Source organism: Luteimonas panaciterrae, from assembly GCF_020511115.1.
GTDB lineage: Bacteria > Pseudomonadota > Gammaproteobacteria > Xanthomonadales > Xanthomonadaceae > Luteimonas > Luteimonas panaciterrae.
On record NZ_JAJAVH010000004.1, the window covers coordinates 284,570 to 342,240 of the forward strand.

Annotated in this window: 52 protein-coding genes, 1 other RNA gene and 1 pseudogene (2 of these 54 running past the window's edge); 29 read left to right on the top strand and 25 right to left on the bottom strand. The window is 64.8% G+C overall.

The features are described from left to right. The 3 genes from dnaK to hrcA form a co-directional block, all read right to left on the bottom strand. Positions 1-1,544, bottom strand: the 5' portion of a protein-coding gene (gene dnaK, locus LG367_RS06155; protein ID WP_226468344.1) for a molecular chaperone DnaK. Its footprint begins 376 nt before the window's first position; the window shows 1,544 of its 1,920 coding nt (coding positions 1-1,544); its start codon is at positions 1,542-1,544; its stop codon lies beyond the left edge, outside the window. Between the two features lie 127 nt (positions 1,545-1,671). Next, on the bottom strand, positions 1,672-2,181 hold the full coding sequence (gene grpE / locus LG367_RS06160; RefSeq protein ID WP_264179799.1) for a nucleotide exchange factor GrpE: 510 nt from the start codon (positions 2,179-2,181) through the stop codon (positions 1,672-1,674). A 230-nt stretch (positions 2,182-2,411) separates the two neighbouring features. After that, positions 2,412-3,479: a heat-inducible transcriptional repressor HrcA gene (hrcA, locus tag LG367_RS06165; protein WP_226468345.1), complete on the bottom strand. Its 1,068-nt coding sequence runs from the start codon at positions 3,477-3,479 to the stop codon at positions 2,412-2,414. Positions 3,480-3,610: 131 nt separating this feature from the next. On the opposite strand from hrcA, the gene recN reads away from it, so the two are divergent. Together recN and LG367_RS06175 are read left to right on the top strand one after the other, a co-directional pair. After that, positions 3,611-5,278 carry a DNA repair protein RecN gene (recN, locus tag LG367_RS06170; protein WP_226468346.1) on the top strand — a complete coding sequence of 556 codons (1,668 nt, stop codon included), beginning with the start codon at positions 3,611-3,613 and terminating at the stop codon, positions 5,276-5,278. A gap of 231 nt (positions 5,279-5,509) precedes the next feature. Continuing rightward, positions 5,510-6,868, top strand: coding sequence for a prealbumin-like fold domain-containing protein (locus LG367_RS06175; RefSeq protein ID WP_226468347.1), 1,359 nt, complete (start codon positions 5,510-5,512; stop codon positions 6,866-6,868). Positions 6,869-6,914: 46 nt separating this feature from the next. Here the strand turns inward: LG367_RS06175 and fur are convergent, their stop codons facing one another. Next, complete coding sequence (fur, locus tag LG367_RS06180; RefSeq protein WP_226468348.1) at positions 6,915-7,319, bottom strand: ferric iron uptake transcriptional regulator; 405 nt, start codon at positions 7,317-7,319, stop codon at positions 6,915-6,917. Positions 7,320-7,424: 105 nt separating this feature from the next. Here fur and LG367_RS06185 point away from each other — a divergent pair, with 105 nt between their 5' ends. Then, positions 7,425-7,820 (top strand): outer membrane protein assembly factor BamE, encoded by a 396-nt coding sequence (locus LG367_RS06185; RefSeq protein ID WP_226468349.1) that lies wholly within the window; start codon positions 7,425-7,427, stop codon positions 7,818-7,820. Positions 7,821-7,886: 66 nt separating this feature from the next. Here the strand turns inward: LG367_RS06185 and LG367_RS06190 are convergent, their stop codons facing one another. Then, entirely contained in the window at positions 7,887-8,156 is a 270-nt protein-coding gene (locus LG367_RS06190; protein ID WP_319004006.1) for an RnfH family protein, read from the bottom strand. Continuing rightward, positions 8,153-8,602: a type II toxin-antitoxin system RatA family toxin gene (locus LG367_RS06195; protein ID WP_226468350.1), complete on the bottom strand. Its 450-nt coding sequence runs from the start codon at positions 8,600-8,602 to the stop codon at positions 8,153-8,155. Before LG367_RS06195 ends, LG367_RS06190 begins: the two co-directional genes overlap by 4 nt. A gap of 87 nt (positions 8,603-8,689) precedes the next feature. On the opposite strand from LG367_RS06195, the gene smpB reads away from it, so the two are divergent. Continuing rightward, complete coding sequence (smpB, locus tag LG367_RS06200; protein WP_226468351.1) at positions 8,690-9,184, top strand: SsrA-binding protein SmpB; 495 nt, start codon at positions 8,690-8,692, stop codon at positions 9,182-9,184. Between the two features lie 18 nt (positions 9,185-9,202). On the opposite strand, the gene LG367_RS06205 is transcribed toward smpB, so the two are convergent. Then, a complete protein-coding gene (locus tag LG367_RS06205) occupies positions 9,203-11,389 on the bottom strand; it encodes a CHASE domain-containing protein (protein WP_226468352.1) in 2,187 nt (728 codons plus the stop codon). A 124-nt stretch (positions 11,390-11,513) separates the two neighbouring features. On the opposite strand from LG367_RS06205, the gene ssrA reads away from it, so the two are divergent. Beyond that, positions 11,514-11,867, top strand: a transfer-messenger RNA (tmRNA) gene (ssrA, locus tag LG367_RS06210). Positions 11,868-11,890: 23 nt separating this feature from the next. Here ssrA and LG367_RS06215 read toward each other — a convergent pair. The 9 genes from LG367_RS06215 to LG367_RS06255 all read right to left on the bottom strand — a co-directional run bounded on the left by LG367_RS06215 (position 11,891) and on the right by LG367_RS06255 (position 20,902). Beyond that, positions 11,891-13,606: a GMC family oxidoreductase gene (locus LG367_RS06215; RefSeq protein ID WP_226468353.1), complete on the bottom strand. Its 1,716-nt coding sequence runs from the start codon at positions 13,604-13,606 to the stop codon at positions 11,891-11,893. 286 nt (positions 13,607-13,892) lie between these two features. Further along, positions 13,893-14,582, bottom strand: a complete 690-nt coding sequence (locus LG367_RS06220; RefSeq protein WP_226468354.1) for a YiaD family glycine zipper/OmpA-like lipoprotein — start codon at positions 14,580-14,582, stop codon at positions 13,893-13,895. A 126-nt stretch (positions 14,583-14,708) separates the two neighbouring features. Next, complete coding sequence (locus tag LG367_RS06225) at positions 14,709-16,157, bottom strand: WS/DGAT/MGAT family O-acyltransferase (RefSeq protein WP_226468355.1); 1,449 nt, start codon at positions 16,155-16,157, stop codon at positions 14,709-14,711. A 73-nt stretch (positions 16,158-16,230) separates the two neighbouring features. Continuing rightward, positions 16,231-17,367, bottom strand: coding sequence for an alanine racemase (gene alr, locus LG367_RS06230; RefSeq protein WP_226468356.1), 1,137 nt, complete (start codon positions 17,365-17,367; stop codon positions 16,231-16,233). 5 nt (positions 17,368-17,372) lie between these two features. Continuing rightward, on the bottom strand, positions 17,373-18,788 hold the full coding sequence (locus LG367_RS06235; protein WP_226468357.1) for a replicative DNA helicase: 1,416 nt from the start codon (positions 18,786-18,788) through the stop codon (positions 17,373-17,375). A gap of 302 nt (positions 18,789-19,090) precedes the next feature. Further along, positions 19,091-19,543, bottom strand: a complete 453-nt coding sequence (rplI, locus tag LG367_RS06240; protein WP_226468358.1) for a 50S ribosomal protein L9 — start codon at positions 19,541-19,543, stop codon at positions 19,091-19,093. 162 nt (positions 19,544-19,705) lie between these two features. Next, entirely contained in the window at positions 19,706-19,936 is a 231-nt protein-coding gene (gene rpsR, locus LG367_RS06245; protein ID WP_096208774.1) for a 30S ribosomal protein S18, read from the bottom strand. Positions 19,937-19,947: 11 nt separating this feature from the next. After that, positions 19,948-20,370, bottom strand: a complete 423-nt coding sequence (rpsF, locus tag LG367_RS06250) for a 30S ribosomal protein S6 (RefSeq protein ID WP_226468359.1) — start codon at positions 20,368-20,370, stop codon at positions 19,948-19,950. Positions 20,371-20,560: 190 nt separating this feature from the next. Then, positions 20,561-20,902: a HesB/IscA family protein gene (locus LG367_RS06255; protein ID WP_226468360.1), complete on the bottom strand. Its 342-nt coding sequence runs from the start codon at positions 20,900-20,902 to the stop codon at positions 20,561-20,563. A 77-nt stretch (positions 20,903-20,979) separates the two neighbouring features. Between LG367_RS06255 and asnS the strand changes: the two genes are divergently transcribed. The 17 genes and pseudogenes from asnS (at position 20,980) to LG367_RS06340 (ending at position 36,821) form a co-directional block, all read left to right on the top strand. Next, positions 20,980-22,380 carry an asparagine--tRNA ligase gene (asnS, locus tag LG367_RS06260; RefSeq protein ID WP_226468361.1) on the top strand — a complete coding sequence of 467 codons (1,401 nt, stop codon included), beginning with the start codon at positions 20,980-20,982 and terminating at the stop codon, positions 22,378-22,380. Then, positions 22,355-22,743 (top strand): annotated as a pseudogene (locus LG367_RS06265) (ADP-ribosylation/crystallin J1). Before asnS ends, LG367_RS06265 begins: the two are co-directional and overlap by 26 nt. Positions 22,744-22,812: 69 nt before the next feature. Continuing rightward, positions 22,813-23,121 carry a hypothetical protein gene (locus LG367_RS06270; protein WP_226468363.1) on the top strand — a complete coding sequence of 103 codons (309 nt, stop codon included), beginning with the start codon at positions 22,813-22,815 and terminating at the stop codon, positions 23,119-23,121. Beyond that, positions 23,118-23,447: a hypothetical protein gene (locus LG367_RS06275; protein ID WP_226468364.1), complete on the top strand. Its 330-nt coding sequence runs from the start codon at positions 23,118-23,120 to the stop codon at positions 23,445-23,447. Before LG367_RS06270 ends, LG367_RS06275 begins: the two co-directional genes overlap by 4 nt. Positions 23,448-23,457: 10 nt before the next feature. After that, complete coding sequence (locus LG367_RS06280) at positions 23,458-24,102, top strand: FMN-binding negative transcriptional regulator (RefSeq protein WP_226468365.1); 645 nt, start codon at positions 23,458-23,460, stop codon at positions 24,100-24,102. A gap of 13 nt (positions 24,103-24,115) precedes the next feature. After that, positions 24,116-24,901, top strand: coding sequence for an SDR family oxidoreductase (locus LG367_RS06285; protein WP_226468366.1), 786 nt, complete (start codon positions 24,116-24,118; stop codon positions 24,899-24,901). Positions 24,902-25,022: 121 nt separating this feature from the next. Next, positions 25,023-26,450 carry an aldehyde dehydrogenase gene (locus LG367_RS06290; RefSeq protein ID WP_226468367.1) on the top strand — a complete coding sequence of 476 codons (1,428 nt, stop codon included), beginning with the start codon at positions 25,023-25,025 and terminating at the stop codon, positions 26,448-26,450. Next, positions 26,447-27,142: a carbonate dehydratase gene (can, locus tag LG367_RS06295; protein WP_226468368.1), complete on the top strand. Its 696-nt coding sequence runs from the start codon at positions 26,447-26,449 to the stop codon at positions 27,140-27,142. The genes LG367_RS06290 and can overlap by 4 nt, the downstream gene beginning before the upstream one ends. Before the next feature lie 12 nt (positions 27,143-27,154). Further along, a complete protein-coding gene (locus tag LG367_RS06300; RefSeq protein ID WP_226468369.1) occupies positions 27,155-27,589 on the top strand; it encodes a RidA family protein in 435 nt (144 codons plus the stop codon). A gap of 9 nt (positions 27,590-27,598) precedes the next feature. Then, positions 27,599-28,129, top strand: coding sequence for a 3-hydroxyanthranilate 3,4-dioxygenase (locus tag LG367_RS06305; protein ID WP_226468370.1), 531 nt, complete (start codon positions 27,599-27,601; stop codon positions 28,127-28,129). Next, a complete protein-coding gene (locus LG367_RS06310; RefSeq protein WP_425490933.1) occupies positions 28,092-30,254 on the top strand; it encodes an FUSC family protein in 2,163 nt (720 codons plus the stop codon). Before LG367_RS06305 ends, LG367_RS06310 begins: the two co-directional genes overlap by 38 nt. 25 nt (positions 30,255-30,279) lie before the next feature. Then, positions 30,280-31,290, top strand: a complete 1,011-nt coding sequence (locus LG367_RS06315; RefSeq protein WP_226468372.1) for an amidohydrolase family protein — start codon at positions 30,280-30,282, stop codon at positions 31,288-31,290. A 19-nt stretch (positions 31,291-31,309) separates the two neighbouring features. Further along, on the top strand, positions 31,310-32,608 hold the full coding sequence (gene kynU, locus LG367_RS06320) for a kynureninase (RefSeq protein WP_425490927.1): 1,299 nt from the start codon (positions 31,310-31,312) through the stop codon (positions 32,606-32,608). Between the two features lie 10 nt (positions 32,609-32,618). Then, positions 32,619-34,004, top strand: a complete 1,386-nt coding sequence (locus LG367_RS06325) for an FAD-dependent oxidoreductase (protein ID WP_226468373.1) — start codon at positions 32,619-32,621, stop codon at positions 34,002-34,004. Continuing rightward, positions 34,001-35,443 (top strand): exodeoxyribonuclease I, encoded by a 1,443-nt coding sequence (sbcB, locus tag LG367_RS06330; RefSeq protein ID WP_226468374.1) that lies wholly within the window; start codon positions 34,001-34,003, stop codon positions 35,441-35,443. The genes LG367_RS06325 and sbcB overlap by 4 nt, the downstream gene beginning before the upstream one ends. A gap of 91 nt (positions 35,444-35,534) precedes the next feature. Continuing rightward, a complete protein-coding gene (locus LG367_RS06335) occupies positions 35,535-36,221 on the top strand; it encodes a DUF2461 domain-containing protein (protein ID WP_226468375.1) in 687 nt (228 codons plus the stop codon). 45 nt (positions 36,222-36,266) lie between these two features. Further along, positions 36,267-36,821, top strand: a complete 555-nt coding sequence (locus LG367_RS06340) for a DUF2939 domain-containing protein (RefSeq protein ID WP_226468376.1) — start codon at positions 36,267-36,269, stop codon at positions 36,819-36,821. 9 nt (positions 36,822-36,830) lie between these two features. Here the strand turns inward: LG367_RS06340 and LG367_RS06345 are convergent, their stop codons facing one another. Both LG367_RS06345 and LG367_RS06350 read right to left on the bottom strand, forming a co-directional pair. Next, complete coding sequence (locus LG367_RS06345) at positions 36,831-37,745, bottom strand: 5'-nucleotidase (protein WP_226468377.1); 915 nt, start codon at positions 37,743-37,745, stop codon at positions 36,831-36,833. Between the two features lie 28 nt (positions 37,746-37,773). Further along, positions 37,774-38,544, bottom strand: a complete 771-nt coding sequence (locus LG367_RS06350) for an NAD kinase (protein ID WP_226468378.1) — start codon at positions 38,542-38,544, stop codon at positions 37,774-37,776. A gap of 264 nt (positions 38,545-38,808) precedes the next feature. Between LG367_RS06350 and LG367_RS06355 the strand changes: the two genes are divergently transcribed. Further along, positions 38,809-39,705, top strand: a complete 897-nt coding sequence (locus LG367_RS06355) for a lysozyme (protein ID WP_226468379.1) — start codon at positions 38,809-38,811, stop codon at positions 39,703-39,705. A gap of 129 nt (positions 39,706-39,834) precedes the next feature. Here the strand turns inward: LG367_RS06355 and LG367_RS06360 are convergent, their stop codons facing one another. Both LG367_RS06360 and LG367_RS06365 read right to left on the bottom strand, forming a co-directional pair. Further along, complete coding sequence (locus tag LG367_RS06360) at positions 39,835-44,856, bottom strand: NAD-glutamate dehydrogenase (protein WP_226468380.1); 5,022 nt, start codon at positions 44,854-44,856, stop codon at positions 39,835-39,837. A gap of 24 nt (positions 44,857-44,880) precedes the next feature. Continuing rightward, positions 44,881-46,044, bottom strand: a complete 1,164-nt coding sequence (locus tag LG367_RS06365) for an acyl-CoA dehydrogenase family protein (protein ID WP_264179800.1) — start codon at positions 46,042-46,044, stop codon at positions 44,881-44,883. Positions 46,045-46,358: 314 nt separating this feature from the next. On the opposite strand from LG367_RS06365, the gene LG367_RS06370 reads away from it, so the two are divergent. The 6 genes from LG367_RS06370 to LG367_RS06395 all read left to right on the top strand — a co-directional run bounded on the left by LG367_RS06370 (position 46,359) and on the right by LG367_RS06395 (position 53,378). Further along, positions 46,359-47,288 (top strand): ArsR/SmtB family transcription factor, encoded by a 930-nt coding sequence (locus LG367_RS06370; RefSeq protein WP_226468382.1) that lies wholly within the window; start codon positions 46,359-46,361, stop codon positions 47,286-47,288. Between the two features lie 34 nt (positions 47,289-47,322). Further along, positions 47,323-48,420 carry a homocysteine S-methyltransferase family protein gene (locus tag LG367_RS06375; protein ID WP_226468383.1) on the top strand — a complete coding sequence of 366 codons (1,098 nt, stop codon included), beginning with the start codon at positions 47,323-47,325 and terminating at the stop codon, positions 48,418-48,420. A gap of 87 nt (positions 48,421-48,507) precedes the next feature. Next, the gene (locus LG367_RS06380) at positions 48,508-49,107 is read left to right on the top strand and encodes a short chain dehydrogenase (protein WP_226468384.1); all 600 of its coding nucleotides are present in this window, start codon (positions 48,508-48,510) and stop codon (positions 49,105-49,107) included. A 26-nt stretch (positions 49,108-49,133) separates the two neighbouring features. Then, a complete protein-coding gene (gene metH / locus LG367_RS06385) occupies positions 49,134-51,830 on the top strand; it encodes a methionine synthase (RefSeq protein ID WP_226468385.1) in 2,697 nt (898 codons plus the stop codon). 19 nt (positions 51,831-51,849) lie between these two features. Then, positions 51,850-52,668: an alpha/beta fold hydrolase gene (locus LG367_RS06390; RefSeq protein WP_226468386.1), complete on the top strand. Its 819-nt coding sequence runs from the start codon at positions 51,850-51,852 to the stop codon at positions 52,666-52,668. A 20-nt stretch (positions 52,669-52,688) separates the two neighbouring features. After that, positions 52,689-53,378 (top strand): hypothetical protein, encoded by a 690-nt coding sequence (locus LG367_RS06395; protein WP_226468387.1) that lies wholly within the window; start codon positions 52,689-52,691, stop codon positions 53,376-53,378. 47 nt (positions 53,379-53,425) lie between these two features. On the opposite strand, the gene LG367_RS06400 is transcribed toward LG367_RS06395, so the two are convergent. The 5 genes from LG367_RS06400 to LG367_RS06420 all read right to left on the bottom strand — a co-directional run. Further along, positions 53,426-54,229 (bottom strand): right-handed parallel beta-helix repeat-containing protein, encoded by an 804-nt coding sequence (locus LG367_RS06400; protein WP_226468388.1) that lies wholly within the window; start codon positions 54,227-54,229, stop codon positions 53,426-53,428. A 501-nt stretch (positions 54,230-54,730) separates the two neighbouring features. Beyond that, positions 54,731-55,462: a transporter gene (locus LG367_RS06405; protein WP_226468389.1), complete on the bottom strand. Its 732-nt coding sequence runs from the start codon at positions 55,460-55,462 to the stop codon at positions 54,731-54,733. 46 nt (positions 55,463-55,508) lie between these two features. Further along, on the bottom strand, positions 55,509-56,165 hold the full coding sequence (locus LG367_RS06410; protein WP_226468390.1) for a DUF2058 domain-containing protein: 657 nt from the start codon (positions 56,163-56,165) through the stop codon (positions 55,509-55,511). A 57-nt stretch (positions 56,166-56,222) separates the two neighbouring features. After that, the gene (locus LG367_RS06415; protein ID WP_226468391.1) at positions 56,223-56,438 is read right to left on the bottom strand and encodes a SlyX family protein; all 216 of its coding nucleotides are present in this window, start codon (positions 56,436-56,438) and stop codon (positions 56,223-56,225) included. 4 nt (positions 56,439-56,442) lie between these two features. Then, on the bottom strand, positions 56,443-57,671 hold the 3' portion of the coding sequence (locus tag LG367_RS06420; RefSeq protein ID WP_226468392.1) for a UDP-glucose dehydrogenase family protein. It continues 118 nt past the right edge of the window; 1,229 of the gene's 1,347 nt are visible here — the last part of the coding sequence; the start codon falls outside the window, past its right edge; its stop codon occupies positions 56,443-56,445.

The window sequence follows — 57,671 nt, forward strand, 5'->3', positions numbered from 1 at the left end:
CGCTGGATCTCGTCGTCCGACAGGCCCGAGCCGGCCTTGATCTCGACCTTCTGTTCCTTGCCGGTCTTCTTGTCCTTGGCGGTGACGTGGACGATGCCGTTGGCGTCGATATCGAAGGACACCTCCACCTGCGGCATGCCACGCGGCGCCGCGTCGATGCCGGTCAGGTCGAACTTGGCCAGCGACTTGTTGTAGCGGGCCTGTTCGCGCTCACCCTGCAGCACGTGCACGGTGACGGCGGACTGGTTGTCCTCGGCAGTGGAGAAGGTCTGCGAGGCCTTGGTCGGGATCGTGGTGTTCTTCTCGATGATCTTAGTGAACACGCCGCCCAGGGTCTCGATGCCCAGCGACAGCGGAGTCACGTCGAGCAGCAGCACGTCCTTCACGTCGCCGGCGAGCACGCCGCCCTGCACTGCCGCGCCAATGGCGACGGCTTCGTCCGGGTTGACGTCCTTGCGCGGTTCCTTGCCGAAGAACTCGGCCACGGCCTGCTGCACCTTCGGCATGCGGGTCTGGCCGCCGACCAGGATCACCTCGGCGATGTCACCGGCGCGCAGGCCGGCGTCGTTGAGCGCGGTGCGGCAGGGATCGATGGTCTTCTTGACCAGATCCTCGACCAGCGATTCGAGCTTGGCGCGGGTCAGCTTGATGTTCAGGTGCTTCGGACCGGAGGCGTCCGCCGTCACGTACGGCAGGTTCACTTCGGTCTGCTGCGAGGACGACAGTTCGATCTTGGCGCGCTCGGCCGCGTCCTTCAGGCGCTGCAGGGCCAGCGGGTCCTTGCGCAGATCGATGCCCTGGTCCTTCTGGAATTCGTCGACGAGATAGTCGATGACGCGCTTGTCGAAATCTTCGCCGCCGAGGAAGGTGTCACCGTTGGTGGACAGCACTTCGAACTGCTTCTCGCCGTCGACGTTGGCGATCTCGATGATCGAGACGTCGAAGGTGCCGCCGCCGAGGTCGTACACGGCGATCTTGCGGTCACCGCCTTCCTTGTCGAGGCCGTAGGCAAGCGCGGCCGCGGTCGGTTCGTTGATGATGCGCTTGACGTCGAGACCGGCGATGCGGCCCGCGTCCTTGGTGGCTTGGCGCTGGCTGTCGTTGAAGTAGGCCGGCACGGTGATGACGGCTTCGGTGACGGTCTCGCCGAGATAGGCTTCGGCCGTCTTCTTCATCTTCTCCAGCACGCGCGCGGAGACTTCCTGCGGCGCCAGGTTCTTGCCGTCGGACGTCGCCACCCAGGCATCGCCGTTGTCGTGGGCGACGATGCCGTAGGGCACGAGGTCGAGGTCCTTCTTCACTTCCGCGTCGGTGAACTTGCGGCCGATCAGGCGCTTCACCGCGTAGAAGGTGTTCTTGGGGTTGGTGACGGCCTGGCGCTTGGCGCTGGCGCCGACCAGGACTTCGCCGTCCTTGCTGTAGGCCACGATCGACGGCGTGGTGCGATCACCCTCGCTGTTCTCGATGACGCGGGCCTTGCCGCCTTCCATGATCGCCACGCACGAGTTGGTCGTGCCGAGATCGATGCCGATGATTTTTGCCATTGCTGTTTCCCTCTCGGAATTTCTGTTTTTGCGTTTGGCGGCCGCGCCGCCACTAGGGGCTATCTGGGGCCGGGAGTCGGCTGTTCAAGCATCTGTCGTGACAAGTGCCCTGCCCGGTTGCGTTCATTCAGTCGTGCTTGGCCACCACCACCAGCGCCGGACGCAACAGGCGCTCGTTGAGGAGATAGCCCTTCTGGAACAGCTGCGCGACCGCGCCCGGCGGCACGTTCGGTGCCTCGACCAGGCTCATGGCCTGATGCTTTTCCGGGTCGAAGGTGTCGCCGGCCAGCGGCGCGACTTCGGTGAGGCCATTGTTCTCGGCGATGCGGTGCAATTGCTTCAGGGTCAGCTCGAGGCCTTCGCGCAGCGGGTCGGATTCGGCCGCCGCGGCCAGGCCGGCTTCCATGCTGTCGAACAGCGGCAGCAGGTCGGCGAGCAGGCGCTCGTTGGCGAATTTGCGGGCGACCTCGATGTCGCGGGCTAGGCGCTTGCGCTGGTTGTCCAGATCGGCGCGTTCGAGCAGGAACTGCGCGCGCAGTTGCTCGATCTCGGCCTTCAGCGCCTCGATGACGTCGGCCTGGGTGTCGGCTTCCGGGGCCGTCTGGGCATTGGGGTCGAACTGCGGTTCTGTGGTCATTGCATATCCAGTCGAGGTTGCTTTTTTCCTTCTCCCGCCGGGAGAAGGTGGCGCGCAGCGCCGGATGAGGGCGAGAGAACGACTCGTCTGGAAACGTTCCCGTGGGTTGGAATTCACCCGCCCTCATCCGCCCCTTCGGGGCACCTTCTCCCGTGGGGAGAAGGGAGAACCGGCGATATGTGCCGGCCGGGCTTAGCTATGGGGCCCGCCGCTCCCGTTTCAACCCTGGTTCAACCCCGATCCTCGCCCAGCGCCGCCCCGAGCACTTCCGCCGTCGCCTGCACGACCGGGATGACGCGATCGTAGGCCATGCGCGTGGGGCCGATCACCCCGAGCACGCCCAGCACGCGTCCGCCGGCGGCATACGGCGCCGTGACCAGCGAGACGCCTTCCAGCGGCGCCAGTCCGGTTTCCTCACCAATGAAGATGCGCACGCCGGGGGCGCGCACGGTGCGCTCCAGCAATTGCAGGATCTCGCGCTTGCGGGCGAAGGCTTCGAACAGGTCGCGCAGGCGGTCGAGGTCGGACAGGTCCTGCACGCCGATCAGGCGCGTCTGGCCGGCGACGACCATGTCGTCGTTGCCGCGGTCGATCACCTCCGGCGCCAGCACCTGCTCGGCCAGTTCGACCGTGTGCGAGAGCAGGCTCTCCATCTCGTTCTGCGCCACCCGCATCTCGTGCAGCAGCGTGGAGCGGATCTCGGACAGCGGACGGCCGGCGAAATTGACGTTGAGGTAATTGGCCACGCGCTCCAGTTCGCCCGGATCGAAAACGCGGCGCGGCTCGACGATGCGGTTCTGCACGTCGTTGTCGGCGAACACCAGGATCGCCATCACCCGCTTGCCGTCGAGCGGTACGAAATCGATGTGGCGGAAGGCGAACTGCTCGCGTCGCGGCACGCTGACCACGCCGACGAAATGCGTCATCGCCGAGACCAGTTCCGAGGCGCTGCCGAGCAGCGACTGGGTGCCGCTGCCGGCCGGCAGTTCGTTCTTCAGGCGCGCGACCTCGCTATCCGGCAGCGGCCGCACCTGCAGCAGCGAATCGACGAAGACGCGGTAGCCCTGCGGCGTCGGCACGCGTCCGCTGGAGGTGTGCGGCGCCGACAGCAGGCCGATTTCCTCCAGGTCGGAGAGGATGTTGCGGATCGTCGCCGGACTGACATCGAGCCCGGCATGCCGCGCCAGCGTTTGCGAGCCGACCGGCTCGCCGTCGCGGATGTGGCGCGCGATCAGAGTGCGCAGCAGCTGGCGCGCACGCGGATCGAGCGTCGGATCGCGGTCTGGGGAACGGGTCATCTTGCGAACTTCGCTCAAGAGCTCGGGCTGTCCGGTCGGGTCGCTGACGATATAAGCCCGCCTTCGCCAAGTCGCAAGCCTTGCGTCTCCCCGATGACATGCTGCGGGGCCGCACGGCACACTAGTGCAGCATGCTCATACGTCTCGCCATCAAGGATTTCGCCGTCGTCACGGCGAGCGAACTGGAATTCGGCCCAGGGTTGACCGTCATTTCCGGCGAAACCGGCGCCGGCAAGTCGCTATTGGTGGACGCGCTGGGCTTCCTGTCCGGCCAGCGTGCCGACAGCGGCATGGTGCGGCATGGCAGCGAGCGCGCCGAACTGCACGCCGAATTCGACCTCGGCGACGCGCCAGCGGCGCGGGCCTGGCTGCGCGAACAGGAACTCGATGACGGCGATGCCTGCCAGCTGCGCCGTACCCTGCGCGCCGACGGCGGTTCGCGCGCTTGGATCAACGGCCGTCCGGCTTCGTTGACGCAACTGGCGGAACTGGCCGCGTGCCTGGTCGAGATCCACGGCCAGCACGAACATCAGGCGCTGCTGTCCAAGCCGAGCCAGCTCGCCCTGCTCGATGCCTTCGGCGGCCACGATGCCGCGCTGGCGCAGGTGGGTGCCGCTTCACGCCGTTGGAGCGGCCTGCTGCGCGAGCGCGACACGCTCTCCAAGACCGGTGACGTGTCCGAACGCAGCGCCTGGCTGCGTCATCAACTCGACGAACTCGAACGCGAATCGCTGGCGCCCGAAGCGATCGCCGAACTCAATGCCACGCATCGCCGCCATGCCCACGCCGCCGGCTTGATCGCCGCCTGCGAGAGCGCCCTCGCCCGGCTCGGCGGCGACGAATCGCCGGCTTTGCCGCAACAGTTGCAACAACTGCGCAATGAACTGGCGCGCGTGCAGGAACACGAACCGCGCCTGGCCGAGGTGGACGCGATGCTGGAAGCCGCGGCCATCCAGATCGATGAAGCCGCGGTGCTGCTCGATCGCGTGCGCGCCGATCTTGATCTCGATCCGGCGCAGTTCGACGAACTGGAAGGCAGGCTGTCGCGCATCCACGATCTCGCCCGCAAGCATCGTGTCACGCCGGAGGGTTTGGCCGCGCACCGTGACGCCATGGCGCAAGAGTTCGAGAACCTGCGCAATGCCGGCGTCCGCCTGCAGGTGCTTGATGGTGAAATCCAGGCCGCCACCGCCGATTGGCGCAAGGCCGCGGATACCTTGAGCAAGGCGCGGGCAAAGGCCGCGAAGACGCTGTCGACGAAGACCTCGGCGCTGATTTCCGAACTCGGCATGGGCGGCGGCCGCTTCGAGGTCACGCTGGAACCGTTGACGGAAAGCCGCCCTGATCCACAGGGTGCCGAACGGGTCGAGTTCCTGGTGTCGGCGAACGCCGGCCAGCCCCCGCGCGCGTTGCGCAAGGTGGCTTCGGGCGGCGAACTGTCGCGCATCTCGCTGGCCATCGAAGTCGCCGCGCTCGGCTCGGACGCGGTACCGACGATGGTGTTCGACGAAGTCGATTCCGGCATCGGCGGCGCGGTCGCCGAGATCGTCGGCCAGAAGCTGCGCGCGCTCGGCGACAAGCGCCAGGCCCTGTGCGTGACGCATCTGCCGCAGGTCGCCGCGCAAGGTCATGCCCACTATCGCGTCAGCAAGGCCGTGGCGTCCGGCGTCACCCAGAGCGCGGTGCAATTGCTCGACGCCAAGCAGCGGCAGGAAGAACTGGCACGGATGCTCGGCGGCGTCGAAGTCAGCAGCGAGGCACGCGCGGCGGCGAAACGCCTGTTGCGGGACGCCGGATGACGCGAAGGGCTGGATTCCCTTCTTCTGCGAATCCTCATCGCCCCACCCTGAGGGCCGTCTCGCAGGCCTGCTTCTTTCATCACGAAGACTTGATGTGACGTCAGTCACACTGGCTTTCGGGGAAGCAACAAGTCACTGGTAACAGGGACGCCACCAAACAGGGGATTTATGAGGAAACTTCGGTGTTTTCGCGCGCCGCGACGGGCGCTGCTGCCTTGCGTCTCGGCTTTCATGGGCCTGCTTTTGGCCTCCAACACCGCCTCGGGACAGGCGCGAGAAACGTTCGCCACGTTCAGTCCGAGCAGCGAGACCGCGACCACCTTCAATTTCGCGGGCAATCCGAGCGGCACGATCACCATGACGCGCGCCGCCTGCACGACCGCCGTCAACAACCGGTTTTTCGGCACGGGAACGCCGACCGGCGCCAATTTCCCCGGGACCTGGTTCACGCCCACGCCACCACTGGCCAGCCAGAACTGGCTCGCCGCGGTGGTGGACAGAATCGGCGGGGTCGGCGGCTGCGTCGTCAGCACGCCAGTGCAGACCTGGACCATCACCTTCAACGCGCCGGTGGAAAATCCCAAATTCCACTTCGCGAATCTCGATAACGGTCGTCCGACCTTCGTGCTCGGCGCGGGCAACACGATGACGCTGCTTTCGGGCAACCCCCGTCTCACGACCAGCGGGCTGACAGTGGATGCGCCGGGCACCTACGCGCTCAACAACAGTTGGGTGGAAGCCAACCAGAACGGTTGTCAGGCTCCCGACGGCACCAATCCCACCGGTGCCTGCGGTTCCGTGCAGGCCAACGGCACTTACAGTTCGATCACGCTGCGTTGGTACGACCGCAATGACCTCAACGATCGAGGCGACGGCTACGGCCTGACGATGTCGCTCGCCCAGCCCGCGCTCGTGATCCGCAAACGCACGATCAACGCCGTCGGCACCTTCGATTACGCATTGAACAATGCAAGCGTGGCCACCGAGACCTTGACCACGACCGTGCAAAACACCTTCGTCGCCAGCCCGACCCGCTTCATCGCCAATGCGGCCAGCGACGTTACCGTCACCGAAACGGTGCCGGCTGGCTGGAGCGTGAGCGGAAGCTGCATCGATACTGTCAGCGGCACGACGGTGGCGACGATCGACGCGAATGGCGCGGTGACCATTCCGGCATCGGCCATCACGCCCTCGGGCAGCTACCGTTGCGACTACACCAACACCCGCAACATCACCGATCTCTCGCTCACCAAGACCAATACGCCGGCTTCCGGCGCGAGTGACCTGAGCGGCGACACCGTGGTGCGCGGGACCACCAGCACCTATGAAATCCTCGTCAGCAATGCAGGGCCAATGGCTGTCGCCAACGCCGTGCTGAAGGACCCCAATCCGTCGCCCAATCTCACAGGCTGCGTGCTCGGCCCCACGCCCAACTGCGAATCCAGAGGTTCGGGGGCGGCGACCTGCCCTACCGAGGGCGCGGGAGCCGGCCAATTGTCCGTGGCCAACCTGCAGAACGGCGGTGTGCTGATCCCCTCGATGAGCGCCGGGAGCCTCCTGGCCTTCAAGCTGACCTGCACGGTGCAGTGATCGAAAAGACCCTCGGGGTACCGCCGGCGGCGATGCCTGCCGGCGGTTATCGCTTCTTGCGCACGTACAGGACGAGGGAGTGTTCCTCGAGCACGTAGCCGTGCCTCTCGGCGATTTCCCGCTGCAGCTTCTCGATCTCGGTGCTTTCGAACTCGATGATCTTGCCGGTGTCGATGTCGACCATGTGGTCGTGGTGACCGCCACGGTCGAGCTCATAGACGGCCGTGCCGCCCTCGAAGTTGTGCTTCAGCACCAGTCCGGCGGCCTCGAACTGCGTAAGGACGCGATAGACGGTGGCCAGGCCGATCTCGTCGCCACTGTCCAGCAGCTGCTTGTAGATGTCCTCGGCTGTGAAGTGGTGGCGGGCGGTTTTCTGCTCGAGCAGTTCGAGGATGCGCATTCGCGGATGCGTCACCTTCAGCCCCACCTTGCGTAATTCTTGCGATTCCATGGAGAGTCTCCATTCACTGACGGTTTAGCGCCAGCTGCCTGTGGAGTGGGTCGCGGCGGTCTCGGGGAGTGTATCATCGGCGAGATTTCCTTCGCCTGCCCATTCATGCGCAAGTTCCTGATCCTCGCTCTCCTCACCTTGATCACCTCCGGCTGCGGCATCCTGTATCGACAGCCGATCTATCAGGGCAACCTGCTGGAAAAGACCGCCGTCGACCAGCTGCAGGTCGGCATGAGCAAACAGCAGGTGATCACATTGCTGGGATCGCCGTCGGTCTCCGACCCGTTCCACAACCAGCGCTGGGACTACACCACCTCGCAGCGCACCGGCCGCATCGGTCGTGCCGAAGTCAAGAACCTGACGCTGTATTTCGAGAACGACGCGCTGGCGAAATGGGACGGCGACTACTTCCCGGAGCAGGACGAAAAACTGTCCAAGGATCTGCGCCAGGCCTTCGGCCCGAATCTGCCCAAGGACAAGAAAAAGGGCCGCGGCCGCTGAGCCGGGGCCTCTGAACCGAGATTTCTCGTCGAATAGCGCCGACCGACGCTCTCTGGCGTCCCTGCCCTAGCCCTGTTCCTTGCGCTGCATCGCGCGGCGGCGTCGCGCCTGCTTCGGATCGGCCTGCAAGGCGCGCAGCAATTCCACGCGATCACCTTCGCGCAGTGTGCGGCCGGCATCGGCGCGTTCTCCGTGAATCGCATAGCCCTCGATTCCGGTCGTATCGAACCCGCTGGCGGCGATCGCATCGGCGATGGTGGCATCCGCCGTCAGCACGATCTCGACCGCCTGCTGGTGTCGCGGCCAGGCCTGCACGACCTGCACGCGGATGCTCACGCCTCCTCGCCCCTGCACGCGTCTTCACGGTCCGCCACGCGCACGAAGTCGTCGACCATGCGATCGGCCAGCCCCTGGAAGCCCAGCGTCAACGCGGGGCCGAGCAGCCGGTTTTGCGGTTCGAAGTCCAGCGTCAGCGTCACTTTGCAGGCGCATTCGTCCAGCACATGGAACTGCCAGCGGCCGTGGAGCCGCTTGAAGGGTCCGTCACGCAGCGCCATATCGATGTGGTGCGGGGGCGACAGCGTGTTCTCGGTGGTGAACCAGGTACGCAGGGCACCGAATCCGAGGTCGAGCCGCGCGACCAGGCGTGTTTCGTCCGATTCCAGGATCTCGGCGGCTTCGCACCATTCGAAACGGCGCGGATAGGCGGCCACATCGTTGACGAGGGCGAACATGCGGGCGGCGGAGTGTTCGACGAGGGCGCTGCGCTGGATCGTGGGCATGGACAGTAGTAATCAGACGGGAAGCGGCCAGGGGCAGAAGGAGCGGTCCGTTCCCACTCGCTCCTGCCGGCATGGGACAATTCCGCAATGGCAAAGAAAGGCGACAAGAATAAGGCAAACGGCGGCGGCACCGTGGCGCTGAACAAGCGCGCGCGCCACGAATACCACATCGAGGAGCGGTACGAAGCCGGCCTGGCCTTGCAGGGCTGGGAGCTGAAATCGATCCGCGCCGGCCGCGCCAACATCGGCGAAAGCTATGCGGTGGTGCGTGGCGGCGAACTGTTCCTGTTCGGTTCGCAGATCACGCCGCTGATCTCGGCGTCCACGCACGTGGTCACCGACGAGCGCCGCACCCGCAAGCTGCTGCTGCACCGGCGCGAGATCGACACGCTGATCGGCCGCGTCCAGCGCGACGGCTACACCCTCGTGCCCACGGCGCTGTACTGGAAAGGCAACCGCATCAAGGCCGAGCTCGCCCTGGCCAAGGGCAAGCAGGCGCACGACAAGCGCGAGGCCAGCAAGGAGCGCGACTGGGCTCGCGAGAAGCAGCGGCTGCTGCGCCGGCACAACAAGGACGCTTGAACCAGAGAAGCCCGGCGCTCAGTCTTCCGTGCGCGCGCCTTTCTTCGGCAACGTGAACCAGAACGTGACGCCCTCGCCCAGTTTGCTCTCGGCGCGGATCGTGCCGCCATGTCGCTCGATGATGCGCCGCACCGATGCGAGACCGATCCCGTAGCCCGGAAATTCCTGCTGGCTGTGCAGGCGCTGGAACGGCCGGAACAGTTTGCCGGCGTATTCGGGCGAGAAGCCCGCGCCGTTGTCGCGAATGAAGAACTCGACCTGTTCCGCGTGCTGCGCGCCCCTGCCGAAAACGATGTGGGCTTTTTCGCGGCCGCTGGTGAATTTCCAGGCGTTGTCGAGCAGGTTCTGCAGCAGGTTGCGCACCAGCGCGGCATCGCCGGTCGCCTGCAATCCAGGCTCGATCTCGACGAGGGCCTGACGTTGCGGATCGGCCTCGCGCAGTTCTCCGATCACATCGTGCGCGATGAGTGAAAGATCCAGCGTGGCCCAGGTCAGCGTGCTGCGGCTGACGCGCGACATGCGCAGCAGCGCTTCGATCAGTTCGTCCATGCGCCCGGCGGCGTTGCGTACGCGCGCGAGGTAATCGCGCCCTTCGCTGTCGACACGATCGCTGTAGCGTTCGGCCAGCAGGCGGCTGAAGCCTTCGATGCTGCGCAGCGGCGTGCGCAGGTCGTGCGAGACGCTGTACGCGAACGACTCCAGTTCCTGGTTCGCGTGCGTGAGCTCGCGCGTGCGCATCGCCACGCGCGCCTCCAGGAGGCGATTGAGCGCCTGTTCCTGCGCCTGCGCGCGCAGGCGTTCGGTCACATCCTCGACTTCCACCAGACTGGCCACGTCCTGGCCGATGTTGCCCGGCACAGGCGCGTAGGTCAGCTGCAAGTCGCGCACCTCGCCATCCATGCGGTGCAGCCTGCGCATGATGCGGCGGACGCCCTGCCCCGGCGTCCAGCCATCGCTGACCTCGTCCTGCCCGCCGACGAAGCGGCGCGTGAACAGTTCGCCGACCAGCAGTTCGGGCGTGCTGCCCAGGATCGTGGCGAGCGACGGATTCGCTTCCACGATCGTGCCGTTGTGGTCGAGCAAGGCCTTGCCGCTGGCCGAATAGCGCATCGCGTTGCGGAAGCGCAATTCGCTGCGCCGGTAGGATTCGCTCATCTGCGCGGCTTTCAGCTGCGCCATCGACTCGGTGCGCGCCAGCGCCAGCGTGATGCCGGAGAGCAGCAGCGAGGCGATCACGCCGATGATCAGCACTGCAAGCAGTTCGGGAGGGCCGGCCAGCAAGCCGCCCTGCGCCTCGGAACTGAAATGCAGCTGCCAATGGCGCCCATAGACGTCGAGTTCGGTGGTGCGCTCGAACAGCGGCGTGCCCTTGTCACCCGTGGGAACGCCGGGATAGACCTGCTGCCCGTTGTTGGCCGCATCCGAAATCGTCAGCCCGATGCGGCCGGGCGTGGTGCGCAGGATCTCATCGATGAACGCACGCGTGTCCAGCGGCATGCACACCCAGCCCTGCAACGCTTGCCAGCGCTGCGCCACCGTCTTCGGGGTTTGTCCACGATAGACCGGCACGTACAGCATCAACCCCGGTGCCGACCAGCGCGTCGCCGGCATCAGCTGCACGGGTTGCGTCATGCGCGCCGCGCCAGATTCGGCCGCGCCCGCCATCGCCGCCTTGCGCGCCGGCTCGGAGAACATGTCGTAGCCGATCGCCTCGCGGTTGGAAGGAATCGACGGTTGCAGATAGAGCAAGGGACCATAGCGATTGCGCACGCCCTCGGGCCGAATCACCAACGGCCCTTCCCCCGTCTCGCGCATCGCCTGCTGCAGCGCCCGCAGTTCGCCCTGGTCCAGATAAGGCACGAAGCCCAGTCCCGCCAGCGCGGGGAAATGCTTGTCGATGTCCAGGCCGTCGACGTAGTCCTTCCATTGCGCGGCGCTCGGGCGCTCCACCGACGCGAACAGCGACACGCCACCGCGGATCACCAGCTCGTAGTTCAGCAGCCGCTGCCGCAGCAGTTTGGTGATGCCTTCGGTTTCCGATACGAATTCGGCGTATGCGGCACGCAGTTCGCTTTGCTGCGCGCCGCGCCAGTACAGGAACACCAGCAGCAGCGACGAGAGCAGCACCAGGGCCGGAAGCGCGTAACCGCGTGTCGGCGCGCGCAGCAGCGCGGAGGTGAGCGATGGGCTTGCCTGCGAACTCATTGCGTTCAGCATACCGACAGACAGCGCGGATGCCGAGATGGCCCGTCTGAATGTCCGCGGCCGGCGCGCTTGCGCCCACCTGATCCGCCCCTATACTGGCGATGTCAGCAATCGATCTGTCCCCGGGGGTGCACCTGGCTTCGACGGGGGTCGCGAAATTGCCTGGCGCATGCCGAGGGGGCAGCTTTCCTCGTAAATCCAGCCGCAAAATCATAGTTGCCAACGACGACAACTACGCTCTCGCCGCTTAAGGCGTAAGCCCCGAACCCACATGTGCCCGTGCTCGTGGGTGTAGGGTCACTATCACGGGATCGCCGGGAGGGCTGCCTGTCAGACCCGGTTAACCTTTAACAGGCTGGTCCGCCGATGCGCTTTGCGCGCCGTGCTGTCGGTGGACGAGATCTAACGGAGCGCTAAGCATGTAGTGCCGGGGATGGAGTGCCTTCGGACGCGGGTTCGATTCCCGCCACCTCCACCATCCATCGTCGAAAGACGAACAAATCAGGCCGGAGTCTCAGACTCCGGCCTTTTTTGTGCCGACGGCAAGCCGGGCAATGTCGCCATCGTCTCGTCGGCAAGAATGAAATCCGCCGCACGCTCGCCGATCATGATCGAGGTCGCGTTGGTGTTGCCGGAGATCAGCGTCGGCATCACGGACGCGTCGGCGATCCACACATTGCGCATTCCTCGCAGCTTGAGTCGCGGATCGACGACGGCCGACTCGTCGCTCCCCATGCGGCAGGTTCCCACCGGATGGTAGTTGCTGTCGGAATGGCGGCGCAGGATTCGGATCAGTTCGGCATCCGCGTGAACGCCGGCGGTATACAGGTCCTTCCCTCGCACGTCCGCGAACGATGGTGATTCCATGATCTCGCGCGTCAGTTTGAATCCGCGCAACAAACTCTGGACATCATCTTCCTCGCTCAGGAATCGCGGATCGATCAGCGGCGCCTCGCGGGGATCGGCGGAGCGCAGGCCGACACGCCCGCGGCTGCGTGGGCGCAGCACGCAGACGTGGCAACTGTAACCACGTCCCAGGCGCAGCTTGCGCGCATGGTCCTCGATCAGGCCAAGCGCGAACTGCAACTGCACGTCCGGCCGCTTGCCGATGCCGTCCGTTCCGAGGAAAGCAGCGGCCTCGACGAAATTGGTCGTGTACGGCCCGCGCCGCTCGCGCCGGTATTCGCCGATCCCGCGCAGCAGACGCCAGGCCGAGCCGATGGAGAGCCCATAAACATCCGGGCTGGAAGAGCGATAGTTGAGCGTGTAGTCGATGTGGTCCTGCAGGTTCTCCCCGACTCCGGGCAAGCTGATCCGGGTGGAGATGCCGTGCCGCGACAACTCGTCCGCCGGACCGATCCCGGATAGCAGCAAGAGCTGCGGCGTGCCGAAAACGCCAGCGCACACCACCACGCCCTGATCCGCGGCCAGTCTCCGCACGTGTCCGTGTTGTGCGATCTCGACGCCCACCGCGCGATCACCCGACATCAACAAGCGCAAGGTCTGCGTTTCCGTCAGCACCGTGAGATTGCGGCGTGCCAAAGCCGGCTGCAGGAATCCGCGAGCCGCGCTCCAGCGCTCCCCATGTTTCTGAGTGAGCTGGTACATACCGGCGCCTTCCTGCCGCGCGCCGTTGAAGTCACCGTTGCGGGGATAGCCACCGGCTTGCACGGCTTCGATGAAACGATGGCTCATGGGGCTGGGCGATCGCGGGTCGCCGACATGCAGTGGCCCGCCAATGCCGTGAAAGTCATCCGCGCCGCGCGCGTTGTCTTCCGACTGGATGAAGTACGGCAGCACGTCCGCATACGACCAGCCTGTCGCACCGGCGGCGGCCCAAGCCTCGTAATCCTCCGCCTGGCCGCGGACGTAGACCATGGCATTGATCGAACTGCTGCCGCCCAGAATCTTGCCGCGCGGCTGATAGCCTCGGCGGCCGTCGAGGCCCGGCTGCGGCACCGTCTCGTAGGCGTAATTGTGCCACGGCAACGGGAGCATCGCCGCGAAGCCGGCCGGCAGCTTGATCACCAACCGCTCGGCATGGCTGCCGGCTTCGACCAGACAAACGCGGCGCGCCGGATCGGCGGACAGGCGATTCGCCAGCACGCAGCCGGCGGAACCGCCACCCACGATCACATAGTCGTAGCGAGTCTCGATGGTTTCCGGCTGGCCGGCCGAGGGGGGCCCGGATCGCGCCAGCCTCGCCTGAGCGCTCATCACTCATCCCTCCCAGGGCTGATGCCTCCACTTGTCGAGGCGGAGTGCGCCCAGACGGGTTGTATCCACATGGATACTTAAAGTCTCTGTCTGGGGGCCGCTCTGTCAAGCGACGGAGGTCTCTGTTGGGAAGCTGGATTCGTGACTTGACCGGAAAACGGGATTGCATTGATCCTCGAGGAGGATCAGAGATCCGACTTCGAAATGGCATTTCCAAATGCACGAAGGGCTGCCGATTGGCAGCCCTTCGTGTTTGAAGCATGCGTGATCTGCTTCGAAGCGTGCGTCAGCTGCGCACCGGCACCAGCGTGATCTCGACGCGACGGTTGGCGGCGCGGCCGGCGTCCGTGCTGTTGTCGGCGATCGGGCGCGTCTTGCCAGCGCCAACGGTGATCATGCGATCGCGCAGGATGCCGCGCGAGGACAGATAGCCGGCGACGGCGTCGGCGCGACGCTGCGAGAGCTGCTGGTTGTAGGCGTCGGTACCGACGTTGTCTGTGTGGCCGGCCACTTCGATCACGGTCTGGTTGTACTGCTGCAACGTGCTGGCCACGTTGTCGAGCACCGGATAGAACTGCGGCTGGATGTCGGACTTGTCGAAGCCGAAGGTGATGTTGCCCGGCATGTTGAGGGTGATGTTGTCGCCCTGGCGCACGACGTCGACGCCGGTGCCGGCCATCTTCCTGCGCAGTTCGGCTTCCTGGCGATCCTGATAGGCGCCGATGGCGCCGCCGGCGAGGCCGCCGACACCTGCGCCGACCAGGGCGCGCTGACGGCGTTCGGTGGCATCACCACCGCTGAGCAGGCCGGCGACGACGCCGATGCCGGCACCGATCAAGGCGCCCGTGCGGGTGCGGTTGGGGTCGTCGGGCGCATTGGTCTGGCCGGTGTAGCTGGCGCAGCTGCTGAGCAGCAGGGTGCCGACCAGCGCGGTCGCGATCGCCGTGGTGGGGAGTTGGGGGAACAGACGCTTCATGGCTCTCTCCTCGTCGTCCGGGCTGGCCGGGCTTGAATGGGGAGCACAAGCTAACCCGCCGCCAAGCGCAGAGTGTGACGGCAACCAGAATGCCCATTTGGGGCCGTGACGCCCCGTTCAGCCGCCCTATTCGATCAAGGCCTGGGCCGAGACCGAGTTGAGGGCGTTGTCCCAGTTGCCCATCAGTGCCAGGTACAAGAGTTTGTCGAACTCGGTGCCGAAGCGGCGGATCACCGCGTCCGGGTCCGGAATGAGTTTCGCGTCGGCGATCAGGCCGAAATGCACGTGCCCGTTGTAACTCATGATCGAGATGCCGACGCCGATCGAGCCGGTCTGCGGCACCCAGAACATCAATTCGCGGATCGTGCATCCGGCCAGATACAGAGGTTGCTGTGGGCCGGGCACGTTGGTGGCGACGGCCGTCGCCTTGCGGCTGAACAGCTCGAGCGCAAGCTCTTGTACTACTTGAGGAGCCATGCCCAAGGCCGCAAGAAGCCCATAAGCAACAATGGCTTGTCTTGAACTCTTGAGTTGATTCATGCACTCGGCGACGTGCTCCAGCCGCCGGATCGGATTGGGCTCACCCACCGGTAGATCGAGAAAGACCAGGCCGAAGTGGTTGCCGAGCTTCTTGGCATGCTCCAGCGGACGCAGGTTCACCGGCACGGTCGCACGCAGGGTGATGCCGTCGACATCCTCGCCGCGCTCGATCATGTAGTCGCGCAGGGCACCGGCCGCGGCAGCCATCAGCACGTCGTTGACGGTGCAGTCGCAGGCGCGGCCGACCGCTTTCACTTCTTCCAGATCGAGTGGCTGCGCCCAGGCCACACGTTTGCTCACGCCAAGCTTGCCGCGCAGCAATGAGGGCGGATCGTCCGGCAAGGTCAGCGCTTGCAGCAGTTCGCGGGTGATCTCCCCGCCTTCCTTCGCCAGCATCGCCGCCAGCGTCGGATCCTGCATCACCTCCATGCCCTTCCCCAGCATCTTGCCGCCAAGCTTGGCGTAACGCTCGACCGCGCCGACGCGGCGCGCCACCTCGACGCCATCCTCCTTCAGCCAAGTCTTGACGAGCGCCTTGTCCTTGCCGGCGTCGCGGGAGGTGTCGGTGAGCGAGAGCAGCACCTGCACCAGGGCGATGCCGTCGGCATAGCTGTGATGCAGGCGCGCCACCAGTGCCGAGCCACCCTGATAGCGCTCGACCAGATGGAATTGCCAGAGCGGCCGGCTCTTGTCGAGCGGGCTTGACGCCAATTGGCTGACGAAACGTTCGAGGGAACGCTTGTCCCCACGGCCGGTCAATGCCGCCAATTGCACGTGCCAGTCCAGCTCGAAATGCGGATCGTCGACCCAGGACGCGCCCGTCGGCGAATCCACCGCCTTCTGGCGAAACCGCGAATAGGACAGGAAGCGCTTGTCGATCACCTGCTTCAAGCGTTCGAGCGACATCTGCTCCTCGAACATCAGCACGCCGGTGATCATCATTGGATTGGTCGCCCGCTCCATCCGCAACCAGGCGGTGTCGACGCGCGACATAGCTTCGCGATTGGCGCGCTTGCGCGGTTTTGCCGTGGCCATCCGTCCCTCCCGGAGCAGTCTCCGGAGTGAATCACGCCTTCGGCGGAGCGGTCAACGCCAAAAACTGGGCGCGTCAGGAATAGCGGTACTCGCGCGGGATGCGCAGGTTCAATCCCACCAGGACTTCATAGGCACTCATCCCCGCCGCCTGCGCGAGCGATTCGACGGTGATCGCGGCATCGCCCTGCTCGCCGATCAGCACCACCTCGTCCTCGTTCCAGGCGCTGTCGTCGCCGATGTCGACCATGAACTGGTCCATGCACACGCGCCCGACCACCGGATAGGCATGGCCGCGGATCAGCACCTGCCCGCGCGAGGACAGGCCGCGCGGATAGCCGTCGCCATAACCGATCGGCACGGTCACCACGCGCGTGTTGCGCGTGGGCGCCCAGGTGGCGCCGTAGCTGACCGGATTGCCGGCCTTGACGACCTTGAAGTAGATCACCTGCGAGGTCAGCGACAGCACGGGCTTGACGTCCACCGTGCGCCGCGACACCGGATCAGGCAGGACGCCGTACAGCATGATGCCGGGACGCACCATGTCCAGATGCGTCTGCGGGAAATGCAGGATGCCGCCGGAATTGGCCAGATGCCGCAACGGCATCGGCGCGCCGATGCGCTCGAAGTGCGCGCAGGCTTCCTGGAATCGTTCCAGCTGCTGCAAGGTCATCGGTGAGCCTGGATCGTCCGCGCAGGCCAGATGCGAGTAGATCCCTTTCAGCTCGCACCATCGCGACGCCACCGCCGCCTCGATGAAAGGCGCAGCGGAATAGCTGTGCACGCCGATGCGCTCCATCCCGGTGTCGATCTTCAGATGGATCACGGCCTTGCGGCCCAGCGCTTCGGCGGCCGCCTCGATCTGGCGCAACTTATCCAGCGAGGAGACAGTGACCTCCAAATCGTGCTCGATGAACTGCACCGCCTGCCGCCCGAAGATGCCGCCCATGACCAGGATCGGCAACGTGATCCCCGCCTGACGCAGCACAATGCCCTCTTCCAGGAACGCCACGCCGAGCTGTTCGACGCCCTGCGCCTGGATGTGTCGCGCCACCGGCACCAGGCCATGCCCGTAGGCATTGGCCTTGACGATTCCCATCACCGGCACGCCGACGTGCGCGCGGATACTGCGCAGGTTGTGCGACAACCGATCGAGATCGACCCGGATGCGGCTGGGACGTTGGCTGAGGGGATCCTCGGGAGAAGCGTTCATCGCACCTATTCGAAACTGCCGACCGAATCGTGCGCAAGATTATCGAATCGCGTGTACTCGCCGAAGAACTTCAGCTTCACCGATCCGGTCGGGCCGTTACGCTGCTTGCCGATGATCACTTCGGCCAAGCCCTTGTCCGGCGAGTTTTCCTTGTTGTAGTACTCGTCGCGGTAAATGAAGATGATCACGTCGGCGTCCTGCTCGATGGCGCCGGATTCGCGCAGATCGGCCATGACCGGGCGCTTGTCGGTGCGGGTTTCCAGCGAGCGGTTGAGCTGGCTGAGCGCAATCACAGGAACGTTCAATTCCTTCGCCAGCGCCTTGAGCGAGCGCGAGATTTCCGAGATTTCGGTAGCGCGGTTCTCGCTGTTGCCCGGCACAGCCATCAGCTGCAGGTAGTCGATAACGATCAGGCCGAGGTCGTGCTCGCGCTTCAGGCGTCGCGCCTTGGCGCGCAGCACTTCCGGCGACAGCGCCGGCGTGTCGTCGATGAAGATCTTGGTTTCCTTGAGCAGCCGGATCGCGCTGGTCACGCGGCTCCAGTCCTCGTCCTCGAGCTGGCCGGTGCGCAGGCGCGTGGCGTTGACACGGCCGACCGAGGAGATCAGACGCAGCGCCAGCTGGCTGGCCGACATTTCCATCGAGAACACCGCCACCGCTTTCTTGGTCTTCATGGCCGCGTACTCGGCCATGTTGAGGGCGAGCGTGGTCTTGCCCATCGACGGGCGCGCGGCCAGGATCAGCAGGTCGGTCGGCTGCAGGCCGGCGGTCATCTCGTCGAATTCGGTGTAGCCGGTCGGCATGCCGGTGATGCCGCCGCCATTGGCGTAGCGGGTCTGCAGCACGTCGAAGGCTTCGGCCATTGCCTTGTTGACCGGCGTGAAGTCGGTGCGCCCGCGCGCGCCGGCCTCGGCGATGGCGAAGACTTCCTGCTCGGCCTTGGCGAGGAGTTCGCTGCTGTCGCGCCCTTCCGGCTGGAAGCCGTCGTTGACGATGCCGGTGCCGACCTCGATCAGCTGGCGCAGGACCGCCTTGTCGCGCACGATCTCGGCGTAGGCGGCGATGTTGGCGGCCGACGGCGTGGTGCTGGCCAGTTCGATCAGATAGGCGCCGCCGGCGACCTGTTCGGACAGGCCTTGCGATTCGAACCACTCGCCGAGCGTCACCGCGTCGTAGGGTTTGTTCTTCTCCGCCAACTCGCGGATGGCGCGATAGATCAGCTGGTGGTCGCGGCGATAGAAATCGCCGTCAACGAGCTGATCGGCGATGCGATCGAAGGCTTCCGGCGCCAGCATCAGGCCGCCGAGCACCGCCTGCTCGGCTTCCACCGATTGTGGCGGCACGCGCAACTGTTCGATGCGAGTGTCGCTCCGTCCCTGGTAGGCGGGCCCATCGCCGCGGAAGCCCGGTCTTGCGCTCATCAGTGAAGTCACTCCCCATGCCGGTTGCGGCGGGACGTTGCGCGCTGTCCCGCCTGCCGGATCGTCGTCGCGATCCTGTTGTTGTCGTGTGTGTTGCGAGGTCGACATCGTACCGGCCCGGCGCCTGGAGCGTTGCAGATAACGCTGTGGATAACCGGTGGGAATCGCAGCGTCTGCGACTGGACGGATGCCGTCTCGGAATTTCCTGCGCCGGCGCTTGCCGACAAAAACAACGGGCGCCTCTCGGCGCCCGGTTGTAAAGCCCGTGGCGCGAAGGCCACGCGCTCATACGGTGATTCAGATCACGCCACTTCCGGCGCCACGATCACCTTGACGGTCGTTTCGACGTCAGCGTGCAGGTGCACGACGACTTCGAACTCGCCGACATTGCGGAGCGGGCCTTCGCCCATCACCACTTCCGACTTCTCGACCGGGGTGCCGGCCTTGGTCAGCGCCTCGGCGATGTCGCGCGGGCCAACCGAACCGTACAGCTTGCCCTCGGTGGAGGCGTTGGCATAGATGGTGACGCTGGCGCCTTCCAGCTTGGCCAGACGGTCGTTGGCGCCGTCGTGGATGGCCTTGGCCTTGGCTTCGTATTCGGCGCGCTTGGCTTCGAACTCGGCCAGGTTGGCGGCGGTGGCCGGCACGGCCTTGCCCTGCGGGACGAGGTAGTTGCGGCCGTAACCCGGCTTGACCTTGACCTTGTCGCCCAGGTTGCCGAGGTTGGTGACTTTCTGCAGCAGGATCAGTTCCATGGTGATGCTCCCGTGCTCCTAATGAGCATGATTCGTTAGCGGCGCGTGGCGCCGCAACTGTGGCTGTCCGAATGGACGGGTGGATTTGAAAGCGAAAAGCCCTTCATGCATTGAAGAACCCGGCCAGAAACGACCGGGCTTTCGCGGAAGGAGCCGTCCCGCTTAGACGTTGTGATTGTCCGTGTACGGGATCAGGGCCAGGAAACGCGCACGCTTGACCGCGGTGGCGAGCTGGCGCTGATAGCGCGACTTGGTGCCGGTGATGCGGCTCGGGACGATCTTGCCGTTCTCGGTGAGGTTCTGGCGCAGGGTATTGAGATCCTTGTAGTCGATCTCTTTCACGCCCTCGGCGGTGAACTTGCAGAACTTGCGGCGGCGGAAGAATTTGGACATGGCGGTGCTCCTCAGGCGGCTTCGTCGGCGGCTTCGTCGGCGATATCGGCGGTGCCGATCTTGCCTTCGTCTTCGTCGTCACGGCGACGACGCTCGGGCTTGTCGCCCTTCTCGTCCTTGTTCTTCATGATCAGCGACTGCTCGGTGTCGGCCTCGTCGCGACGCATGACCAGGTGACGCAGGATGGCGTCGTTGAAGCGGAACAGCTCGACCAGCTCATTGAGCACGGACTGGCTGGCTTCGATGTTGAACAGGACGTAGTGGGCCTTGACCAGGTTGTTGATCGGATAGGCCAGCTGACGACGACCCCAGTCCTCGAGGCGGTGGATCTTGCCTTCGCCGCCCTCGACCAGCGCCTTGTAGCGCTCGATCATGGCCGGCACCTGCTCGCTCTGGTCCGGATGGACCAGGAATACGATTTCGTAGTGACGCATTGTGGTTTCCTTGTGGATATTCGGCCTGCGGGTCCAATCGGATTGCTCCGTGGAACCGCCGACCCGGATAGCCCCCCGGCCGTCCGGAGATGGACGCGGTGGAGCAAGGTCCCCCCAGGGCCTGGGCCACAGGGAGCCGCATATTATGGGAGATCAATGGTTTAGGGGCAAGTCGCCCCTCGGGCCGGGGTCAGGCGGCTTTATCCGCGTCCGTGGTGAAGCTTTCCCCGCAGCCGCATTCGGCGGCGACGTTCGGGTTGCGGAAGACGAACTGCTCGTTCAGGCCCTGCTTGAGGAAGTCGATCTCGGTGCCATCGACCAAGGCCAGGCTGTCGGCATCGACGTAGACACGCACGCCGTCCTGCTCGGACACGCTGTCGCCCTGGCGCGTTTCCTTGGCCAGATCGACCACGTACCCCCAGCCGGAGCAACCGGTGCGCGAGACACCGAAGCGCAAGCCGATCGCGCCGGGCGTGTCGGCGATGTAGCCCTTGATGCGTTCGAGTGCGACAGGCGTGAGAGAGATGCTCATGGCGACCAAATATACGCCTTGCGGCTTAGGTAGACTGTATGACTCCCAGATCGGTGCGTTCCGCAGGAATTCAAGGCATGACCACGTTGAGCGTCGAACATGCGCTGGCCGGCAAGGTGCCGGAAGGCGGCGAAGTCACAGTGCGCGGCTGGGTTCGGACCCGGCGCGACTCCAAGGCCGGATTGAGCTTCGTCAACGTCAGCGACGGTTCCTGCTTCGCGCCGATCCAGGTGGTGGCGCCGAACACGCTGTCCAACTACGAGGACGAAGTGAAGCGTCTCACCGCCGGCTGCGCGGTGATCGCCACCGGCCGCCTGGTCGCCTCGCAGGGCCAGGGACAGAGTTTCGAGATCCAGGCCGAGAAGCTCGAAGTCGTCGGCTGGGTGGAAGACCCGGAAACCTATCCGATCCAGCCGAAAGCGCATTCGCTGGAATTCCTGCGCGAAGTGGCGCACCTGCGTCCGCGCACCAACCTGTTCGGCGCGGTCACGCGCATCCGCGACTGCCTGGCCAAGGCCGTGCATCGCTTCTTCCACGAGAACGGCTACTACTGGATCAGCACGCCGATCGTGACCACCTCCGACGCCGAGGGCGCCGGCCAGATGTTCCGCGTCTCCACGCTCGATCTGGCCAACCTGCCCCGCGACAAGGACGGCGCGGTGGATTTCTCGCGCGACTTCTTCGGCAAGGAAACCTTCCTCACCGTGTCCGGCCAGCTCAACGTCGAGGCTTACTGCCTCAGCTTGAGCAAGGTCTACACCTTCGGCCCGACCTTCCGCGCCGAGAACAGCAACACCACGCGCCATCTGGCCGAGTTCTGGATGGTCGAGCCGGAGATCGCCTTCGCCGATCTGGCCGAGGACGCGCGCGTGGCCGAGGAATTCCTCAAATACCTGTTCCGAGCCGTGCTCGCCGAACGCGGTGACGACATGGCTTTCATCGCCGAACGCGTGCAGAAGGATGCGATTTCGCGTCTGGAAGCCTTCACCAACGCTCCGTTCGAACGCATTGATTACACCGATGCCGTCACACTGCTGCAGAAATCCGGACAGAAGTTCGATTTCCCCGTGGAATGGGGCCTGGATCTGCAGACCGAGCACGAGCGCTGGCTCACCGAGCAACACGTCGGCCGCCCGGTCGTGGTCACCAACTATCCCGAGCACATCAAGGCGTTCTACATGCGCCTGAACGACGACGGCAAGACGGTGGCGGCGATGGACGTGCTGGCGCCCGGCATCGGCGAGATCATCGGTGGTTCGCAGCGTGAGGAGCGCCTGGACGTGCTTGATGCGCGCATGGCGCAGTTCGGGCTCGATCCCGCGCATTACGGCTGGTATCGCGATTTCCGCCGCTACGGCACCGTGCCGCATGCCGGCTTCGGACTCGGGTTCGAGCGGCTGGTGGTGTACGTGTGCGGGTTGTCGAACATTCGGGATGCGATTCCCTATCCGCGTGCGCCGGGGAGCGCGGAGTTCTAAGGAAGCGGCATGGACGACACCGTAACGATGTACAGACCGACCGGGCCGGAAGAGCTGGAACTGGTCAGACAGAGTGGATTCCGTCGCTGGCCGCCACGCTTGCCCGAACAACCCATCTTCTATCCGGTCACCAACGAGCAGTACGCGATCGAAATCGCCTCGCGTTGGAACGTCAAGGACAGTGGCGTCGGTTATGTCACACGATTCCGTGTGCGCAAAACTTTCATGGATCGACACGAAATCCATAAAGTCGGCGGAGCCCATCACACGGAATGGTGGGTACCTGCCGAAGAGTTGGAAGCGCTGAATGAGAACATCGTCGATTTGATCGAAGTGATCGGCGAGTATCGAGGCGACAGCTAGGTCAAGCCCGCATCGCTCATCGACAGCGGAGCACACGCGGCCTCCCCTGTTTTTTGAGATCATTGACGCATGATCCTGTTCTTCGCCCTGCTCTTCGTCGCCGCCGCCATCGCCGGCGCCTGCGCTTTCGTGATCTTCTGGCCACTGGCGCTGGTGCATCTGCGCGACCGGCATGCCGAGGTACGCGCGCGGTTCGGAGAAGGCGCTTTCCTGAAGCCAGCCGCGCTCGGCTGGCTGCTGAGCGGACGTTATCGCCAGATCGTCGACCCACAATTCACTGGCCTCGCCACCCCCGCCCGGCTGTCGTTGATGACGATCCTGGGCGGATTGGTCTGCGCGGGCCTGCTCTGGCTGGTGTCCACGGTGCTGCCGGCATGAACGAGATCGACATGAGCACGAACGAATCCGAACGCGTGGAATGGTGGCTGGCCACGCTTGGCCGCACGCTCGTCTGGGCGCGCATGAGTGTGCGCGAGGCTGGTACCGCGGCGGTGTTCGACAGTGACGGCAACACCCTGGTCTACGACAGCGAGGACAGTGCTCGCGCCGCGCTGATGGATGCTGAATTTGTCGCCTTCGACGGCCTCGACGAGGAGGACGCGCTCGCACGCGGCTTCAGTCTCGACGAGATCACCCCGCCCCGCGCCCGCGACGACGAGCAATTGCGTGAGCACATGGTGCAGAAGCTGGGTAGCCGCGCCTGACGGACACCGCATGTACACGCCTCGCGCCTTCGCCACGACCGACCTGAATCATCTGGATGCGCTGTTCGCCAGCGATCCCTTCGTCACGCTGATCACCAGCGACGCCGACGGCCTGCCCTTCGCCAGCCATCTGCCGGTGCTGTATCGCCGCACGGAGACGTCCGTCCTGATCGAGGGACATTGGGCCAAGCCGAACCCGCAGACACTGCATGCGGAAGACGCGTTGATGATCGTGCATGGTCCGCATGCCTACGTCTCGCCGAGCTGGTATCTGGACAAGGAGCCCGCCGCGCGGGTACCGACCTGGAATTACGCGGTGGCGCATCTGTCGGGCCGGCTCGAACGGTTCGAGGATGAAGCCGGACTCGCGGATATCGTCGACAGATTGAGCGTGCATTTCGAAACCTTGTCGGGCAGCGATTGGCGCTTCGAACCGGAACGCGAGGATCACCGCGTGCAGTTGCGCGGCATCATCGGGTTCCGGTTCGTGCCCGCGCGCATCGAGTTGAAGTTCAAGCTCAGCCAGAATCATCCCGAAGCCAATCGTCGCGCCGTCACCGATGCGCTTGCCGCAAGCGAGGATGCCGGCGCGAAAGCAGTCGCCGCGCTCATGCGCGAACATGCCCTCCCGCGAACTGGAGAGGATTCCAAGTGAACGGAGCGACATCATGGATCTGAATCTTGCCGGCAAGCACGCCCTGATCTGCGGTGCATCCGAAGGAATCGGCCGGGCCGCGGCGCACGAACTCGCCCTGCTCGGCGCCGATGTCACGGTACTGGCGCGCCGGGCGGAAGTACTGGAAACAGTGGCCGCCGCCCTGCCCCGCAACGATACGCAGCAGCATGGTTGGCTGGTCGTGGATGTCTCGCAAACCGAAGATCTGCGGGCCAAGGTGCAGGCGCTGGCGGCGCGAAAGCCCGTGCACATCCTCGTCAACAACACCGGCGGACCGCCCAGCGGAGCGGCTCATGACGCGGATACGGACGCCTATCTCGATGCCTTCAACAAGCATCTGATCGCCAATCACGTGCTGGTGCAGTCGGTGCTTCCCGGCATGCGCGCGGCGCGCTGGGGACGCATCGTCAACGTGGTCTCGACTTCGGTGAAGGAGCCGATCGCGGGCCTCGGCGTATCGAACACGACGCGTGGCGCGGTGGCGAGCTGGGCCAAGACCCTGTCGCGCGAACTCGCGGGCGACGGCATCACTGTCAACAACGTATTGCCGGGTTACACCGAGACCGCCCGTGTCGAGCAGATCGTGCAGGATCGCAGCCGCGCGAGCGGCAAGACGATCGACGAAGTCCTGGCAACGATGCGAGCCAGTGTTCCGGCCGGGCGTTTCGCCAGCCCCGAGGAGACCGGTGGCGTGATCGCTTTCCTCTGTTCTCCCGCCGCGGCCTACATCAACGGCGTCAGCCTGGCCGTGGATGGCGGGCGGATGAATTCGATCTGACGCCTGTCGCCGATTACGTAAGCGCCCTCTTCTCGTCATCCCAGCTTCCGCTGGGATGACGGTCATGGAGCCCGCGGCTTCCTTCCTCGCAGCGTTCACCGCCGTGCTTTAAGCTAGGCACATGCAGCGACTGACCCACTGGATCGACGGCAAGGCTCAGGCTTCCGACAGCGGTCGCTGGCTTGAAGTCTTCGATCCGGCGTCCGGCCAGGCTTACGCGCAAGTCGCCTCCGGAAACGCGGCGGATGTCGCCAAGGCCGTCACGGCCGCTCAAAACGCCTTTCCCGCATGGTCGCGCCTGCCCAACAGCGAGCGCGCGCATTGGCTGGAAGCATTGGCGACGGCGCTGGAAGCTCGCCTGGATGATGTCGCGCATGCGGAATCGCGCGATGGCGGCAAGCCGTTCGCGCTGGCGCGTGATGTCGAGATCCCGCGCGCGATCTCCAACCTGCGTTTCTTCGCCCACGCCGCCACGCAGTTCGCCAGCGAATCGCATCACGGTCAGGCCGGTCTGAATTACACGCTGCGGCAGCCGCTCGGTGTGGTCGGCACGATCTCGCCGTGGAATCTGCCGCTATATCTGTTCACGTGGAAGATCGCGCCGGCATTGGCCGCGGGCAATACCGTGGTCGCCAAGCCATCCGAGATCACACCGCTCACCGCGACGCTGCTGGGCGAACTGGCCTCCGACATCAAGTTTCCGCGCGGCGTGCTCAACATCGTGCACGGCCTGGGACCGGACGTCGGCGAGGCGATCGTCACGCACGAAGCGATCAAGGCGGTTTCCTTCACCGGCAGCACCGCGGTTGGCCGCCACATCGCCGGCATCACCGGCCCCATGCTGAAGAAGGCGTCGCTCGAACTCGGTGGCAAGAATCCGACGCTCGTGTTCGCCGACAGCGATTGGCGCGACAATCTCGACACCTTGGTGCGTTCCGCATTCCAGAACAGCGGCCAGATCTGCCTGTGCGGCTCGCGCCTCCTGGTCGAGCGCGGCATCTATCATGAATTCCGCGACGCGTTCGTCGAACGCGTGCTCGCGCTGCGCGTCGGTGATCCGATGGATTCGGATGCGCGACTCGGCCCCCTGGTCTCGCAGGCGCATTTCGACAAGGTCGTGGCGGCCATCGCACGCGCACGCGCCGAAGGCGGTCACGTGCTCTGCGGCGGCCAGGCACTCGACCGCCCCGGCTGGTTCGTGGCGCCGACGGTAATCGAAGGCCTGGGCCCGGACAGCCTCAGCAACCGTGAGGAAATCTTTGGCCCTGTCGTCACCTTGCAGGCGTTCGATGACGACGATGCGGCGCTGCGACTGGCCAATGCCACCGACTACGGCCTGGCCGCGTCGATCTGGACGCGCGATCTCAATCGCGCCCATCGCATCGCCGCCGACATCCGCGCCGGCATCGTCTGGATCAACACCTGGCTGATGCGCGACTTGCGCACGCCGTTCGGCGGCGTGGGCCAATCGGGCCTCGGCCGCGAGGGTGGATTCGAGGCGATGCGCTTCTTCACCGAACCCAAGAACGTTGGAATCTCCTTGACGTGAGCACACCCCACAAGAACAGCCCCACTCAGAGCACTCTCGAAGACCTGCTGCGCAACAACCGCGACTGGGCCGAGCGCGTCCGCCGCGAGGACCCCGGCTTCTTCGAGCGTCTGTCGAAGCAACAGTCGCCGAAATATCTCTGGATCGGCTGCTCGGACTCGCGCGTGCCGGCGAACCAGATTCTCGGACTCGATCCCGGCGAAGTATTCGTACACCGCAATGTCGCCAACCTGGTGGTGCATACCGATCTGAACTGCTTGAGCACGATCCAGTTCGCGGTCGATCTGCTCAAGGTGGAACACATCCTGATCGTCGGTCACTACGGTTGCAGCGGCGTGCACGCCTCGCTGACCGGCACCCGCGTCGGATTGGCGGACAACTGGCTGCGCCACGTCGGCGACGTGATCCAGAAGCACGAAGGCCTGCTCGCGCAGGTGGAACCGGAATCGTTGCGCCATGCGCGCCTGTGCGAACTGAACGTGATCGAACAGGTGCTCAACGTCTGCCAGACCACCATCGTGCAGGACGCCTGGGCACGCGGGCAGACGCTGTCCGTGCACGGTTGGGTGTACAGCCTCGCCGACGGCCGCGTGCGGGAACTGTCGATCGATGTGGCCGGTTCCGACGAAGTCGCCGATGCCTACCTGAAGGCGCTTGCCGCCATCCCGCTGAAGGGGCGGCGCGATGAGTAGGAGTCAGCTCTCATGAACCAGGTCGTTCGCACCGATGCCGCGCCGAAACCGGTCGGTGCCTACCCTCACGCGCGGCGCGTCGGCGATCTGTTGTTCCTGTCCGGCATCGGCCCGCGCAATCCCGCCAGTGACGAGATTCCGGGCAATGTCCTGTATGCCGACGGTCGGGTGCAGAGCTACGACATCGAGGCGCAGACGCGGGCCGTGTTCGCCAATGTGCGCGCGGTCCTGGAAGCCAGTGGCGCGCGCTGGGAGGATCTGGTCGACGTTACCGTCTATCTCACTGACATGGCGCGCGATTTCCGCGCCTACAACGCCATCTGGGCCGAATACTTCCCAGACCCGGCCACCGCGCCCTGCCGCACCACTCTCGGCATCACGGCGCTGCCGACGCCGATCGCGATCGAACTGAAGTGCACCGCCGTTGTGAAGGCAGCCTCTGTATAGGAATCAGCCATGCTTCCCGCCCCTCTCAATTTTCAGAAGTGGATCGACGAGCACCGTCACCTGCTGAAGCCACCGGTCGGCAACAAGTGCATCTACGACGGCGATTTCATCGTCATGGTGGTCGGCGGCCCCAACCAGCGCACCGACTATCACTGGGACGAGGGTCCGGAGTGGTTCTACCAGCTCGAGGGCGAGATGGTGCTGCGCATCCAGGAAGATGGGAAAGTGCGCGACATCCCGATCAAGGCCGGCGAAATCTTCCTGCTGCCGCCGCGCACGCCGCATTCGCCGCAGCGCATGCCCAACTCGGTCGGCCTGGTGATCGAGCGCAAGCGCCTGCCGCATGAGGACGACGGCTTGTTGTGGTTCTGCGAGAAGTGCAACCACAAGCTGTACGAGGAATATTTCTTCCTGCACGACATCGAAAAGGATTTTCCGCCGGTGTTCGAGCGTTTCTATTCCTCGCGCGAGCATCGCACCTGCAAGCAGTGCGGGCACCTGAATCCGGCGCCGACGAAGTACGAATTCCCGGACACTTGAGCGCCGCATCGCCGTGCTGCGCTCACTAATCTCCTTCCAACCACGCGACGTTCCCGCCCGAGTCGCCTTGCGCAACACGGTCACGGTCGTGGCCCCGCTCGCCGTGGGCGTCGCCATCGATCAGATACCGGCCGGTCTGGCGATGACGGTCGGCGCGCTCAACACGATGTTCACCGACCTGCCCGGGCCTTACCGGCTGCGCATGCAGCGGATGTTCCTGGCGGCCGCTTCCGCCGGCCTCGCCGCATTGATCGGCATCCTGGTCGGGCCGTACACCGCGGCATTCGTCGTTGTGGCGGCGTTGTTCGGCGCGATCGGCGGGTTGCTCGTGGCGCTGGGGCCGGTCGCCGCGCGCGTCGGCCTCACCAACACCATCGTGATGATGATCACGGCGGAGATGCATCTCTCACCCGGCAACGCGCCCGGCGTCGCCGCGCTCATCCTCGCCGGCGGATTGCTGCAGATGCTGATGGCCGTCGCCGCCTGGCCCTTGCAGCGTTACCGGCCGGAGCGCTTTGCACTGGCCACGGTACTGGAACAACTGGCCGAGACTGCGCGTACGCGTCCCGATTCGTCGCAGCCACCGCCGGTCACGCAGGCGGCCACGGAAGCCCTGCAACTGCTGCATGGCGAGCATCGCTCGCGCGGCATCGCGGTGCAGTCGTTCCGCATCATCGCCGAGCTGTGCGAGCGCGTGCGCATCGATCTGCTCTCTCTCGGCGACCTGCACGCCCGCATTCGCGAGCGCGACGTGCTCGCGCGCATCGATGCCCTCCTGAAAGCATCCGATGCCGTCCTGCGGCACCTGGCCGAAGCGATGTACAACGCGGAACCGCCTCTGCGCGCCGAGCGTGACATGGCAGGTTTCGACGTCCTGGTCGAGACACTGGCGCACTCGCGCCGCGACCTCGCCGATCCGCGCGATCGCCGCCTCTCGCGCATCGCGCTGGCGCGCGCGCAAGGCCTCGCCGGCCAGCTGCGCTCGCTGGTGCGCAACAGCGACTGGGCCAGCAGCCGCGGCGAGATCCGCGCCGAACTCGCCGAGGCGCGCCTGCCCGCCGCACTGCGCCCGGGCAATCCTCTGCAGACATTGCGCGCCAACCTCAAGCTGTCGTCGATCGCGCTACGGCATGCGCTGCGCAGCGCCGTCTGCATCGGCGTGGCGGTGGCCTGCGAACGCATGCTGCAGATTCCGCACGGCGTGTGGATTCCGATGACCGCCGCGATCGTGCTCAAACCCGACTTCGGCGGGACGATGCAGTTCGGCGTGCTGCGCGTGGTCGGCACCTTGATCGGCCTGCTGATCGGTACCGCCATCGCCCACGTCGCCATGGACGGCGTCGCGCTGCGGCTGACGTTGATGGCACTGCTGTGCTTCGTTTTCCGCCTGCTGGTGCAGGTGAACTATGCGGTCGGTGTGGCGATGCTGACCGCGATGCTGGTGCTGCTGCTGTCGTTCGAGGGCGTCGCGCCGGCCGACGCGGTCGAGATGCGCATCGTCGGCACCGTGCTCGGCAGTGTGCTGGCACTGATCGCCTACGCGCTCTGGCCGACCTGGGAAGGCCGTCGCATCACCAACGCGATGGCAACGCTGATCGACGCCTATCGCGACCATGTCCGCGCGGTACTCGGCCGGGATTTCGCCGCGCTCTACGAAACCCGCAGCGCCGCGCGCACGGCCCGCACCAACGCCCTGGCCTCGCTGGAACGGCTGCGCGCCGAACCCAAGCGCGGCCCGACGAAGGCGCGGCTGGCCTGGGCGGAGTCGTTCCTGGCCAACGCGCACCGGCTGATCCGCGCCACGCTGTCGCTGGAGGCACTGCTTCGCGACGAAACGGGATTGCCACACATGCCCGAACTCGACGCGTTTGCCGAACAGACCGATCGGGCACTGGGCAGGATCGTCGATGCCTTGCGCGAGGACAGGCCGCTGACGCTCCCGTCACTGCGGCCTTCGGAGCGACAACTCTCCGATGCCCTCGCCCGCCTGACCGACGCCGGCGCCACCGGCATCGCCCTGGCCGACGCCTGCGACCGCATCGTCGACGCGATCGACACGCTGGCGCATTTGCTGCAGCGCGAAACGACGACAGGCACCACGGCCGATTCCATGGCGACCGCGTAGATGCGGCACATGTAGAATCCGAACCATGCTCAAGATCGACACCCACGCCCACTACCTGCCGCGGGACTGGCCCGATCTGGCGAAGAAATATGGCGACGAGCGCTTCCCGGTGATCCATCACACCGAGGACGGCCGCCATCGCATCTACAAGGACGGCAAGTTCTTCCGCGAAATCTGGTCGAAGACCTGGGACGCGCAAGAGCGCATCGACGATTACGCCCGCTTCGGCGTGCAGGTGCAGGTGATCAGCACCGTGCCGGTGATGTTCAGTTATTGGGCCAAGCCCAACCAGGCACTGGACCTGCACGCGTCGCTCAACGATCACATGGCCGAGACCTGCCGCGCGCATCCGCGCCATTACGCCGGCATCGGCACGGTGCCGATGCAGTCGCCGCGGCTCGCCGTGCAGGAACTCGAACGCTGCATGGACCAGCTCGGCCTGCAGGGCGTGCAGATCGGCTCGCACATCGGTGCCTGGAACCTCGACGCGCCGGAGCTGTTCGAATTCTTCGAGGCCGCCAGCGATCTCGGCGCCGCGATTCTGGTGCATCCCTGGGACATGATGGGCAGCGAGTCGATGCCGAAGTACTGGCTGCCGTGGCTGGTGGGCATGCCGGCCGAACAGTCGCGCGCGGCTTGCTGCCTGATCTTCGGTGGCGTGCTGGAGCGGCTGCCGAAACTCAAGATTTGCCTGGCGCACGGTGGCGGCAGCTTCCCCTACACCATCGGCCGCATCGAGCATGGGTTCAACATGCGCCCGGATCTCGTCGCGACCGACAATCCGCGCAATCCGCGCGATTATCTCGGCCGGTTGTATTTCGACTCCTGGGTCGCCGATCCACGCGCGCTGCGATATCTGCTCGAGACCTGCGGCGCGGAGCGCGTGATGCTCGGCACCGATTATCCCTTCCCGCTCGGTGAGCAGGAGCCTGGTGCCGGCATCGCCGCGCTCACGCTCGACGAAGAAGGCCAGGCACGGCTCTATCACGGCACCGCGCTGGAATGGCTCGGCCTGTCCAAATCGCGCTTCGCATGAGTTGCCGAGCGCCGTTCGCATGGAACCCACTTTGACCGAACTCTTCTCAGACGATTACGCGCAAGCACAGGACGCCGCCGATCCGCTGCGCGGATTTCGCGACCGGTTCCACATCCCGAAGCATGATGGCCACGACCAGGCCTACTTCTGCGGCAATTCGCTCGGATTGCAGCCGAAAACGGCGCGCGCCCACGTCGAGGAAGTGCTGAGCAAATGGGCGATGGAAGCCGTCGAAGGGCATTTCACCGGGCAGGCGCAGTGGATGCCGTATCACGAACTCGTGCGTGATCCGCTCGCGGCGGTGGTCGGCGCGGAACCGTCGGAAGTCGTAGCGATGAACTCGCTCACCGCCAATCTGCATCTGATGATGGTGAGTTTCTACCGCCCCACGCGCGAGCGTCCGGCGATCCTGATGGAAGCCGGGGCATTCCCCTCCGATCGTTACGCGCTCGAATCGCAGGTGCGTTTCCACGGCTTCGATCCGGCGACCGACCTGATCGAACTCCAACCCGACGCACCCGACGGTACCTTCTCGATGCAGGCGATCGCGCGCGCGATCGCGGAATACGGGCCTCGCCTCGCCCTCATCGTCTGGCCCGGCGTGCAATACCGGACCGGGCAGGCGTTCGATCTTGCCGAGATCGCGCGACTCGGGCACGCGGCTGGCGCCGTGGTGGGATTCGATCTCGCCCATGCCGTCGGTAATCTTCCGCTGCGATTGCACGACAGCGATGCGGATTTCGCGGTGTGGTGTCATTACAAGTACATGAACTCCGGTCCGGGCGCGGTGGCCGGCTGCTTCGTGCATGCGCGCCATGCGCGCACGGACCGTCCGCGCTTCGCTGGCTGGTGGGGACACGATCAGGCCACGCGTTTCCGCATGGGCCCCGATTTCTCGCCCACGTCCGGCGCCGACGGCTGGCAGTTGAGCAATCCGCCGATTCTCGGCCTGGCGCCACTGCGTGGATCGCTGGAGCTATTCGCGCAGGCGGGAATGCCGGCATTGCGCGAAAAATCCAAGCGGTTGACCGGCTATCTCGAAGCCTTGATCCATGAGCGATTGACCGGCACGTTGCAGATCGCCACGCCAGCCGATCCCGAGCAACGCGGCGCTCAGCTTTCACTGCGTGTCGTGCAAGGACGCGGATTGCAGGGACGCGAAGCCGGCCGCTCGCTCTTCGAGTTCCTTGCCCGCGAAGGCGTCCTCGGTGACTGGCGCGAACCCGACGTGATCCGCATTTCTCCCGTTCCGCTCTACAACACCCACGCCGACGTGATGCGTTTCGTCCGCGCGGTGGAAGCCTGGCGCGCCCCATGAGCATGCTTTCATGAGTAAGTCCCTGACCATCATCGGCGCCGGTCTGGCGGGCGCCCTGCTCGCGACGTTGCTGGCACGTCGCGGCTGGCACGTCGACGTGTTCGAGAAGCGCGGCGACCCGCGCGTGAAAGGCTACGAAGGCGGACGCTCGATCAATCTCGCCCTGGCCGAACGCGGCCGTCACGCCCTTCGGCAGGCCGATGCCGACGACGCGGTGATGCGGCAGGCGGTCATGATGCGCGGCCGCATGGTGCACTTCCTCGACGGACGCGTGCAGTTGCAGCGCTACGGGCGCGACGATTCCGAGGTGATCTGGTCGGTGCATCGCGGCGATCTCAACATCACCCTGCTCGATCTGGCCGAGCGTGCGGGTGCCAACCTGCATTTCCACCGGCGTCTGGAAGGTGTCGATTTCGACGCCGGCATCGCCCGCTTCATCGACGATCGCGATGGCACGCGCCACGAAGTCTCCGCACCGACGCTGGTCGGTGCCGACGGTGCCGGTTCCGCGCTGCGTGCGACGATGAACGCGTATCGCCCCCTCGGCGAACGCAGCGAATTCCTCGATCATTCCTACAAGGAACTCGAAATCCCGCCCACGCCGGACGGTGGCTTCCGCATCGAGCCCAATGCCTTGCACATCTGGCCGCGCGGGCACTACATGTGCATCGCGTTGCCGAACGACGAGAAGACCTTCACCGTCACGCTGTTCCTGCCCAACGAACCGGCGCCGGGACACGATGGCCCCAGCTTCGCCACGTTGAAAACAACGGATGACGCCGTCGCCTTGTTCGAGCGCGATTTCGCCGACGCGCTGGCGCTGATTCCCGACCTCAGAAAGGATTGGGCCAAGAACCCGCCCGGCCTGCTGGCGACGCTCTACCTCGATCGCTGGCATCTCGATGGCCGCGCGGTGTTGCTCGGCGATGCCGCGCACGCGATGGTGCCGTTCCACGGCCAGGGCATGAATTGCGCGTTCGAGGACTGCGTGGCGCTGGCACGGCACCTCGATGCGCATACGAACGACGGAACCGCGGATCTCACAGCCGCCTTCGCCGCATTCGAGGCCGAGCGCAAGCCGAACGCGGCCGCGATCCAGCAGATGGCGCTGGAGAATTACCTGGAAATGCGCGACCGCGTCGACGACGCCGATTTCCTGTTGCAACGGGATCTCGAGCGCGCCTTGCAGGAACGCCATCCTGGCCGCTTCGTGCCGCACTACACCATGGTCACCTTCATGCGGATTCCGTATGCAGTGGCCCTGGAGCGCAGCGACATCCAGCGCGAAATCCTCGTCGAAGCCACGCATGGGCTCGATTCGCTGGATGACATCGACTGGGCCTCGGTCGATGTGCAAGTACTGGCACGCCTGACACCATTGCAGGACACGGCGTGAGCGCGAGCTTTCTCTTCTACGACCTGGAAACCTTCGGCACCGATCCGCGGCGCAGCCGCATCGCCCAGTTCGCCGCGATCCGCACCGACGCCGACCTCAACGAGATCGACGAGCCGATCGATTTCTTCGTGCGGCCCGCCGACGATCTCCTGCCCACCCCGGTCGCCTCGCTGGTCACCGGCATCGCGCCGCAGGATGCCCTGCGCGACGGAATTCCGGAGGCCGAGGCTTTCGCCAGGATCGCCGAGGAGATGTCGCAACCGGAAACCTGCACGCTCGGCTACAACTCGCTGCGCTTCGACGACGAATTCATCCGCTACGGTTTGTTCCGCAATTTCTACGATGCCTACGAGCGTGAATGGCGAGGCGGCAACTCGCGCTGGGATCTGCTCGATGTGATGCGTCTCGCGCATGCGCTGCGACCCGAGGGCATCGTCTGGCCGCAGCGCGACGATGGCGCGACTTCGTTCCGCCTGGAGCATCTGGCCACCGCCAACGACGTGCGTATCGGTGATGCCCACGAGGCGTTGTCGGACGTGCGCGCCCTGATCGGCATGGCGCGCAAGCTCAAGCATGCGCAGCCGCGGCTTTGGGACTACGCGCTGCGTCTGCGCGACAAGCGTTATGCGGCTTCCCTGCTCGATCTCGTCGGACATACTCCTGTTCTTCACGTTTCGCAGCGTTATCCGGCGGCGCGCCTGTGCGCGGCGGCCGTGCTGCCGCTCGCGCGGCATCCGCGCATCGACAGTCGCGTGATCGTGTTCGATCTCGACAGCGAACCCGAGGCGCTGCTCGATCTCGATGCCGATGCCATCGCCGACAGGCTCTACGTCCGCAGTGCCGATCTGCCCGAGGGCGAGACGCGGATTCCCTTGAAGGAAGTGCATCTCAACCGCTGCCCCGCCCTGATCGAATGGGCGCATCTGCGCGAACAGGATTTCCAGCGCCTGAACATCGATCCGGCTCTCGTCGAAAAACGCGCCGCGCGTCTGCGCGAGTCCGCACCTCAGCTCGCCGAGAAAGTACGGCGCGTCTTCGCCTCCACGCATGAGCGGGAGCCGTCCGACGTCGATGCCTCCCTGTACGATGGTTTCATCGGCGACGGTGACAAGCGGCGATATGCGGACGTGCGCGCGACGCCGCCGCAGGCCCTGGGCGCACGCGATTTCGGCTTCCAGGACGGGCGATTGCCTGAACTGCTGTTCCGCTACCGCGCCCGCAACTGGCCGGAGACTCTGACGGCGGACGAACATTCGCGCTGGAACGAGTACCGTCGACACCGTCTGCTCGAGGAATCAGGCCTGTCCGAACTGTGTTTGTCGCAGTACGGAACGGAAATCGCCACATTGCGTCTCACGCACGCGGGCGACGGCCCGAAGCAGGCCCTGCTGGATCGACTCGAGGCCTGGGGCGCTGAGTTGCATCGATCGTTGGAATGAGAGAGCTTCATGAACTTCGTCATCCGCGAGTGAACGGACGTGCGTGAACGAACGCCCGCGAACGGAACGACGACAAGAACACCGAGCGATTATGGCCACCTACTTCACCGACAAGAGCTTCAAATTCCTGCGCGGACTGGCGCGCAACAACGAGCGTGCCTGGTTCCTCGCCCACAAGGACGAGTACGACGCGCATGTGCGCGAGCCCTTCCAACGCCTGCTGACCGATCTTCAGCCTGATCTGCACGCAGTCAGCGAGCACTTTCGCTCCGATCCCAAGACCGTCGGCGGCTCGCTGTTCCGCATCCAGCGCGATACCCGCTTCGCCAACGACAAGACGCCCTACAAGACCTGGCAAGGCGCGCGCCTGTTCCATGCGCGCAGCAAGCAGGTGCCGGCGCCGTCGTTCTATCTGCATCTGCAGCCGGGCAACAGCTTCATCGGCGCGGGGCTCTGGCATCCGGAAACCTCGACGCAACGGCAGATCCGGCAATTCATCTTCAACAATCCCGGCAGTTGGAAAGCGGCCGCGCACGCGCCTGCGCTGCGGCGCCGCTTCGATCTGGAGGACGAGGAGATGCTGGTACGGCCGCCGCACGGTTTCCCGGCGGATTTCGAGTTCATCGACGACCTGAAGCACAAGAACTTCGTCGTTTCGCGGGTCATCGAGGACAGCGTCATGCTCGGCCCGAAGTTGCGCCAGACGCTGGCGAAGGACCTGCAGACGCTGGGGCCGTTCGTGGACTATCTGTGCGCGGCGCTCGATCTTGAGTTCTGACAGGCGATAGAATCGGGACGAATCCTTTCCGGAGTCCCGCTGCTCATGAAGAAATGGCTCTGGTTGGCCGTCGCCGTTCTGATCGCCCTTCTCGCCTACGTCGCGGCGGGGCCGTTCCTGACCGTGCGCGCAATCCGTGAAGCGGTGAAAACCGGGGATACGGTGAAATTGGAGAAGCAGGTCGACTTCCCGGCACTGCGCAGTAGTTTCAAGGCACAGCTCGCCGATCATCTGGCGCGCGAAGCAGGCGCGCATGTCGATGACGGGCCTCTGGCGACGTTCGGCATCGGCCTGGCGAACACTCTCATGGCGACCGCCATCGACGGGCTGATCACGCCCACCGGCATCAGCGCGATGATGGAAGGCCGCAGGGTCTGGGAACGGGCCAACAACGAACCCTTTTCTTCAGACGGCGAGAATGGCAAGGATGACGATCCCGGCGAGCAGCGCCCGCAGGTGCTGAAGAACCCGGAATACGATTTCGAATCACTGTCGCGCTTCACCGCGACCGTGGCCGATCAGAAAGGACGGCCGGTGGTGTTCGTGTTCAGCCGGTCTGGATTGAACTGGAAGCTTTCCGAGATCCTGCTGCCGAAGTAAAGGCCGCGCTCAATTCTCCGAGTTGGAGATACCGTGTGGGACGTGCCCGGCCGTCACGTGCTGGCGCGCCGAATCGATGTTGTGCAGCGAGTCGTCGAAGAAGATATCGGCACCGAACACGTCGAGGAACGGGCCTTTCGGCCGCCCGCCCAGGAACAAGGCCTCATCCAGGCGCACGCCCCACTCGCGCAACGTGCGGATCACGCGCTCGTGCGCGGGCGCGGAGCGCGCGGTGACCAGCGCGGTGCGGATCGGAGATGCGTCGCCCGGCGGATACAGCGCCTGTAATCGGTGCAAGGCATCGAGGAAGCCGCGGAACGGCCCGCCCGAGAGCGGTTCGCGCGCACGCTCGCGTTCGTGGCGATGGAATGCTTCGACACCGCCCTGCCGCGACACGCGTTCGCCTTCGTCATCGAAGATCACCGCATCGCCGTCGAAGGCGATGCGCAGCTGGTCATGGCGATGCGCCGGCGCCTTGGCCGGCAGAATGGTCGCTGCCGCCGCGCCGTTCTCCAGCGCGCGCCGCACCGATTCCGGATTGGCGGACAGGAACAATTGCGCGCCGAACGGACGCAGGTAGGGCCAGGTCGGCGCGCCTGAAGTGAACGTGGCGCGCGAGATCGCCAAGTCGTGGTACTGGATCGAGTTGAAGACGCGCAACCCGGTGTCGGAAGAGTTGCGCGACAGCAGGATCACTTCCACGCGCGGCGCTTCGGGCGGGGCGCCTTCGTTCAACGACAGGAGCTTCCGCACCAGCGGAAAGGCGATGCCGGGTTCCAGGATATCGTCCTCGCGGCTGCGCTGGTGCTCGGCGAAGGCATCGATGCCCTGCGCTTCGAACAGGGCGTGGCTGTCCTCAAGGTCGAACAAGGCGCGCGAGGAGATCGCGATGGTCAGGATCGGAACAGCAGGAGTGACGGCCATTGTAGGATTATCGCGCGCTGAGGCTTGGTCAGACCATGAACTGTTCGCTGAGGATACGTTCCTCAAGGTTGTGCTCGGGATCGAACAGCAGCGTGACGGTGCGATCGCGCGACTCGCGGATCGTCACCTCCACCACATCGCGTACTTCATGCGAATCGGCCGTGGCGCTGACCGGACGCTTGTACGGATCGAGCACACGGAAGCGCACCTCGGTATCGGCCTTCAGCAGCGCGCCGCGCCAGCGTCGGGGACGGAACGCGGCGATCGGGGTCAGCGCGATCACCGATGAACCGAGTGGCAGGATCGGACCGTGCGCGGAGAAGTTGTAGGCTGTACTGCCCGCCGGCGTCGCCACCATCACGCCGTCGCAGATCAGCTCGTCCAGGCGCGTGATGCCGTTCAAGTCGATGCTCAGATGCGCCGCCTGGCGCGTCTGACGCAGCAATGAGACTTCGTTGTACGCCAGCGACCCGACGGAGGCGCCCGACTCTGTCAGCGCGACCATTTCCAGCGGCCGCAGCACCGCAGGCTCGGCCGCGGTGATGCGATCGATCAGGTCCTCGCCGCGGTACTGGTTCATCAGGAAGCCGACGGTCCCGAGCTTCATCCCGAACACCGGCTTGCCGAGGCTGCCGTGCCGATGCAGCGTCTGCAGCATGAAGCCGTCTCCGCCGAGCGCGCAGATCACGTCGGCATCGGCTGGATCGTACTGCCCGTGCAGTTCGACCATCTGCGATTGCGCATCCTGCGCACCATCGGCGGGACTGGCGAGAAAGGCGATGCGGGGCGTCGCGGTCATCGGCGGCTCCAGAACTGTACATTCAGCATAACAGCGACGCAGGTGTGACGTCGTGTCCGATTTGGCGCCGCCGCGCCGTGTCTTCGCACGGTAACGACGCCTTCACTGCCTATCCTCGCCCCGGACACCATCGTGCCGCGGCGAGACACCGCTTCACGGCCGATCGCCGTCCCGCCGTGTGCTTCGACTGGCGCGTTTCGACTGGCGCGCTTCGACTGACGTGTCTCGGCCGGCACCGGATATCCCACTCCGAGGAGAGAATTCATGTCATTGGCTTCCCGCTTCAAGATCGCTCTGCTCACCGCATCCTGCGTGCTCGCCATTCCGTCGGCCTGGTCGGCGGACGACATCTCGAAGGATGCACGATTGCCTCCGGGCCTCGAACCGGATTGGCTGGAACGGCTCAATCCCGACATCGACAGCGCGACAGCCGCGCGCATCGTCGCCCAGGATCACGCCATGGGCTCTCAGATCCGCCTGCATGAAGGCAACTGGCAGGTGCCCAAGTACGCCACCATCACCGCGACACTGGCCGCTTCGGTGCCGGGCATGGACGTGAGCGGCTGGCAGGGCAACGTCAACTGGAGCGCGGCCTGGAGCAATGGCGCCCGCTTCGCCTACGTCAAGGCCACCGAGGGCACCGGCTACACCAATCCCTACTTCGCGCAGCAGTACAACGGTTCGTACAACGTCGGCATGATCCGCGGCGCGTATCACTTCGCCCGTCCCGATGTTTCCAGCGGCGCCACGCAGGCCAATTACTTCGTCGATCATGGCGGCGGCTGGTCGCGCGACGGCAAGACGCTGCCGGGCGCGCTCGATGTGGAATACAACCCTTACGGTGCGACCTGCTACGGCCTGAGCCAGAGCGCGATGGCGAACTGGATCGCTTCCTTCGTCAATCAGTACCACGCCCGCACCGGTCGCTGGGCCGTGATCTACACCAGCACCAGCTGGTGGTCGCAATGCGTGGGCACGGCGGGCAACTTCAGCAACAACAACCCGTTGTGGGTGGCGCGCTATTCCTCCAGCCCCGGCACGCTGCCTTATGCCTGGGGTTACTACACGATCTGGCAGTACGCGGATTCAGGCACCTTCCCTGGCGACCAGAACGTGTTCAACGGCGCGTATGACCGCTTGCAGGCGTTGGCGAATGGGTGAGTGACCACGCTTGCCGTCATCCCGGCGGTGTTTTGATGGCCGCATGGCCGATCAAGCCGGAATGACGGACAACTTCTCGATTCGCGCATCCTCTCCCATCAGCGGGAGAGGATGTCGCCCCACCCCTGATCAGTTACGGACGGCCAACTGCGCCAACCGCTGCACCGCCACCGAAGCCGTCGGGTAATCCAACGTCTTCTGCGCCGCCAGTTCGTTGAGCATGGACAGCGTGAAACGCAGCGACGCATCGTCACGCTCCAGCCACTGCTTCACGCGGGCATCCGGATCGTTGCCTGGAATCGACAACACCTGTCCGACCAGCGCACGTTGCTGCGTCGCCAGTTCGTCACGCAGCACGCTGCGAGCAACGGCGTGCCAGCGGCCCTCCACCGGCAACGCGTCGATCTGCGCCAGCAACCACGGCAGATGCAGCGCGTCGCCGAGACGGAAGTGCACGCGGGCGATGTCGACCGGCTTGAGCTTGCGATCGCGCGCGAGCTCGATGATGTCGCAGCAGGCTTCCAGGTACGGCAGCGCGGACAGTTGTCCGGCCAGATCGTCCGGAACGCCCTTCTCGCGCCAGTCGCGCAGGCTGGCCTCGTAAGCAGGACGTTGCGATGCGGTGATGATGTTCTCACCGGCGCGCACATCGCGGAAGCCGTCGTGGTAGCGCTCCATCGCGGCGGTGATGTCGGGAATCGCGCCTGGACGCGCCAACAGCCAACGCGTCATCGAACGCTGCAGCGACCAGATCACCTGCAGCGCGTCGATCTGCACCGATTCGGCCACCTTGCCGTCGAGTGCGTCGATCTGCGCCCACAGATCACGCGCATCCAGCGTTTCGCGCGTGATCGTGAAGGCCTTGGCGACTTCGCCCGGATTGCGGCCGGTGTCTTCCTGCATGCGCAGCAGGAAGGTCGCGCCCATGCGGTTGATCGTGGAGTTGGTGACCGCGGTGGCGATGATCTCGCGCTTCAGGCGGTGCTGTTCCATCGCCTTGGCGTACTTCTTCTGCAACGGCGCCGGGAAGTAGCGCACCAGTTCCTTCGAGAGATAGGCATCCTCGGGCACGTCCGAATCGAGCAACTGCTGGAATGCGACCAGCTTCGAATAGGACAGCAGCACCGACAGTTCCGGGCGCGTCAATCCGAGCCCGCGCGCCTTGCGTTCGGCGATCTCGGCATCGGACGGCAGGAACTCGATCTGACGATCGAGCAGGCCCTGCGCTTCCAGCGTCTGGATGAAATGTTGTTTCGAGCCCAGACGCGAGACGCTCATCCGCTCCATCAGGCTCAACGCCTGGTTCTGGCGGTAATTGTCGTTGAGCACCAGCGCGGCGACCTCGTCGGTCATCGACGCCAGCAGCTCGTTGCGCGCTTCGAACTTGAGCTTCTTCGCCTGCACCTGCGCATTGAGCAGGATCTTGATGTTGACCTCGTGATCGGAGGTATCCACACCGGCCGAGTTGTCGATGAAGTCGGTGTTGAGCAGGACGCCCGACGTCAGCGCGGCTTCGATACGGCCACGCTGGGTGAGACCGAGGTTGCCGCCCTCTCCCACCACCTTGCAGCGCAGGTCGCGACCGTCGACACGGATGGCATTGTTGGCGCGATCGCCGACTTCGCCGTGACTTTCGGTGCTGGCCTTGACGTAGGTGCCGATGCCGCCGTTCCAGAGCAGATCAACCGGCGCCTTGAGGATGGCGTTCAGCAGTTCGTTCGGGCTTAGCGCGTTGACATTGCCTTCGATGCCGAGCGCAGCCCGCACGTCTGCGCTGATCGGAATCGACTTGGCGCTACGCGGCCATACGCCGCCGCCCTTGCTGATCAGCGATTTGTCGTAGTCGTCCCAGCTTGAACGCGGCAGCTTGAACATGCGCGTGCGTTCCTTGAACGACTTGGCCGCGTCCGGGTTCGGGTCGAGGAAGACATGGCGATGGTCGAACGCGGCCACCAGCCGGATGTGCTTCGACAGCAGCATGCCGTTGCCGAACACGTCGCCGGACATGTCGCCGATACCGACGCAGGTGAAGTCCTGCGTCTGGCTGTCGCGGCCGAGCGAACGGAAATGCCGCTTCACCGACTCCCACGCCCCCTTGGCGGTGATGCCCATGCCCTTGTGGTCGTAACCGACGGAGCCGCCCGAGGCGAAGGCGTCGTCGAGCCAGAAGCCGTGCTCGCGCGCGATGCCGTTGGCGATGTCGGAGAACGTCGCCGTGCCCTTGTCGGCGGCGACGACGAGGTAAGGATCGTCGCCGTCATGGCGCACCACGTTCTTCGGCGGCACCACCTTGCCATCGACGAGGTTGTCGGTGATGTCGAGCAGGCCGTTGATGAACTGCTTGTAGCAGGCGATGCCTTCGGCCAGCGCCGCGTCGCGGTCACCCCCGCTGGGCGGACGCTTGACGAAGAAACCGCCCTTGGAACCGACCGGCACGATCACGGTGTTCTTCACCATCTGTGCCTTCACCAGGCCGAGCACTTCGGTACGGAAGTCCTCGCGGCGATCCGACCAGCGCAGGCCGCCGCGCGCGACCGGCCCGAAGCGCAGATGCACGCCTTCCACGCGCGGTCCATACACGAAGATCTCGCGATACGGACGCGGCTTGGGCAGGTCAGGCACCTTGGACGAATCGAACTTGAAGCTGATGTACTCACGATCCGGCGCGGTGTAGCCGGCCTTCTCCTTCATTTCGATCTGGTAGTAGCCGGTGCGCAGGGTCGCGTCGATCACGCTCATGAAGCTGCGCACGATGCGGTCTTCGTCCAGGCTCGACACGCGTTCGAGCAGCGCCTTCAGCGCCTTGCGCACACTGTCGTATTGCGTATTGCGGCCGTTGCGGCGGGCGTCGATCACCGGTTGCAGCGCCTTCAGCACGTCCTCGTCGCCCGCGCTGAGCGCGCGCAGCTGCTTGGAGAAGTGTTCGACGCCGCTGGCGATCTGCGCAGGCGTCTCATGGCCGGTGCACGGATCGAAACGGGCCTCGAACATTTCCACCAGCAAACGCGCCAGCAGCGGATAGCGCGCGAAGGTTTCCTCGACGTAGCTCTGCGAGAACGGCACGCCAACCTGCAGCAGATATTTGCAGTAGCCACGCAACACGGCCACCTGGCGCCAGTTCAGGCTCGCGCTCAGCACCAGACGGTTGAAACCGTCGTTCTCGGCCCCGCCGCGCCAGATCTGCTCGAAGGCCTCCTCGAAGTTGGCGGCCACCGCATCGACGTCGAAATCGCGTGCCGACTCGACCTCGAAGTCCTGCAGATATACCGTCTTGCCATCGATCTGCATCGAATACGGATGCTCGGAGATCACGCGCAGCCCCATGTTCTCCATCATCGGCAATGCGTCGGAGAGCGGGATGTCGTCGTGCCAGCGGTAGAGCTTCAGCCGCAGGTTCTTGTCCGTGCGCTGCAGGCTCTGGGCGATGTCCTCGGCGTCCTGCAGCGAGGCGATGCGGCGCACGTCCTCGGCGGCGGCTTCCGGGGTCGTTTCCTGCAGATAGGCAGCCGGCAGCGCGCGACCGTAATGCGAGGCCAGCGTCAAACCATTGTGCTCGCCATGGATGCTGATGAGGCGGTCGCGTAGTTCGTCGTAACGGTTGCGCACGATCTCGGCGAGCCCGGCGTCGAGCGCGGACTGATCGGCCTCGACCTTCGCCCCCGCGCGCGGACGCACGAGCATGTGCAGCTGCGCCAGCGGCGATTCGCCGACCAGCATGTTGCTGTCGACTTCATCCGCCTGCAATTCGCGCTTGAGCATCGCTTCGATGCGCAGGCGCATGTCCGTGTTGTAACGATCGCGCGGGATGTACGCCAGGATCGAGTAATAACGGCCGTAGCGGTCGCGGCGCAGGAACAGCTTGTTGCGCACGCGTTCCTGCAGGCCGAGGATGCCGGTGGCGAGCTGGAACAACTCTTCCTCGCTCGACTGGAACAGCTCATCGCGCGGCAGCGTTTCCAGGATGTGCTTGAGCGCCTTGCCGCTATGGCTGTTGGGCTTCAGGCCGGAAGCGCGCATGACGTATTCGTAGCGCTCGCGCACCAGCGGAATGTCCCACGGGCGGCGGTTGTAGGCGCTGGACGTGAACAGCCCGAGGAAGCGCTGTTCGGCCGACGGCTTGCCCTTGGCATCGAAGCTGAGCACGCCGATGTAATCCATGTAGCCCGGGCGATGCACGGTGGAACGTGAATTGCTCTTGGTCAGGATCAGCGCGTCAACGGCACCGGACTGCGGCATCTTCGAGGCGGCCAGCGTCTTGAGCAGGCGCGCCTTGCCGACTTCCTTGCCGCGCAACAGCCCCAGACCGCTGTCCGGGAGGCTGCGCAACACTTCGTCCTTGCCCTGCTTCTCGACGACATATTCGCGATAGCCGAAGAAGGTGAAATGATCGGCGGCGGCCCAGCGCAGGAATTCCTGCGCTTCATGACGGCCGGCGTCCGACAACGGCATCCGGCGCGAGCCGACATCGTCGGCGATCGTCAGCATCTTCTGCCGCATCGCATCCCAGTCGGAGACGATCCCACGCACGTCATCGAGCACGCCGCGGATCGCCGCTTCGATCTTCGCGCTGTCGGTGGCGGACTGGCGGTCGATCTCCAGGTGCATCATCGACTCGAACTCACCCTCGCCCACCGCCGTCAGCTTGCCGGCGGCGGTGCGTGTGACCTGCACCATCGGATGGCCCAGCACATGCACGCCGATGCCGTGATCGGCCAGTGCCATCGTCACCGAATCGACCAGGAAGGGCATGTCGTCGTTGACGATCTGCAGCACGGTGTGCGGCGATTCCCAGCCGTGCGTCTTCTGCTGCGGATTGAACAGGCGCACGTTGGCGACGCCGCGCTTGCGGTTGCTGGCGAAGGCGAGGAAATCGCTGGCCAATGCCGCCCAGCCGTCGGCGCTGTGCTGCGGCAGTTCGTCCTCGCTCATGCGATGGTAGAAGGCATTGGCGAAGGCGATGGCGATGTCCTGCCCCGCCTTGCCGCCGCCTGCTTTGGCGGCGCGCTTGCGCAGAGCCTGGAAGATGGGTTCAAGCAGGGCGGGCTTGGACGCAGCTGGCCTGGAGGAAGCCGACTTGGACGAAGCAGATTCGGGCAAAGCTGCGCCGTCGCGATCCGCTTTGCGGCGCACGGCAGAAGGTTTGGGGCTCATCTTGGGAGTTCCGTTGATTGCGGCTTAGCGCAGTCCAGTTTCATGGCGGGCGATGACGAGACGTTGAATCTCGCTGGTGCCCTCGTAGATTTCGGTGATCTTGGCGTCGCGGAAATAACGCTCGAGCGGCATTTCCTTCGAATAACCCATGCCGGCGTGAATCTGCACGGCCTGATGCGCGATCCACATCGCAGCTTCGGACGCGGTGAGCTTGGCAACAGCCGCCTCGGTGGTGAACCGCTGTCCCTGTCCCTTCAACCAGGCCGCGCGCAGCGTCAACAGCAGCGACGCGTCCAACTTGCACTTCATGTCGGCGATCTTGGCCTGCGTCATCTGGAAGGCGCCGATCGGCTGGCCGAAGGCCTTGCGCTCGCGCACGTAGGCGAGTGTGGCCTCGTAGGCGGCGCGGCCGATGCCGATCGCCTGCGAGGCGATGCCGATGCGACCGGCGTCGAGCACGCCCATCGCGATCTTGAAGCCGTGGCCTTCATCGCCGAGCACTTCGTCCGGCTGCACCACGTAATCGGCGAATTCGATCTCGCAGGTGGCAGAGGCGCGAATGCCGAGCTTGGGCTCGGTCTTGCCGCGATGGAAGCCGGCGCGGTCGGTGTCGATCAGAAACGCGGTGATGCCGCGCGCGCTCTTCTCGGGATCGGTCATCGCGAACAGCACGATGTATTTGGCGACCGGGCCGGAGGTGATCCAGCTCTTCTTGCCGTTGATGATGTAGGTGCCGTCGGCCTGCTTCGCTGCGCGGCAGCGCATGGCGGTGGCATCGGAGCCGGACTGCGGCTCGGTCAGCGCGAAGGCACCGATCGCCTTGCCCTCGGCGATCGCACGCACGTACTTCTGCTTCTGCGCTTCGGTGCCGTTGGTAAGGATGCCGTTGCAGAACAGCGAGTTGTTGACCGACATGATGGTGGAGTGCGCGGCATCGCCAGCGGCCACCTCGACCATCGCCAGGACGTAGCTGACCGGGTCCATGCCGGCGCCGCCGTATTCGGCCGGCACTTCGATGCCCATCAGCCCGTTCTCGCCGAGCAGCTTGATGTTCTCGAGCGGGAATTCGCCAGTCTTGTCGAAATGCTCGGCGCTCGGCGCGATCTTTTCCTGCGCGATGCGTCGGGCCACATCCTGGATCATCAGCTGCTCTTCGGTGAATCCAAACTCCACGTCGCGCTCCGGCATCGAATCAAGATGCGGAATTGTAGCTGGCGCCGGAAGTCAGAACGAGTGTGCCGGTTCGGAATTCCCGCACTGTCCCGCCTTGTCGAGACGGCGGGACGATATCGATAAGCAGGCGCGAATGCCGTGTGTTTCGCGGTGCGAGCGCATCCCCGCTTCGAGTGTCGACCGTCTTCGCCGTGCCGATCGGTCGTTGTTCGAGATTCATGGTTCGGCGCGATCGGGCGCGGATGAGCCTTGCCGCTTATCCCGCGCGCCCTTGACCGTCCGTGACACCGGCCCCACAATTATCTCTATATCGCGATAGGAAGATATTTATGGATCTGGAAGGCTGGTCGTCCCGGCTCAAAGTCCTGGCCGACGCCACGCGGGTGCGGCTGCTGGCACTGCTGGAAAGCGAGGAGCTCACCGTGGCCGAACTGGCCTCGATCACGCGCCTGGCCCAACCGCGCGTCTCCACCCACCTGGCCAAGCTGAAAGAGGCCGGGCTGGTGCGCGACCGCCGCGCCGGCGTCTCGGCCTATTACCGCTTCGACGAAACCACGCTCGACCCCGCCCAGCGCGCCCTCTGGCAGGCCCTGTCGACCGGCAGCGACGATCCGCTGCTGCGCCAGGACGCCGAGCGCGTGCCCGCAGTGCTGGCGACCCGCGCCGCCGATCGCAACTGGGCCGACTCCGTGGCCGGCGACATGGAGCGCCATTATTCCCCCGGGCGCACCTGGGAAGCGCTGGCGCGCTCGGCGCTGCCGCTGCTGGAACCGGGCGACGTGCTCGACATCGCCTCCGGCGACGGCGTCCTGGCCGAACTGATGGCACCGCATTCGCGCCGCTACGTCTGCGTGGACACCAGCCCGCGCGTGGTGGCGGCGGCCAGCGAGCGCCTGCGCCGTTTCCGCAACGTCGAGGTGCGCGAGGGCGACATGCACGCCCTGCCCTTCGAGGAGGCCAGTTTCGACCTGGTGGTGCTGATGCACGCCCTCACCTACGCCGACAAGCCGGGCCAGGCCGTGGCCGAGGCCGCGCGCGTGCTCAGGCCAGGCGGGCGGTTGCTGCTGTGCAGCCTGGCGCACCACGAACACCGCAGCGCGGTCGAGGCCTACGGCCACGCCAACCTCGGCTTCACCGAAAAGGAACTGCGCCGCTTCGCCGACAAGGCCGGGGTGCGCACTCTGGAATGCAGCACCGTGACGCGCGAGAAGCGTCCGCCGCATTTCGAAGTGATTTCGCTGATTGCCAAGAAACCATGATCACGCAAACCATGATCCGGATGGAGCAAGCCCGATGAAAACGCTTCCCTGGTTGAACCCGCAACGCGTCGCCGCCCTGCAACGCGCGTTGACCGAACGCATCCTGATCATCGATGGCGCCATGGGCACCATGATCCAGCGCCATAAGCTGGAGGAAGACGACTACCGCGGCGAGCGTTTCGTCGACGGCTACGACAGCGCACGGCCGCAGGAAGCCCACGTCCACGGCGCGAACTGCGGCCATGACCTGAAGGGCAACAACGATCTGCTGCTGCTCACACGTCCGGACATCATCGGCGGCATCCACACCGAATACCTGGAAGCCGGCGCGGATTTCATCGAAACCAACACCTTCAACGCCACCACCGTCAGCCAGGCCGACTATCACCTCGAGCACATCGTCTACGAGTTGAACAAGGCGGGCGCGCAACTGGCGCGACAGTGCTGCGATGCAGTCGAAGCGAAGACGCCCGAAAAGCCGCGCTTCGTGATCGGCGTGCTCGGCCCGACCAGCCGCACGGCATCGATCAGCCCAGACGTCAACGATCCGGGTTTCCGCAACACCAACTTCGACGAATTGCGCATCGCCTACCGCGAAGCCGCCGACGGTCTGATCGACGGCGGTGCCGACACGCTGATGGTGGAAACCATCTTCGACACACTCAACGCCAAGGCGGCGCTGTTCGCGATCGAGGAAGCCTTCGAAGCACGTGGCGCGCGGCTGCCGGTGATGATCTCCGGCACCATCACCGATGCCTCGGGGCGCACTCTGTCGGGCCAGACGGCCGAGGCGTTCTATGCGTCCGTTTCGCATTCGCGGCCGTTGTCGGTGGGCCTCAACTGCGCGCTCGGCGCGAAGGACCTGCGTCCGCATGTGGAAACGCTGGCGACGATCGCCGACGCCTACGTCAGCGCGCACCCCAACGCCGGCCTGCCCAACGCATTCGGCGAATACGACGAAACGCCGGAGGACATGGCGACCACGCTGCGCGAGTTCGCCACCTCCGGGTTGCTCAACCTGGTTGGCGGCTGCTGCGGCACCACGCCCGCGCACATCCGCGCGATCGCGGAGGCCGTACATGGCATCACGCCGCGTTCGCTGCCCGTGGCGACACTGGCGGATGCGGCCTGACCGCGTCTTGATGGAAGCACGACTGATAAAAGCACGATTGATGAAGGCACGATTGATGACAGCGCGATTGATGAAGGCAGCGAACGCATGAGGATTCTGATCGTCGGCGCCGGCGGCACGCTCGGTCGTGCAGTCGATGCCGAATTGTCCGACGGGCACGAGATCCTGCGCGCTGGGCGCAGCAGCGGCGACTACAAGATCGATCTGCGCGATGACGCCAGCGTCACCGCGCTGTTCGCCGCCACCGGCAAGGTCGATGCCATCGTCGCCACCACCGGCAACGTCCATTTCGGCCCGCTTGCCGAGATGACGTCGGCGCAATTCGACACCGGCTTGCAGGACAAGCTGCTCGGCCAGGTACGGCTTGCGTTGATCGGCCAGCACCACCTCAACGACAACGGTTCGATCACCCTCACCACCGGCATCCTCACCGAGGAACCGATCCGCCAGGGCGTGAACGCCACCGCGGTCAACAATGCCGTCGAAGGCTTTGCGCGCGCCGCCGCCTGTGAACTCGGCCGTGGTCTGCGCATCAATGTGGTCAGCCCGAACGCGTTGCAGGAATCCTGGGACGCCTACCGCGATTTCTTCCCCGGTTTCGAACCGGTTCCGGCGGCACGCGCCGCGCTGGCGTATCGCCGCAGCGTGGAAGGCGTGGAAAGCGGCCGCGTCTACAAGGTCTGGTAAGCGATATCGGAATGCAGCAGTCCACGATGAATTCGAACACTCCCCCGCCCCGTCATACCCGGCTGTCCGGCCTGGAACCGCTGGTCATCACGCCCGAATTGCTGTTCATCAACGTCGGCGAACGCACCAACGTCACCGGCAGCGCGCAGTTCCGAAAACTGATCAAGGAAGAACGCTACGACGAGGCCGTGGAGGTGGCGCGCCAACAGGTCGCCAACGGCGCGCAAATCCTCGACGTCAACATGGACGAGGGCCTGATCGATTCCGAGAAGGCGATGTCGCGCTTCCTCAACCTGATCGCCTCCGAACCCGACATCGCCCGCATTCCGGTGATGGTCGACTCGTCCAAGTGGAGCGTGATCGAAGCCGGCCTGCAATGCCTGCAGGGCAAGGGCGTGGTCAATTCGATCTCGCTGAAGGAAGGCGAAGACGTCTTTATCGAACACGCACGCAAAGTGCTGCGCTACGGCGCCGCCGCGGTGGTGATGGCTTTCGACGAACAAGGCCAGGCCGATACCTGCGAACGCAAAGTCGCGATCTGCACGCGCGCCTACCGCATCCTGACGGAACAAGTGGGCTTTCCGCCGGAAGACATCATCTTCGACCCCAACATCTTCGCCATCGCCACCGGCATCGAGGAACACGACAACTACGCGGTCGACTTCATCGAAGCCACGCGCATCATCAAACGCACGCTGCCGCATTGCCACGTGTCGGGCGGCGTGTCGAACGTCTCGTTCTCCTTCCGCGGCAACGAGACCGTGCGCCAAGCGATCCACGCCGTGTTCCTCTACCACGCCATCAAGGCCGGCATGGACATGGGTATCGTCAATGCCGGCGCGTTGCTGATCGTGGACGACCTCGATCCGGAACTGCGCGAACGCGTCGAGGACGTGGTGCTGAACCGGCGCAAGGACGCCACCGAACGCCTGCTCGAAATCGCCGAGCGCTACAAGGGCAAGAAAGGCGAAGCCAAGGTCGAGGATCTGGCGTGGCGCGGCAAGTCCGTGCGCGAACGCCTGAGTCACGCGCTCGTGCACGGCATCGACCAGTACGTCGAAGCCGACACGGAGGAAGCCCGCGCGCAATCGACCCGCCCGCTCGATGTGATCGAGGGGCCGCTGATGGACGGCATGAACGTGGTCGGCGATCTGTTCGGCGCCGGCAAGATGTTCCTGCCGCAGGTGGTGAAATCCGCGCGCGTGATGAAAAAGGCCGTGGCCTATCTGCTGCCTTACATCGAGGCAGAGAAGGAAAGAACCGGCGACGTCGGCAAGTCCAACGGCAAGATCGTCATGGCCACCGTCAAGGGTGACGTCCACGACATCGGCAAGAACATCGTCGGCGTGGTATTGGCTTGCAACAACTTCGACGTGGTCGATCTTGGCGTGATGGTGCCGGCGCAGACGATCCTCGATCGCGCCCGCGCGGAAAATGCCGATCTGATTGGCCTGTCGGGCCTGATCACGCCGTCCCTGGAAGAAATGAGCCACGTCGCGCGCGAGATGCAGCGGCAAGGCTTCGAAATGCCGCTGCTGATCGGCGGCGCCACGACCTCGCGCGCGCATACCGCGCTCAAGATCGATCCGCACTACAACGCGCCGACAGTCTGGGTGAAAGATGCCTCGCGCGCCGTCGGCGTGGCGCAGTCGTTGATCTCGCGCGACATGCGCGCCGGTTTTGTCGCCGCCAATGACGCCGACTATGCCGAGATCCGCCAGCGCCACAAGAATCGCGGCGACGCCAAGCGCCTCGTCTCTCTCGAAAAGGCACGCGGGCAGAAGTTCGACGGCGGTTGGGACGAATACACGCCGCCGGTGCCGAAACAGCCGGGCCTGCACGTCTTCGACGACTATCCGCTGGCGGAACTGATCGAGATCATCGACTGGACGCCGTTCTTCCAGGCATGGGAACTGGCCGGAAAATATCCCGCGATCCTCAGCGACGAAATCGTCGGCAAACAGGCAACCGAGCTGTACCGCGATGCACGCGCGATGCTCGACAAGATCGTCGCCGAGAAATGGCTGACGGCGAAAGCCGTGTTCGGCCTGTGGCCGGCTCACAGCGAAGGTGACGACGTCATGTTGTCTGCCGAGAACGGGCAGACGCGATTGCATTTCCTGCGCCAGCAGGTCGACAAACCCGTCGATCGCCCTGACTTCTGCCTCGCCGATTTCATCGCGCCAAAGGCATCAGGCAAACAGGACTGGATCGGCGCCTTCGCCGTCACCGCCGGCATTGGCATCGAGCCGCACGTCGCCCGCTTCGAGGCGGCGCACGACGACTACAACGCCATCCTGCTCAAGGCGCTGGCCGACCGCCTCGCCGAAGCGTTCGCCGAGCGCCTGCATCAGCGCGTGCGGATCGAGTTCTGGGGTTACGCGCCGGACGAGGCGCTCGACAACGAGGCGCTGATCGCCGAAGGCTATCGCGGCATCCGCCCTGCCCCCGGTTATCCCGCCTGCCCCGAGCACAGCGAGAAGGGCACGCTGTTCACCCTGCTCGACGCCGGCAAGAATGCCGGCATGAGCCTGACCGAAAGCTTCGCCATGCTGCCTACCGCGGCCGTGTCCGGCTATTACTTCAGCCATCCCCGCAGCCAGTACTTCGTGGTCGGGCGTGTCTCCAAGGAGCAGGCCGAGGACTATGCCCGACGCAAGGGAGTGTCCCTGACGCAGGTGGAGCGGTGGCTGGCCTCGAATTTGGATTACGATCCGGAATAGGCACGCAGGCTTCCGCACGATGAAGGACCACATCGTCTTCTCCCACGCCAATGGCTTCCCGGCGCCGATCTATCGCCGGTTGTTCGAGGCGTGGGCGCCGGAATTCGAGATCTCCGCCATCGATCGTTACGGCCACGATCTGCACTACCCCGTCAGCCGGGGTTGGCCGCGTCTGGTCGATCAGCTGTGCGAACACGCGCAGGCGGTTGAGACGCGAGGTAGCCGTCTATGGCTGGTCGGTCATTCGCTTGGCGGATACCTGAGCCTGCTGGCCGCGCGCAGGCTTGGCGACAAGGTGTCCGGCATCGTGCTGCTGGATTCTCCGCTGATCGCCGGTTTCAGTGCGCGTCTGCTCAAGTTCGGCCGCTGGAGCGGGCTCGATCGGCACTTCATCCCGCTCGAGCAGACTTTGCAGAGGCGTACGCATTGGCCCGATGTCGATGCCGTCCATGCGCATTACGCCGTCAAACCCGGTTTCGCCGCGTGGGATTCGCGCGTGCTGCGCGACTACGCGGAGCTTGGCACCGTCGCCACAGCCCAGGGGCGCGAGCTGCTGTTCGACCGGAACGTCGAATACCAGATCTATCGCAGCATCCCGAGCAGTAGCGTGGTCGCGGCGGCCTCGCATCTGACGATCCCGGTATCGTTCATCGCCGGCACCCGCTCGCGCGAGATGCGCCAGACTGGCCTGCGTGCGACCAAGCGTCTGGTCGGCGATCGGCTGGCATGGATCGAGGGCAGCCATCTGTTCCCGATGGAAAGCCCCGAACGCAGCGCCGCTCTCGTGAACGAAATGATCTCGGCCATGCGGACTTCAAGCATGGCCGCCGCGGCATGAGCCCTCGTTGAGGTCCGCGCATGGAATCGCAAACCGGCAACGCCGCTTTCCTCGAAAAACATGCCGCGCCCGGCCGCATCGGCCTGTGCGCTGGCAGCGACCTCACCAGCAAGATGATCCGCAAGGCGCAGGCGCCGCTGACCGCCGATGGTCATCGCAGCCAGTGGTCGCATGTCTTCATCTTCAACGAACGCCGTGTCGATGGGCATTGGTGGGTGATCGAGTCGGATCTGGATTTTCGTTACAGACAGATCCGCGTCGGCGTGCAGGAGAATCGTCTCAACCGCTATTTCGACGCGGAGAAGTTCCCGAACGTCGCCGTGCTCGACTTCGGCCTCGATCCCGACCAGATGCTGAAGGTGCAAACCGCAGCCCTGGAACTGCTGGCGGGCCTGCCGAGCTATTCGATCAGCGAACTGGCGGGCACGGTGATGGCGATGTACAGCCGCCGCCTGCGCCGGCGCAAGAATCTGCTGGAAAAGGATGGCGCCGTGTTCTGCTCGGCCATGGTGCAACACTGCTACGCAGCCGCAGGCATCGAATTCATTCCCGGCGTCCATGACAAGAACATCGCACCGCACGACATCATCGATTCCGAAGTGCCGCATCAAAGCCATAGTCTGATCCGGGATCTGGGAGTCTCGCACCTGCGGCAATTGGCGCACCAGACCGCGGAACTGCTGGAAACGCCGATCGAGAATCTGTTTTGACGACCGGAGCGGACGGGCTCCCGCCCGCCCGCTCCCGGACATGCCGCTTACGGTGCTTCGGTATTGCGTTCGGCGACAAGGCAATCACCGAAACCGGAATGCAAAACGCCGATGGCGAGGTTCGCGATACAGGTCGCTTCGACATCAGGCGTGATCCCGATGAGCCCCTGGGCATCGGTCGTGCGCATCATCATCGTGTTGTGGATGAACTTGGGCCGCTGGGAATGGCGCACTTCGACGGCGACATTGCGATATGGCTCGGAGGCAGTGAAGTCCAGAAACTGATTCCCGACGACCTGCACGTCGGCGGAGCCGTCGAGCAGCAACCCGACAACCGAAGAACCATGCGAGCCGGCGATGACGTTGTTCATCACCACGGCCCGATCCGCCAGATAGAGCTGGATGTTTTCCTGCCAGGCGGCATAAGGATTGTCGTAGTTGATGATCCTGTTCCCGATCAATTTGGAATCGCGGGCATAGACCGAGATCGCTGCGATTCTCGATTTAGAGATCGTGTTGTTGACCAGCTGGCTGTGATCACCCGAACGAAGATAGATACCGATCTGGAAATTGTTGATCTGGCAATTTCGAACCGTTACGTCTGCCGCGGAATCGATATAGACGCCGGCAAATTGCGTGCCGGAATCATCGGCGATCGCGTGCCCTTGGCAATCCAGTTCGACGTCCCCGCCGACGATGGAGAGCGGGATACCACGATCCGCAGCCAGGCAATAGGAGCCGGAATCGACGATCTGATAGGTATCGTCGGCAACGACGGTATCGCACGCGCCGGCATCCGCGCTGGATATCAGACCCGACAAGATTAGAAACGCAACAAGAACAGTACGCATGAATCCCCCGATTGATGACAACAATGGATGAAAATGACCGCATGCCATCCTTGGCGCGCGGAATTTCCGGATACGCGATCCGCGTTACGGTTTTTCGCAGTTCTCGATCGCCGTGGTGCAACGAGCGATGCCAGCCACCCCATCCTCGCCAAGGTTGGTCACGAGACCGACAAAGACATTGTCCTCGCACAGATCAGGACGCATGAGCGGCACCACCACATTGGGGACACGCGATACGTTGCATCCTGATCTCCGATAGATGGTTTGCCGATCCCCGGCCGGGCTCAATCGATGTCGATAGGCGGTGGTCCACGGCGTAAAGCCTCTGCATCCGCATGCCGGACATGCAGTGACCAGTCTTCGTATCGAGATTTCCCCAGCGGCCTTTTCGGCAAGACAATCGTACGTGGACGATGTCTCAGGGACTAAGACGGGAAGCGTCGACGACGCAAATTTCGTGAAGCAAAATCGCTATTTAGCGCGATTTCGCCTCGCTCGGAATCAGGGGAAATAAAGCGCCATGCCGATACCGCCCTGCCAATCGGGACTGTCATCGTCGAGCCCGCGCAGGAACGAGGCATCCAGTTGCAATCGCGCGGTGGCCATCCACGTCACACCACCGCCCGCGACACGGGTGCGCGCCGCGCCGGTGCCGTAGCCGGCCTCGACATAGCCTCCGACGTCCTCGCCGAGCGGAAACGCGAAGCTGGGCGAGAACATCCAGCCGCGCCCGCTGTCGCCCCAGCTGCGGTCGGCGTACAGCGAGACGCTGGTATCCGACGGAAGTGCCCAGGTGCCGGTGATGCCGACGTCGTAGTCGTGGCCGCCGTCGCCGATCGGTGCTTCGCCGAACGGCAAAGTGGCCGTGGCCAGCACCGCCCATGTGAAGTCATCACTGCTGGTCGCCGGCGCCCATTTCACGCTGGCCCAACCGTCACCACCGCCATGTTCGCTGCTGTGCTCGCCGCGTCCGCGTACTTTCACGCCGCCGAAGCTGTTCGCGCCCAGTTGCAGTTCGAGTGTGTCGGCCACGCCGAAACGCAGCAGCGTGTCGGCGATCCATGTGGTCGTGCGTATGCCATCGGTGCGATCCGTGCTGGCATCCGGCAGCCCCTGTTCCCATGCGAACGTGCCACGCGGCAAGGTTTCGGTGGCGAAAGCGATGCCGGGCCGATCGAATGCGGGCGCTGCATCATCGGCATGTGCCGGTCCCGCAAGCAATGCGACGAACAAGAGGGGGACGCGGAAAAACGCGTCCGATCCGAATGAGAGTCTCGCGCTACCAGACCAAGTCATCAGGGACTTGGTATTGGGGGTCCGCATACGGATCGTCTTCCGAGGACGCGTTCGGATCCACCTTGAGCGCGACGGACGGTGCGAACAATGCCTCGGCCTGCGCCAGCATCAGCGCATCCACCAACAGATAGCGTCCGTTGAGCTGCACCACGCCGAGCTCACCGGCATTGAGCGCCTTGAGCTGATCGGCGTTGACGTAGATGCGCTTGATCTTGCCGCCATAGTCGAAATGACGAGCGATATCCGCATTCGCGTCATTGAGCGCCTTGCCTTCGAGCAGCTCCGCCAGCTTCGCGCGTGCTTCGCGACGCTGACGCGCTTCCTCCTGCTTCAGGCGTTCCGCCTCGATGCGCTCGTCTTTTTCCTTCTGCGCGCGGATCGCGTAGGCCTTGGCCAGGTCGATGTCTTCCTGCCTGCGCGGCTTGCCGTGATGGTGCGGCTTGTTCTGTGGCTTGTTCTGCGACGGCTGCGGGCGCGCGCCCTGCCCCGGCTTGTTGCCGCCACGCGCTTCGTTCGGGCGTGGCTTGCCGGGCTTCGCGCCGTCGCGTCGAGGCGCTTTGGGATCGTGCTTCTTGGAATCTGGTTTCGGCGCCGGCTTGAAACCGAGGCCGAGCAGCTGGTCGCGCAGGCTGTCGCTCATGGAGAAATATTCTGCCGCAAGTGAGGCGAAACGGAAGCCGTCGGCTCGTGCGGGCGTTCAGTAGTGAGGCGGTGGCGGTTCGTCGGCCGGATCGGCGTAGAGCGCACCGCGGGATTGTTTCAGCTCCTCGAGCGCGCGGCGCAGCAGATCGGTCTGCCGCGCCACTTCCCGCCGCATCTCGGCCAGGGCGTCGTTCAGTTCGGCCAAGGTCTGATCCTGGAACGCCAATCGCGTCTCCAGCTCCACCAGCCGCTGTTCGAAGTCCTCCGCCATCGGATCAGGCCGCCTGGAGAGAGCGTCCGCGCCCGATGCCGTAGTACGCGAGTCCCGCGTTCTCGACTTCGCCGGGTTCGTACAGATTGCGCCCGTCGAAGATCACCCCATCGCGCAGCCGCGCTTTCAGGCGGGCGAAATCGGGGCTGCGGAACTGCTTCCATTCGGTGACGACGACCAGGGCATCGGCATCGCGCAGCGCTTCGTCGGCGCTGCTGCACAAGACCAGATCGTCGCGTTCCCCGAAGATACGCCGGGTTTCCTCCATCGCCTCCGGATCGTAGGCCTGCGCCTTGACACCGGCTTCCCAGAGTTGCTGCAACAGGCGCCGGCTGGAGGCTTCGCGCATGTCGTCGGTATTGGGCTTGAACGCGAGCCCCCACACAGCGATGGTCTTGCCGCGCAGCGCTTCGGTGCCGCCGTAGTGCCGCTGCATCAATTCGAACAGATGACCTTTCTGATGATCGTTCACCGCCTCGACCGCGTTGAGCAGCGTCGGCGCATGGCCGTGCTGCTGCGCAGTGCGTGCCAGCGCCTGCACGTCCTTCGGGAAGCAGGAGCCGCCGTAACCGGCGCCCGGATAGATGAAATGCCAGCCGATGCGCGGATCGGAACCGATGCCCTGGCGCACCATCTCGACATCGGCGCCAACCTTCTCGGCGATGTTGGCGATTTCGTTCATGAAGCTGATCTTGGTCGCCAGCATGGCGTTGGCCGCGTACTTGGTCAGCTCGGCCGAACGCACGTCCATCACCACGATGCGATCGTGGTTGCGGTTGAACGGTGCGTACAGACGACGCAGCCGTTCGACCGCCCTGGGATTGTCGGAACCGATGACGATGCGGTCGGGACGCATGCAGTCCTCGACCGCGGCGCCTTCCTTCAGGAACTCGGGGTTGGAGACGACATCGAAGGCGATCTCGACGTTGCGGGCTGCGAGCGCATTGGCGATCGCCGTCCGCACCTTGTCCGCGGTGCCGACGGGGACCGTCGATTTATCGACGATCACCGCCGGGCGGTCGAGGTGTTCGCCGACGGTTCTGGCCACCGCCAGCACGTACTGCAGGTCGGCGCTGCCGTCCTCGTCCGGCGGCGTGCCCACGGCGATGAAGATGACATCGCCGTGGGCGACGGCTTGCGCCGCGTCCGTCGTGAAACGCAGGCGGCCGGCCGCATGGTTGGCCTTCACCATCGGCTCGAGACCGGGCTCGTAGATCGGGATTACGCCGTTGT

Bases quoted from the DNA above. Each gene is read 5' to 3' on its own strand.
- LG367_RS06225 (WP_226468355.1), bottom strand. From the start codon at position 16,157: ATGGCCACGGCAAAACCGCGCAAGCGCGCCAATCGCGAAGCTATGTCG.
- LG367_RS06415 (WP_226468391.1), bottom strand. From the start codon at position 56,438: ATGGCGGAGGACTTCGAACAGCGGCTGGTGGAGCTGGAGACGCGATTG.
- LG367_RS06175 (WP_226468347.1), top strand. From the start codon at position 5,510: ATGGGCCTGCTTTTGGCCTCCAACACCGCCTCGGGACAGGCGCGAGAA.
- LG367_RS06285 (WP_226468366.1), top strand. From the start codon at position 24,116: ATGGATCTGAATCTTGCCGGCAAGCACGCCCTGATCTGCGGTGCATCC.
- LG367_RS06235 (WP_226468357.1), bottom strand. From the start codon at position 18,788: ATGAGCGCAAGACCGGGCTTCCGCGGCGATGGGCCCGCCTACCAGGGA.
- LG367_RS06335 (WP_226468375.1), top strand. From the start codon at position 35,535: ATGGCCACCTACTTCACCGACAAGAGCTTCAAATTCCTGCGCGGACTG.
- LG367_RS06220 (WP_226468354.1), bottom strand. From the start codon at position 14,582: ATGAAGCGTCTGTTCCCCCAACTCCCCACCACGGCGATCGCGACCGCG.
- fur (WP_226468348.1), bottom strand. From the start codon at position 7,319: ATGGAATCGCAAGAATTACGCAAGGTGGGGCTGAAGGTGACGCATCCG.
- LG367_RS06350 (WP_226468378.1), bottom strand. From the start codon at position 38,544: ATGACCGCGACGCCCCGCATCGCCTTTCTCGCCAGTCCCGCCGATGGT.
- recN (WP_226468346.1), top strand. From the start codon at position 3,611: ATGCTCATACGTCTCGCCATCAAGGATTTCGCCGTCGTCACGGCGAGC.
- LG367_RS06355 (WP_226468379.1), top strand. From the start codon at position 38,809: ATGTCATTGGCTTCCCGCTTCAAGATCGCTCTGCTCACCGCATCCTGC.
- LG367_RS06390 (WP_226468386.1), top strand. From the start codon at position 51,850: ATGAAGGACCACATCGTCTTCTCCCACGCCAATGGCTTCCCGGCGCCG.
- LG367_RS06205 (WP_226468352.1), bottom strand. From the start codon at position 11,389: ATGAGTTCGCAGGCAAGCCCATCGCTCACCTCCGCGCTGCTGCGCGCG.
- LG367_RS06280 (WP_226468365.1), top strand. From the start codon at position 23,458: ATGTACACGCCTCGCGCCTTCGCCACGACCGACCTGAATCATCTGGAT.
- LG367_RS06410 (WP_226468390.1), bottom strand. From the start codon at position 56,165: ATGAGCGACAGCCTGCGCGACCAGCTGCTCGGCCTCGGTTTCAAGCCG.
- LG367_RS06255 (WP_226468360.1), bottom strand. From the start codon at position 20,902: ATGAGCATCTCTCTCACGCCTGTCGCACTCGAACGCATCAAGGGCTAC.
- LG367_RS06325 (WP_226468373.1), top strand. From the start codon at position 32,619: ATGAGTAAGTCCCTGACCATCATCGGCGCCGGTCTGGCGGGCGCCCTG.
- LG367_RS06340 (WP_226468376.1), top strand. From the start codon at position 36,267: ATGAAGAAATGGCTCTGGTTGGCCGTCGCCGTTCTGATCGCCCTTCTC.
- LG367_RS06300 (WP_226468369.1), top strand. From the start codon at position 27,155: ATGAACCAGGTCGTTCGCACCGATGCCGCGCCGAAACCGGTCGGTGCC.
- grpE (WP_264179799.1), bottom strand. From the start codon at position 2,181: ATGACCACAGAACCGCAGTTCGACCCCAATGCCCAGACGGCCCCGGAA.
- LG367_RS06305 (WP_226468370.1), top strand. From the start codon at position 27,599: ATGCTTCCCGCCCCTCTCAATTTTCAGAAGTGGATCGACGAGCACCGT.
- rplI (WP_226468358.1), bottom strand. From the start codon at position 19,543: ATGGAACTGATCCTGCTGCAGAAAGTCACCAACCTCGGCAACCTGGGC.
- LG367_RS06400 (WP_226468388.1), bottom strand. From the start codon at position 54,229: ATGCGTACTGTTCTTGTTGCGTTTCTAATCTTGTCGGGTCTGATATCC.
- LG367_RS06195 (WP_226468350.1), bottom strand. From the start codon at position 8,602: ATGCCCACGATCCAGCGCAGCGCCCTCGTCGAACACTCCGCCGCCCGC.
- LG367_RS06360 (WP_226468380.1), bottom strand. From the start codon at position 44,856: ATGAGCCCCAAACCTTCTGCCGTGCGCCGCAAAGCGGATCGCGACGGC.
- LG367_RS06380 (WP_226468384.1), top strand. From the start codon at position 48,508: ATGAGGATTCTGATCGTCGGCGCCGGCGGCACGCTCGGTCGTGCAGTC.
- asnS (WP_226468361.1), top strand. From the start codon at position 20,980: ATGACCACGTTGAGCGTCGAACATGCGCTGGCCGGCAAGGTGCCGGAA.
- LG367_RS06370 (WP_226468382.1), top strand. From the start codon at position 46,359: ATGGATCTGGAAGGCTGGTCGTCCCGGCTCAAAGTCCTGGCCGACGCC.
- LG367_RS06395 (WP_226468387.1), top strand. From the start codon at position 52,689: ATGGAATCGCAAACCGGCAACGCCGCTTTCCTCGAAAAACATGCCGCG.
- LG367_RS06375 (WP_226468383.1), top strand. From the start codon at position 47,323: ATGAAAACGCTTCCCTGGTTGAACCCGCAACGCGTCGCCGCCCTGCAA.
- LG367_RS06185 (WP_226468349.1), top strand. From the start codon at position 7,425: ATGCGCAAGTTCCTGATCCTCGCTCTCCTCACCTTGATCACCTCCGGC.
- LG367_RS06315 (WP_226468372.1), top strand. From the start codon at position 30,280: ATGCTCAAGATCGACACCCACGCCCACTACCTGCCGCGGGACTGGCCC.
- LG367_RS06290 (WP_226468367.1), top strand. From the start codon at position 25,023: ATGCAGCGACTGACCCACTGGATCGACGGCAAGGCTCAGGCTTCCGAC.
- metH (WP_226468385.1), top strand. From the start codon at position 49,134: ATGAATTCGAACACTCCCCCGCCCCGTCATACCCGGCTGTCCGGCCTG.
- smpB (WP_226468351.1), top strand. From the start codon at position 8,690: ATGGCAAAGAAAGGCGACAAGAATAAGGCAAACGGCGGCGGCACCGTG.
- hrcA (WP_226468345.1), bottom strand. From the start codon at position 3,479: ATGACCCGTTCCCCAGACCGCGATCCGACGCTCGATCCGCGTGCGCGC.
- LG367_RS06215 (WP_226468353.1), bottom strand. From the start codon at position 13,606: ATGAGCGCTCAGGCGAGGCTGGCGCGATCCGGGCCCCCCTCGGCCGGC.
- rpsF (WP_226468359.1), bottom strand. From the start codon at position 20,370: ATGCGTCACTACGAAATCGTATTCCTGGTCCATCCGGACCAGAGCGAG.
- LG367_RS06365 (WP_264179800.1), bottom strand. From the start codon at position 46,044: ATGCCGGAGCGCGACGTGGAGTTTGGATTCACCGAAGAGCAGCTGATG.
- kynU (WP_425490927.1), top strand. From the start codon at position 31,310: ATGGAACCCACTTTGACCGAACTCTTCTCAGACGATTACGCGCAAGCA.
- alr (WP_226468356.1), bottom strand. From the start codon at position 17,367: ATGAACGCTTCTCCCGAGGATCCCCTCAGCCAACGTCCCAGCCGCATC.
- LG367_RS06270 (WP_226468363.1), top strand. From the start codon at position 22,813: ATGATCCTGTTCTTCGCCCTGCTCTTCGTCGCCGCCGCCATCGCCGGC.
- LG367_RS06345 (WP_226468377.1), bottom strand. From the start codon at position 37,745: ATGGCCGTCACTCCTGCTGTTCCGATCCTGACCATCGCGATCTCCTCG.
- rpsR (WP_096208774.1), bottom strand. From the start codon at position 19,936: ATGTCCAAATTCTTCCGCCGCCGCAAGTTCTGCAAGTTCACCGCCGAG.
- LG367_RS06275 (WP_226468364.1), top strand. From the start codon at position 23,118: ATGAACGAGATCGACATGAGCACGAACGAATCCGAACGCGTGGAATGG.